This is a genomic window from Desulfosarcina sp. (genome assembly GCF_046496365.1).
In the GTDB taxonomy this organism is placed as follows: domain Bacteria; phylum Desulfobacterota; class Desulfobacteria; order Desulfobacterales; family Desulfosarcinaceae; genus Desulfosarcina.
This window is the reverse complement of record NZ_JAWOHB010000049.1, coordinates 1-57,671: the sequence shown is the minus strand read 5'-3', so window position 1 is coordinate 57,671 and position 57,671 is coordinate 1. Positions and strand designations below refer to the sequence as shown.

Below are 57,671 nucleotides of genomic sequence, written 5' to 3'. Positions count from 1 at the left end.
CCAAATCCGCTGCGCCAGAGCGGTGGAGGAGATTATCCTGAAGGAAGGGCCCGAAAGCGTGGGCGGGTTGATCGTTGAACCCATCACCGCAGGCGGCGGTATCATCGTTCCGGTGGATGCCTACTTTCCCATCCTTCAGGAAATTTGCCGAAAATACGGTGTTTTTCTGGTCATCGACGAGGTGGTCGCCGGGTTTGGACGAACCGGCCGGTTCTTCGGACACCAGCACTTCGATGTGGATCCGGACATGATCACCCTGGCAAAGGGCATGGCCAGCGCCTACGAACCCATATCCGCCACGGTGGTCAAGCAGCACATCTACGACCTGTTTCTCAACGACCCGGCCGATCCTGACCAGCGCATGCATTTCTTCCGCGATATCTCCACCTATGGCGGCTGTACCGGCGCCATGGCGGCGTCGCTGGAAAACATCCGCATCATGGAGGCTGAAAACCTGACTGAAAACAGCCGGGTCATGGGCGACTACCTGTTTGACCGGCTCCAGGAGCTTGCGGACCACCCCGCTGTCGGCGACGTCCGCGGCAAGGGACTCTTCCTGGGGGTTGAATTGGTGGCCGACAAGGCCGACAAGCGGCCGCCCAGCGAAGCCCAGATGGGTGCCGTGGTGGATGCCGCCAAAGCCGAAGGCGTGCTGCTCGGGCGCACCAACAGCAGTCTGCCGGGCCTCAATACCACCTTATACTTCGCGCCGGCCCTGGTGATCACCAAAGATGAGGCCGACCGCATGGTCGCGGCCACCAAAAAGGGCATCCAACAGGTGTTCGGTTAGAACGTGGTTCTCAAAAACGGTGCAGGCCTGATCAGGGTGGGTTGCGCAGCGCTGCGTCTCGAAAGACCGGCTGCCGGGTTGCGGTTTCTGCTCGGTATGATCCTCCTGGTTGCGGTGGCCGGTTGCGCCGCAATCGGCCACTGGGCCGCAGGTAATGCCGCTGCCGCATTGACCGGCCGCCCGTGGCCGGAGGCCGACCGCCTCTTTCGTCAGGACACCCGCTGGCTGGGTGCCGATGATGCCCACAGCGTGGATCTGGGCAAGGGGCGCACCTTGTGGCTGTTTGGCGATTCCTTTATCCGCTCGGACGGCGTCGCCGACCGTTCCCGGGCTACCCTGGTCCGCAACAGCATCGGCATTCAGACCGGAAGCGACCCGTCTTCGGCGGACATGGCCTTTTTCTGGGGGCAGGCGGCACCGTCGGCACCGGGACCCTTTTTCCCCGGCTCCGGACGATCCTGGCGTTGGCCCGGCGACGGCATCCGCATCGGCGGCCGGCTGCTGATATTTCTGACGACGATTGCACCGTCGGCAAACGACCTGGGCTTTACCATGACCGCCTGGCAGGCGGTCGCGGTAGAAAATCCCGACGCACCCCCCGGACGATGGCAGGTCTCTCAGGTGAGTAAAAACCCGGACCGGTTCGCTCTCCTTCTGGGCACCGGCGGCGTGTTGGCTCACGATGGGTACCTGTATGCCTACGGCTCCGATTCGGGCGGAAGCCAGGCATACCTTGCCCGGTGGCAAAAAGAAAAGGCGGGGGCCGGGGACCTGCGTGAGCCCCAATGGTGGTGTGGTGCCAGCCTGGGATGGAGAGTGGAATCACGGGTGCATGGCATGCCGGCGGCGCTGTTCGCCGATGCCCAGGCCGAGTTCAATGTTCATTACGAACCGCGGATCGAGCGGTTTGTTCAGATTCAAACCGTCGGTTTCGGCGCCGCGGGCCTGGGTTTCCGGATCGCCAGGCGACCCGAAGGGCCGTGGGGGCCGTTGACCGGTTTTTACCGACCGGAAGAGGCGTCCATTCCCGGAATATTGATCTATGCCGCCAAATCACATCCGTTTTTGACCGGAGCGGATCTGGTGGTCACCTACGCGACCAACCACATGGATCCGCAGCGGCTCATGGACGCTTTTGGGCTCTATTTCCCGCGTTTTCTGCGGGTTGATCTGCAGCCCAAACCGTGAAGATGAACAACGACCGCCGGTTTGCCTGCAGTTTGCGTTCACGGCAGCCAGGTTAATCCGGGGAGTAGGGCTCCAAAGGCAATTGCAGGGCCGTGTTGTCGCGGACCGGGTTGGACGTGTCCGGGTGGGCGCCGTACAGGTAGCGTACACGGACCTCCCCGGGGATTTTGTCTTGCAGATGGATGCGGATGGCCTTGGCATTTAACCGGGAAACCGAAGTGACGGCAACCGGCTGTCCATCCCACAGGGCCTCGAACCCGGTGATCGTTGACCCGGGGGTGAAGTCGGTGCCGCCCCGGTGGGTGATGGATATATCGATCACCCGGTCGGCTGTACGGGTGACGGCTGTGATCGTCGGCCCGCGATGGTAGGGCATCTCGCCCAGCAGGTAAAGGATGGTCTGGGCCGTCCGGATGCCCAAAATCGAGTAGGACACCGGAGCCAGGTGCTGGCGGCCGCGGTTTTCAAGGTCAATACTCAGGGCGGCCAGGTGACATGCATCGATGGTCTTTAACGCATCCATCTGGGCCTCGCGAATCCACTGGCAGGTTGTATCCTTGCCTGTGGGTCGTTTGACCAGCGGGATGATCAAAAAAGGGAGCTGGGATCTGGTCGATCCGTTTTTGATGTCTGAACGGAGTTGCTCGTTGACCAGGCGTTCCAGGCCGGCCCGATATTCCGCTTGCGTAACGGTCCCTCGCGCCGCATCGGCCTCACCTTGCATCCACAGGACGTATTCCACCGATCCGCCGGTGCTGTCGACCGCTTCGATCAGGCGCCGGTAGATGCCGTGGGGGCCGGTGTCCAGCCAGAAGCCTTGGCCCCATTCCGCCTTGGCCGTCAGACCGGTGCCGTTGACCGAGTAGTCCAGCAGGCCCACCGGTATGTTCAGGGCCTCTGCCAGACGGTTTCCCAATGCCAGCGCGCCGTTGCCCGACCGCATGGGTTTTTGCCATCGGCCATCGCTGTGAAACATCAAAAGGGATGCGGGCTGGTGGTCTTTGCCGGTGGCGAACCACTCGCGCATGTTGGACTGGCCAATGCAGGCAACCAGCATACCAACCCCCCAACGGTTGACGCCCTCTTCGACCACCCACGGAGTGATGCCGCTGCGTACGTGCAACCGGTACCAGCCGCCCTGGGGAACGTGGGGCAGTATGCCGGTGTAGACCCCGTTTTGCGGTGAAGGATCCACCACTGTCCAGGCAACGATGACCCTGCCGGTCTTGGCGTCCACCACCCGGGCTTCCACCGCTCCCGCCGCGCCGGTATAGGCACCGGTGACCGCAACGGTCGCAGTCGCGCCCTGGCGCTGGAATATGCGGCCCTCCTGGATATCTGTCAGGTCAAGTTCGGGCAGCGCATCCGTGGGGTGCGGCCCCGGCAGCGTGGACGCTCCGCCGTCCGGACCCCCTGCCGGCGGTTCAATGGCCATTGGGCCGCTAATATCCCCGACGGTGGCAAACGCCTGCGCAACAGCCGGCGCCGGCGGCGGGTTTTTGCCGTAAAAACTCAACAGGTCGGCATCTTCCAACGTGAACACGCCTGCATGCTGGCTGGGGTTGATCTGGACCTCCACGGATTCATCGAACGGCAGGGGAACGATCAGCTGCCGGTTCTCGCGGCTGAGGGTTCGCTCGATCAATCCATACACGTCCGGCCGGGTCTTGACGGTTATACGCCCCTGGTGGGTCGACGAAAAAGTCAGCTTCAGCATTCTGAAAACGCCGGTTGTCGACCCCGGAAGCGGAGGCAGGGAGAAAAAAGCCGCCTCTCCCGATGACCGGATTTGGAGTCCGTCCGGACCGATGTCCAGCGCACAGTGGGTCAGTGGGGCCGCAGCGGCCAGTGCGACTTTCTGTTTAACGACGCCCTGCATCCGGGGATCGCTGGCGGCAAAAATGGACTCCAGGTTCAGGTGCAGGCCTTCGAGACTGTTTTCGCTGCATTGCAACAGGACCACATCACTGTCTTGGGACAATGCATCCCGGCCGAATGTGGGCACCTGGGTTGAATCGATGACCGTTACACGGTTGAAGGCGCGGGCGATAAGCGGCAGCAGGTGAATCAAAAAATCGTCTCCATAGACCACGGCCACCGGACCGTTTACCGCGTGGGGGCCGGCTGCATGGCCGACCAAGGGTTTTTTTTCGCGCCGATCCCCACCGATCAGCAGGTCGTAAAGCGCGCTGTCCGGCGGGGGACAGGCCGCCGTCGAAGCATAGCCGGATGGTGGTTTGGCCAGGTTTGATCGGGCGAGGATCTGCTCGGCTGCGGCGGCTGCACCGCCACAGCTCCACAGGCGTGCGTGTTTGTGGTAGACATCGACGCCGCTGAGCTTGGCTTTTTTGAGGACCGCTTCCAATCCGATGAAACCATTCAGGGGGTGGCTTCCATGGGCGTCATGCAGCGCCTGGTAAACAGCGTGCTGGACCCCTGCGGTCTTGCCACCGGCATACTCCGGATAAATGGATGCCTTGCCGGGTACCACGGTGACCAGAAAGCGGCGTCCTAGGGCGGCGACCATTTTTTCAACGGCGTGGAGCTCCAGAAACAGCCGCTGGCCCTTTTGTCTGGCAACCTTGATCCCCGGATCGTCCGCAGCGCTATCGGCAGGGTACAACCAGCCATGGCTGCCGATATATACCTGCGCGGCCGTGGTGGCGGAAAACAGATGGTAGTCCACCCAGTTGTGAAAACGTTTCAGGGGCCTGGCGGCGGGGAGGGATTCCCGGAACCACCCTTCGACCGCCTGGTAGTAGCCCCGGTCGCTCCACAGGGTTGTTTCCGGTGCGGGAAAGCCCTGGCCGACGGTGTTGTCACCATTGACACCCAGCTGGGCCGCCAGCCACAGACTGACCGGGGCGCTCAGCAGAACCACGAAAATCAGCGCAAGAATTTTTTTCACAATGGCCATCAAAACCGGTAGTAGATAAACGGGTTCTGGGTGCCGGCAACCAGCATGGCCAGGCACCAGGGCAGCAGCAGCATGAATAAAATGGCGCCTGCTGCGGCAGCCAGCCAACGATGCCGGGCCAATTGGGACCCGTCGGCCTCGCCGGCGCCTGCCGGCAGGATCAGCGCCGTGGCCGCGCAGAGCAAAAGCACGGCGTTTTTCAGGTTCATCAGCTCGACCAGGGCTGCCGGCAGTTCATTGGTACCGAGACTGAACATGGTTGTCAAAAAACGGCCGGCCTGGCCCAGATCATCGCAGCGGAAAATGACCCATCCGCACACCACCACCAGCAGTGTTGACAAACGGCGCAATCCGCGCATCCGGTCGGGGGCAAGCCGGCGCAAGCCGGTGATGCGCTCGACGATCAGAAAAAGCCCGTGGTAGGCCCCCCAGGCCACAAAGGTCCAATTGGCGCCATGCCAGAACCCGCACAGCAGAAAAACAAGGGCCAGGTTGACGTAAGTGCGCAGCCTGCCTTTACGGCTGCCGCCCAGTGGAATGTACAGATAGTCCCGAAACCAGCGGCTCAGGGAGATATGCCACCGCCGCCAGAAATCGGTCAGGCTGACAGCGCTGTATGGGCGGTTGAAATTTTCCAGAAAGCGGAAACCGAAGAGCATGCCCAGGCCGATGGCCATGTCCGAGTAGGCCGAAAAGTCCAGATAGATCTGCAGGGTGTATGCCAGGGCGCCCAGCCACGCGGTTCTGGTGTCCAGCACCGCCGGCGCGAGGCTGAATATGAGGTCGGCAAAGCGGCCGCAGGTGTCGGCCAGAATGACTTTTTTAGACAGGCCCCAGCAAAAACGCAGCGCACCGGAGTAGAACTGCCCCCAGGTCTCCTTCCGGTTGCTGATCTGGTCGTGAATGTCCCGAAACCGGACAATGGGGCCGGCGACCAGCTGGGGAAACAGGGCCACATACATCGCAAAATCGATGATGCTGGTCACGGCCCGGCAGCGCCCCCGGTAAACATCGATGGTGTAGCTGAGCTTCTGGAAGGTGAAAAACGAGATGCCCACCGGAAGGGCGACCGCTTCCCATCCATACAGGTTGATGCCCAGCCGGGCGAAGAGATCGGCGGTCTGGGATACCATGAAGTTGGCGTACTTGAACCAGCCCAACAGACCCAGATTGATCCCGACGGACAGGCTCAGCCACACCCGTTTGTACGTGTCGACGCGAGCCATCAGGCGGCCCATGACGTAGTCGAAAAGGGTGGAGCCGGCCAGGAAAAGGATGAAGTCCGGGGCGCCGAAAAGGTAAAAAAGATAGGAGCAGCCCAGCAGGGTCAGGTTGCGCAGGCGGTTTCCAAGCAGCAGGTGCTGGCTGTAATAGCCAAGAATGACCACCGGCAGGAAGGCCAGGAGAAAGAAAACGCTCGAGAAGATCATGCGGTTGTTTAATCAATACAATGAATGTCGACCAGCGAACCATTGAGGGCGGACGCCGGATGAAACCATGCGCCCTGACGCTGCCGGTGGTTGCATCGGCGCCATTTTCCCTTGGACGTTGATTTTAGGTTGCTTCCGTCAGCGTCAGGGGCATCTGCACGGGGGCTTCGCTCTCCAGGCGGTCCACATTTTGAAACCCCCGGGGCAGCTTTTTGCCGCGCCGGCCGCGCTCGCCCACATACTGGGCCAGGTTTCCACCGCTCAGTTTAAAAAAACGTTTGCCGGCGAATATGACCAGGGTGCCCGCCTCGGGCACCAGGATCAGGTGGGTCAGCAGTTCCTTGCGCTCACTGGCCCGTTTGGGTGGGATCTGAATGATCTTATTGCCCTTGCCTTTGGCGATGGCCGGCAGTTTGATCAAGGGAAAGACCAGCATGCGTCCGTCGCTGGTGACGGCCGCCAGGAGCAGACCGGCTGGATTGTCTATGGGGATGGCCGGCAGCGGCTGGGCCCCTTTGGGCAGTGAGAGCAGCGCCTTGCCCTTGGTGTTGCGCGTGATCAGATCGTCGAACCGGGTGATGAATCCATACCCGGCGTCGCTGGCCAGCAGAAGCTGCCGGTCGGCCGGGGCCATGATCACGGCGGTAAAGGTGGCACCGGGCGGCAGCACAAAGCGGCCGGTGAGGGGTTCACCATGACCTCTGGCCGACGGCAGGCTGTGGGCCGACAGACTGTAAGTCCGCCCGTTGGAATCCAGAAAAACAACCGGCTGGTTGCTCTTGCCCCGGGCCGCATCCAGGTAGCGGTCGCCCGGCCGGTAGACCGCTTCGCCGGGATCGATTTCATGACCCTTGGCGGCCCTGACCCAGCCGTTGGTCGAAAGAATCACCGTCACCGGTTCAACGGGGGCAAGCTGCTCTTCGGATATGGCCTGGGCCTCCTTGCGCTGGACGATGGCGGTGCGCCGGTCGTCGCCGTAGGCCCTGGCATCCGCCCGCAGCTCCTTTTTGATCAGGGTTTTGAGGCGCGCAGGCGACCCCAAGGTTGCCTCCAGGAACTGGCGCTCCTTGTCCAGCTCCTGCTGTTCGGACCGGATTTTCATCTCCTCCAGTCTGGCCAGGTGGCGCAGACGCAACTGGAGAATGGCCTCGGCCTGGGCATCGCTGAGACTGAAACGCGCCATCAGCACCGCTTTGGGTTCGTCCTCGCTGCGGATGATGCGGATGACCGCGTCGATATTCAGATAGGCCACCAGCAGGCCGTCTAGAATGTGCAGGCGTTCCTTGACCTTGTCCAGGCGGTATCCCAGGCGATCCATGACGGTCTGCGTTCGAAAGGTGATCCACTCGGTGAGCAGTTCGACCAGACCCTTCACGCCGGGCTTGCGATCCAGGCCGATGACGTTCATATTGATTCGAAAGGTCTTTTCCAACTCGGTGGTGGCGAACAGGTGTGCCATGAGGGCATCCTTGTCCACCCGGTTGGAACGGGGCACAATAACCAGGCGGATGGGGTCGTCGTGGTCCGATTCATCCCGCAGATCCGCAATCATGGGCAGTTTCTTCTTGTTCATCTGGGCGGCGATCTGCTCGATGATCTTGGCCGGGGAGACCTGGTGCGGCAGGGCGTTGATGACCATGTCGCCGTTTTCCAGTTCGAAGGTCCCGCGCATGCGCACGACCCCCCTGCCGGTGCGGTAGATGTCCACGATCTCCGCCTGGGGCGTGATGATCTCGGCGCCGGAAGGGTAATCCGGTCCGTGGATGTGCCGGCACAGGTCTTCCACGCCGGCATCGGGATTGTCGATCAGATGCATGCAGGCATCGACCACCTCCCGGATGTTGTGGGGCGGGATGTCCGTGGCCATGCCCACGGCGATGCCGGTGGTGCCGTTGAGCAGGATGTTGGGCAGCCGTGCGGGCAGCACCCGCGGTTCTTTCAGCGTGCCGTCGAAATTGGGCACCCACTGCACGGTGCCCATGGCGATCTCACCGAGCAGCACCTCGGCATAGGCGGAGAGCCGGGCTTCGGTATAGCGCATGGCGGCAAATGATTTGGGGTCGTCGGGCGCGCCCCAGTTGCCCTGGCCGTCAACCAGCGGATAGCGGTAGGAGAAGGGCTGGGCCATGAGCACCATGGCTTCGTAGCAGGCCGTGTCACCGTGGGGGTGAAACTTGCCGAGCACATCGCCCACGGTGCGGGCGGATTTTTTGTGCTTGGACGAGGACTTGAGGCCCAGTTCGCTCATGGCATAGACGATGCGCCGCTGAACCGGCTTGAGTCCGTCGCCGATGTGGGGCAGGGCCCGGTCCATGATCACGTACATGGCGTAATCGAGGTAGGCCTGCCTGGAAAACTGCTGCAGGGGCATGCGCTCGGTGCCTTCGATGCGAAGAGGGGGTGCTATGGTGGTCATATTATATTTACTTTCAGTATCTTGTACTTTTTTTGTTTCAGTGGAACTTTAATTATAAGAGATCGGCGCCAGCCCTTATTCCACCTCGGCCAGGTCCCCGCTCGCCTCGATCCACAGACGGCGGTCGGAGGCCCGTTTTTTACCCAGCAGCATGTCCAGCGTGGCAAAAGCATCCGCGTGTTCGTCCACAGTCAATTGAACCAGCCGCCGGGTGTCCGGGGCCATGGTGGTTTCGCGCAGTTGCATGGGATTCATTTCACCCAGCCCCTTGAAGCGTTGAACGTTGATTTTACCGGTGGGGTTTTTGGTCTCCATGCGCCGGATAATGGCGGTTTTTTCGGCTTCGTCCAGGGCGTAGTGCACCGCTTTGGCCATGTCGATGCGGTAGAGCGGGGGCATGGCCACGAAGATGTGGCCGGCTGCGACCAGCGGGGTGAAGTGCTGCAAAAAGAGCGCGCAGAGCAGGGTGGCAATGTGCAGGCCGTCGGAGTCGGCATCGGCGAGGATACAGATTTTCCCGTAGCGCAGCCCCTTGAGCTGCTGTGACCCCGGGTCCACGCCGATGGCCACGGCGATGTCGTGAACCTCTTTGGATCCGAGTATCTGGGTCGAGTCCACCTCCCAGGTGTTGAGGATCTTGCCCCGCAGGGGCATGACCGCCTGGGTATGACGGTCGCGGGCCTGTTTGGCCGATCCGCCAGCCGAGTCACCCTCCACCAGAAACAGCTCACTCTGGGCCGGGTCCTGGCTGATACAGTCGGCCAGTTTGCCGGGCAGCGCCGGACCGGCGGTGATCTTTTTGCGCTCGATCTTTTTTCCGGCCCGGAGCCGGTTGCGGGCGCTGTCGATGGCCATTTCCGCGAGGCGTTCACCGGTTTCGGTGTGGTGGTTCAGCCACAGGCTGAAGGCATCCTTGACCACGCCGTTGACAAATGAGGCGCTCTGGCGGGAGGAGAGGCGCTCCTTGGTTTGGCCGGAAAACTGCGGATCGGTCAGTTTGGCCGACAGGACGTAGGAACAGCGTTCCCAGACGTCGTCCGGGGCCAGCTTGATGCCGCGGGGAATCAATTTGCGAAATTCGCAGAACTCGCGGATGGCGCTCAACAGCCCGGAGCGGAAGCCGTTGACGTGCGTGCCGCCCTGGGGCGTGGGGATGAGGTTGACGTAGCTTTCGGTAATGGTCTCACCGCCTTCGGGCTGCCACGCCACGGCCCAGGCGACGGCCTCACCGTCGCCGTCCAGCCTGCCCATGAATGGCTCGTCGGGGATCAGTTCAACGCCCTGCAGACTGCCGGCCAGATACTCCTTCAGGCCGTCCTCGTAGTACCACTTTTCTTTTTCGCCTGTATTTTCATCGGAAAAGGTCACCGTCAGGCCCGGGCAGAGCACGGCCTTGGCGCGCAGGGTGTGCCGCAGCCGCCGGGTGGAAAAGCGCAGCGTGTCGAAATAGGCGCCATTGGGCCAGAAACGGATGAAGGTGCCCGTGTTGCGCTGGCCCACGGTTCCGGTCACCTGCAGTTCCTGCTGTTTGCGTCCGTCGGCGAACCAGATGAAATGCTTTTGCCCGTCGCGCTTGATCTCCACCTCCAGGCGCGATGACAGGGCGTTGACCACCGACACGCCCACGCCGTGCAGCCCGCCGGAGAACTGGTAATCCTTGTTGGAAAATTTGGCCCCGGCATGCAGTTTGAGCAGGATCACCTCCACGCCGGTGATGCCTTCTTCCGGATGAATGTCCGTGGGCATGCCGCGCCCGTCGTCGGCCGCACTCAGGGATCCGTCGGTGTGCAGGATCACGTCGATGCGGCTGGCAAAACCGGCGATGGCCTCATCCACGCTGTTGTCGATCACCTCCTGGGCCAAATGGTTGGGCCGCTGGGTGTCGGTGTACATGCCCGGCCGCCGGCGGACCGGGTCGAGGCCCTTGAGGACTTCAAGGGAAGCGGCGTTGTAGTCCCGCCTGGGCGTGCCGTTGGCGTTGAACAGTTGATCGGATTTGATGGGAATACCTCCGGTTGACGATACCTTCATGGACTTTATATCCAACGATGGTCGCCGTTCAGCTTTATGGATTGATCCCTTTATGATGGATATCGGTTAAAAAATCAATACTGTATGTTGTGGTGCAGGGAATTAGCCTGTGCATCCGCAGTGCAGCCGCCCAATCACGAAGCCAGGCGATCGACCTGGCGGGTCTGCGGTCGCGCGTTGATTTGGGTTCGACAACCGGGAGGGCGGGGGATGGGCGCTTGGCTAATGAATCAGGAGCCCGAATACCTAGACCCTGCGACCCACGCCGGTTACATGACCCTCGCGCAGGTGCGGCTCAATCGGTCGGCTGTGCCGCGGTACCCTGCGCGTCCTCCCCGGCGGCTTCGTCGCCCCCGGCATCAGGTAAATCGGCAGGCTTTGCGGACGCCGCAGGGGGCGCTTCGGACGGGTCGCTGGAATCCAGCTCAGCTTCAAGCCGCGACCGGCTCAACTCCTCGATCTCCCTGGGGGTGGGCAGGTCTTTGAGGTCCTTGAGCTCGAACACTTCGAGAAAGTGGCGCGTGGTGGCGTAGATCAGCGGTCGGCCGGGGATCTCCTTGCGGCCCAATACGCGGATCAGCCTGCGCTCCATGAGCATGCGCAGGATGCCGCCGCTGTCCACGCCGCGGATGTGTTCGATGTCGCTGCGGATAATGGGCTGGTTGTAGGCGATGATGGCCAGGGTTTCCAAGGCGGCCCCGCTCAGACGCGGTGCGCTGGGTTTGATCAGGCGCTTGATCCACGCGTTGTAGCGGCCCTGGGTGCGGAACTGGTAGCCGCCGGCGACCTGTCTGAGCACGAACCCGCCGTCGCGCTGGGCATATTCCGTTGTCAAGGCCTCGACGGCGGAGCGGATCGCTGCGCTGTCCCGGTCTTCCAGAACGCCTTTGAGGTGGTCCATCGTCAGCGGCGTTGCCGAGACGAAAAGCAGGCTTTCGATGATATGTTTTAAGTCGTCGGTCATATCCGATGCCGTTCACGGCCCGCGTTCAGTCTGCACCAGTCACCGATACCCTATTGGTAGAATATCCGGATGATCCCCGTGGGTACGTGCTGGGCGATGCGTATCAGGCCGAGCTTGGCCATTTCCAGAAGCGCCAGGAAGGTCACGATGATGTCGGACCGTCCGCGGCCGTCGGCGAACAATTCGTCAAAGGTCATGGATTCCTTGGCGTCGAGCAGTTCCGCCAATTGGGTGATGCGTTCCTGGACCGACACCCGGTCCCGTGACAGATCGACCCGGTGCCCGGGGGTCACTTTGTCCAGAATGCTCTGGAACGCATCGATCAGCTCGAAAAGGCCGATGCAGAGGACCTGATCAGCTTGCATGCCTTCCAGGACGCTGGTGTCCGGCTTGCGCGTAAAGGTCTTTTCCCCCAGCAGGTTGCGCTCGGCCAGCTGCTCGGCGGCCGATTTGATCCGCAGGTACTCCAGCAGGGGCCGGGTGATCTCCAGCCGGGGATCCTCTTCCTCCTCCTGGCCCTCCTGGAGCGGCAGCAGCATCCGCGACTTGATGTGGGTCAGGGTGGATGCCATCAGGATGAAATCGCCGGCAAAGTCGATATTCATGCTTTTCATCCACGCCAGATATTCCAGGTATTGGGCGGTAATCTGCGCAATCGGGATGTCGTAAATGTCTACCTCGGCTTTTGTGATCAGATGGACCAGCAGGTCCATGGGACCTTCGAAAACGTTCTCCAGGTTGACCTGATAACGATCCTGGCTGCCAGCATGGGGATCCGTGCCCGTCAGGTTGTCCATCATCGGCGGCATGTGCGTCAGGCCTTGATCTTTATGGCGGCACGGACCTGGTCCATGGTTTGTCTGGCCACCGCACGGGCCTTTTGGCTGCCGGAGGCGATGATTTCCTTGACCAGCGCCGGTTTGGCCTTGAAATGCGCCCGCCGTTCGTGGAGGGGGGCCATGGCCTTGATCAGGTTGCCGGCCATGATCTGCTTGCACTCCACGCACCCGATCTGCGCATGCCGGCACTGGTGATGGATCGTTTGCGTGGTTGCCGGGTCCGAATAGATTTTGTGAAATTCGAACACATTGCAGACATCCGGGTTGCCCGGGTCGGTGCGGCGCATGCGCTGGGGATCGGTGATCATCTGGGCCACTTTTTTGGCGATAACATCCGGTGTGTCCGAAAGGTAGATGGCATTGCTGTAGGATTTGCTCATCTTGCGCCGGTCCAGTCCCAGAATCTTGGCGGTTTGGGTCAAGATGGCCTCCGGTTCTGGAAAAACGTCGCCGTATAAAAAATTGAACCGCCGGGCGATCTCGCGGGTTATCTCCACATGGGGCACCTGGTCGATGCCCACCGGAACGCCGTTGGCCTTGTACATGATGATATCCGCCGCCTGCAGAACCGGGTACCCCAGGAAGCCGAAGGTGGATAGGTCCTTGTTGTCGATCTGGACGATCTGATCCTTGTAGGTGGGGTTGCGCTCCAACCAGGGCACCGGTGTGATCATGGAGAGAAACAGGAACAGCTCGGCGTGTTCCGGGACCAGCGATTGAAGGAAGAGGGTGCTTTTTTCCGGATCGAGGCCGGCGCTGAGCCAGTCGATCATCATTTCGTCCACGTATCCGGTGATGGCACCGGGGTTTTCGTAGTCGCTGGTCAGGGCGTGCCAGTCGGCGATGAAGAAAAAGCAGTCGTATGGGTCCTGCATCTCCACCCAGTTGATCAGGGCGCCGTGCAGGTTGCCCAGATGCAGCGGCCCGGTGGGCCGCATGCCGCTTAAAATCCGTTTTTTGGAACGCATCGAAACATCTCCCGATTGGTTGGTTGTGGTTGCAGGTCCGTCGGCTACGATTCGATTTTTACAATCGGTTATACCAAACCCAAGGCGCTGTGCAAACAAGAAAAAACCGATCGGTTACCCGACCCACGCGGCCCGCTAACGATTCAACCAATTGATTTAATTATATATTTTTTGACGAAGGCCAACTCGTCTTCCGGGGTCTTGATCGATTCGTTGAGCTTGGCTTCCAGAACGGACTGCAGGATTTTGCTGAACAGGGGTCCCGGTTTCAGGCCCATCTGCACAAGATCGGTTCCGGAGATGGAAATGGCGACGTGGCGCAGCTGCGTGTGATAAAGGGAGATCCTTTTTTTGGCCGTTTCCGAAGAGGTGCAGATCATCATGTAAAGAATCAGTTCGGTTTTGAACGTGCTGAGCAGGTTGTACACGTCGGCATTGTGCATGCGCTTGCGGTGTTCCAGCCCAGACAAGGGGTCTGCGGTCTGCATGCGGGCCTCGCCGAACAGCTTTGCATGGCGCGGGGCGATGGTCAGGTGCGCGCAGATTTCACGGGTGGCCTCGAGGTCGCAGTGGCGGATCAGGGTCATGAAGTAGACGGCCCAGCGCTGGTAGGTTTCATCGATAAAGAGCAGGTCGTGCCAGTCGGTCACTTTTTTGGCGCTGTCGAGCAGGCGTTTAAAGTCGTTTTCAATATGCAGCGCCGGATGGATAACCTTCAGAAGATTGTAATCCAGCAGTCTCAAGAGGGTCGGCGCGGGGTTTTCCTCCTTGAGGATCAGTTTGAGTTCCGCATAGACCCGTTTGCCGGCCAGGCGCTTGAAGAAATCCATTTTTACGGCATTGTCGATCAGGCTGGAGGTGAGCTTCCCGATGCTGAAACCGAATCGCTGCTCAAACCGCAGGGCCCGGAATACCCGCGTTGGATCTTCGACGAAGCTGAGGTTGTGCAGCACCCGCAGGACTTTGTCCTTGATGTCTTTCTGACCCGAGAAAAAGTCGATCAATCGGCCGAATTTACCCGGGTTGAGTTGAATGGCCAGCGTGTTGATGGTGAAATCCCTGCGAAACATGTCCATTTTAATGGAGCTCATTTCAACCACCGGCAGGGATGCCGGGAACTGATAATATTCCATCCGCGCAGAGGCCACATCGATTTTAAAGCCATTGGGAAAGATGACAACGGCGGTTCCAAATTTCTGATGGGTGTGGGTTCTTGCCCCCAACGCCCGGGCGAATGTTTTGGCAAAGGCGATCCCGTTGCCTTCGATCACCACATCGACATCTTCGTTTTTGCGGTACAGGAAGAGATCACGAACGAATCCACCGACCACGTAAGCGCCGCAATCCAGTTCGGTGGCGGTTTCGCCGATCTGGGCCAGAGTTTCCATGATATGCCGGGGCAGGCGTTCGCGCATGAAATTGACCACCATCCGCGAGCGTTTGGCACCGGATGCGTCGCCCAGCGCCGGAACGTGCTGGACGGCGGGTCGATTTTGCTGAACCAGGGTGTTGAGCAGATCCGTGCGGGTGATGACACCCATCACCTTGCCGTTTTCAATAACCGGCAGGATGCGCTGTTTGTTCCCGATGATCTTGTCCTGAATTTCGACGACATCCGCATCCGGATGCACGTGGGATATTTCCGTACTCATGTATTCTCGGATCGCAATGGCGTCGAGGTCGTGGAACATTGCCTTTTCGATGACCTGCCGGGTGATATAACCGCTGCAGACGCTGTCTGTACGGCCACTGTCGACAACCAGCAGGGCATTGATGTTATAGCGGGTCAAAAGGGCCTGGGCGGCTTTGCAGGTGGTGGTTTCAGCGGCCATGATGGCTGGTGAAGACATCAGGTGCCGGGCCGAGCGCCGGGGGTTGATTTTGACGTAAAGGGCTTCCAGCAGCAGCAGTTCAGTCTGGGCGATGGTTTTGCCCTTGACGGTTGCCGCCGCGGCCGACGGGTGTCCGCCGCCCCCGATCGCATCCAGAATATCTCCGACGTCCACATCATCCGTTCGGCTCCGGGCAACCACATAGACCTTGTTTTCCATCAGGGCCATGGCAAAAATGGCGTCGATATTCTCCATCTTGGCCATTTTCTGAACCAGAAACGAGATGTCGGGGAAATAGTTGTCCGTGGCCACACTGGTCAGCACGACCTCGATCCCGTTGATGGTGTGGCGCCTGGACGCCTGAATCATGTCGTTGAGCAGGCCGATCTGTTCGGGATTGAATTCCCGGGTGATCATGCTGGAAATCACATTGAGATTGGCCCCCATGGAGAGCAGGTAGGCAGCTGCCTTGAAGTCATGCTCGGTTGTCGACGGGAATGAGAACGATCCGGTGTCCTCATAGATTCCCAGGCACATGATCGTGGCTTCTTCAGGGGTGATCGCAATCGCTTTTCCCCTGATAATTCCCGACAAAATGGTCACTGTGGCGCCGGTCAGCATAAAAAATTCTTTGTCGGCTGGAATGTCGTCGTCCTTTTTCGGGTGGTGGTCGTAAATGTGAATTTCCAGCCCCGGGTTGTCCAGCACCCGGCACAGATCGCCGATCCGGTTGCGTCTCCGGGTGTCAACCAGCACCAGTCGGGTGACCGCTGAGAAATCGACGCTTCCCAGGTCGACGACGTTGAAAAGATAGACCATCGACTGGATGAAGAAATTTCTCAAATTTTTTTCCTGGGAACCGGGAAACACCACCTGTGCATGCGGGTACAGCTTCTGGGCGGCAAGCATCGAGGCCATGGCATCGAAATCGGCATTCACATGGCTGGTGATGATGGTCAGTGATCGCTGGTTCTGGGGGTCTTTTTCAGTCATACCCGATTGAATCGCTTCGATTTTGTTAGGATTCGCAAGCCCCGCTGGTCAACTTTTCAGCCAGGCGCCGGAATTGCGGCCGTTTGCGCCTCCATCACCTGTTGACCCGCATTCAAGTCGAAGACGGCGTTCACGAAACGGTAAGGAAAGCAGGCGGATATTACGCGTTTGGTTTCGTTTTTGCAAGTTAAGTGATCCATGTGTCCGCACCGGCAGACTGGCAGGATTGCAACCAATGCCCCGATATTAATAAAATTATTGTTGTTTCAACCAGTCTGTGGTAGCAAGTCGCAACCCGAATCACTGAAAATGACCATGCGCAACGATTGCAATTTTAAATACAAGACGCTGTTTGGGCCCGTGCCTTCCAGACGCCTGGGCATCTCTTTGGGTGTGGATCTGGTGCCCCACAAAACCTGCAGCCTGGATTGCGTGTATTGCGAATGCGGTCCAACCACCCACCTCAGCCTGGATAGAAAAGAATACGTTGCCGTGGACCGGGTCAAGGAGGAGCTGGCGCACTATCTCCTTCGAGACAAGGCCATCGACCACATTACCTTTTCGGGATCCGGAGAACCCACGTTGAACGCGGCAATCGGTGAGGTGATCCGATTCCTCAAAACCGACTATCCCCAATATAAAGTGGCCCTGCTCACCAACAGCACGCTCTTTGACCAACCTGCCGTGAGGCGCCAGGTAAAAGGTGCCGACGTGGTCATGGCATCCCTGGATGCTGCGACCGACGCACAGTTCAGGCGGGTGAACCGGCCCCACCCCCGGATTGATCTCAAGGCGATGATTGAAGGCCTTGCAGCCTTCAGGAAAATTTTTTCCGGCAGGCTGCTGATGGAATTGTTCCTGGTCGACGGCTGCAACGATTCTGCCGCGGAGCTATCCGAAATAAAAAGGGTTCTGCAGCGTATCCGTGCGGACGGCATCGTGCTTAACACGCTTGACCGGCCGGGTACGGAAGCCTGGGTGCAGCCACTTGGGCCCGATCGGTTGAAAGAAATTTCAGATTTTCTTGAAGGTGCCGAAATTGTCAGATATGAACCCATCCGGACCGATGGGGTCAAACGACAGGCGAACCTGAAGCAGCGACTGGTTTCCACCGTTCGCAGGCGTCCATGTACGGCCCTGGACGTTTCCCGGATCATGGGGATGGATGTCGAAACGCTGCAGCCGGTTCTTGATCAAATGGTCGCTTGCAACCAACTGGTCCTGAAACAGATGGATCGCGGCCTATTCTACATGGCCGTTTGAGCCAGGGGGACTGCGTAAGAATCATTTCACCATCGTAGAGCAGCGGCAACTGCGCATTTAAGGATACAGGGGGATGTTATGCCGATTTATGTGTGGGAAGGGAAGAACAGGAACAATATCGTTCAGAAAGGTGAGATGGAGGCATCCAGTGCGGATGTGGTTCGATCCAATCTTAACCGACTGCGGATAACGCCAAACAAGATCAAGAAAAAATCCAAGGATCTTTTTGAAAATGTCTCTTTTCTTCAGCCGGCCGTAACCCAGAGAGACGTCATTTTGTTCTGCCGGCAGTTTTCGACGATGATCGATGCCGGCCTGCCCATTATCCAGTGCATGGACATTTTGCATGCCCAGCAGGAAAATGCCACATTTAAGAAGATGCTCAAAACGATCAAGGAGCAGGTGGAGAGTGGTTCGACCCTGGCGGACGCGCTGAAAAAGTATCCCAAGCAGTTTGATGACCTGTTTGTGAATATGGTTGCCGCAGGGGAAGCCGGCGGCATCCTTGACACCATCTTGAGGCGGCTTTCCGCTTACATGGAAAAAGCCGCCAAGCTCAAGGCCCAGGTCAAAGGAGCGATGACCTACCCGATCGTGACGATCATCATCGCCATCCTGGTTGTGGCGGTCATTTTGGTGTTTGTCATTCCCGTATTCCAGGAGATGTTTTCCGATATGGGGGGGACGCTTCCCGGTCCCACGCTCATCGTCATCGCCATGAGCGAATTTGTCAAATCCAAGATCCACTGGATTGTCATCGGCGTCTTTCTTTTCATTTTTGCATTCAGGAAATATTACAAGACGGAAAAGGGCAGGCGCGTCATCGATGCCGCGATGCTCAAACTGCCGGTATTCGGGATCCTGATCCGCAAGGTGGCCGTTGCCAAGTTCACCCGCACCATGGGAACCATGCTGTCCAGCGGCGTGGCGATCCTGGAGGCCTTGGACATCGTCGCCAAGACGTCCGGCAATAAAACCGTCGAACGGGCAATTTACACAGTCAAGAGCGGTATCACCGAAGGCCGGACCATGGCGGATCCCCTTGCGGAAAGCGGTGTTTTCCCGGCCATGGTCTGCCAGATGATCTCCGTTGGCGAGTCGACCGGCGCCCTCGACGCGATGCTCCAGAAGATTGCCGATTTTTATGAAGAAGAGGTGGACCAGGCTGTGGAAAACCTGACCTCCCTGATCGAACCGTTCATGCTCGTCTTTCTGGGGGTGGTGATCGGCGGCCTGGTGATCGCCATGTATCTGCCTGTATTCAAAATGGCCGGGAACCTGTAATCGTTGGACCACAAGACATTCAACCGCAAACTCAAATGGTTGATGTCTTTGCGATTTTTCTTCGCCCTGCTGCTGCTCGGTTCAACGGTTGCCTACCAGATCGGCAACCATTACTATGCATTAGAACAACCCATCGTTTTGTTGTACGGGCTGTCGGGGGCGATCGTTTTCCTGTCGGCCGTCTATGGCCTCCTGCTTGGGCGGGTTAACCGCCACCGGCTGGCTTTCATCTATGTTCAGATCGGCATCGATTCCGTCTGCATTTCTCTGATCATTTTTGTGACCGGCGGCTATTCCAGTTTATTTTCCTTTCTCTACCTTGTGGTTGTCATCTATGCCAGTGTGTTTGTTTTTAAGCGCGGCGCGCTTTGGGTGGCCGCGTTCTGCTGCCTCCAGTTTGCCCTGCTGCTGATCCTTGAATTGCATGGCACCATCGATCCGTTCGGCTACGGCGAAACCATGGTCAACTCCCCTTTAACCCTGGTTCAGGTGCTGCAAAAATGTGCCATTCTGACGGCGGCATGCTTTTCCGTCGCCTTTCTCAGCGGTTATCTCGCCGATCAGGAGCGCAAATCCAAAGCCGAACTGGCGGCCATGGAGGCCCACCTCGGCCGCGTTCAGAACCTGGCCCAGATCGGTGAAATGGCCGCCGGACTGGCACATGAAATCAAAAATCCGCTGGCCTCCTTGTCGGGTGCAATTCAGATTCTCAAAGGAGAGGTGGAAAACGACAAGGACAACATGCGCCTGATGCACATTGTCCTCAGGGAAACTGACCGGTTGAGCAGCCTGGTCAACAATTTTCTCACTTTTGCCAGGCCTTCGGCAGCCCAGGCCCGATGTGTGAATTTGGGAGAAGCCCTGACTGAAATCGTCATCCTGTTTGAAAAAGACCATTCCGTCGGACAGCGGATCCGGGTGGATCTGGCCACCATCGCCGACGCCTTTGTTGAAGTCGACCCGCTGCAGCTTCGCCAGGTCGTCTGGAATCTGCTGTTGAACGGGGCCGAATCGATTGAAAACGAAGGTTCGATAAAAATATCGGTTTCAAGACGTAAAAATGAGCGCATCGTGGTCGAGATCGCCGACGACGGCTGCGGCATGGACGAAAAGACGCTCAAAAGCATCTTCAATCCGTTTTTCACCACCAAACCCAATGGCACCGGTCTCGGCCTTTCCATCGTGTACCGAATCCTGGAAACCTATGACTGCCGTCTAGATGTCAAGAGCAAACCCGGGGCGGGCAGCATTTTCAGCCTGCATTTCAAGCCCACCGATCCCACCGCACGGCCGCTGTAAGCGCTGCCCGCCCGCTGACGCTGTATACATCCATGCACGATGATTTCCAGTTCAGTTATGAATTTTTATAAACATCCGTATCCGCGTGGCGTTTATCCGGCTGACTGGCCTGGTTTTTAAAACGAGCTGCGGGGAGCGGATTTGAAATCTTATTTGGATTCAGCGTGATAGCGCGGATCCAGTCGATTCGTGAAACGCGCGGGCTGAATATTTGTAAGTGGTATGAATACTGCATAATGACTTGCTGACGTTTTTTGAAAATGAACAAGCTCGATAAAGGCAAAACATCCGAAAGGGTGCGACGCAAAGCCATCGGCCTGAAACCAGAAGTTCTGGAAATGGCGGCAGGGCTGCCGAGCGAACACAGCATCTCTCAACGCCGCTGATGGTCGCACGGTAAATTTCAACCTGGGAGATGCAACATGAATTTTACCACTCGATGCGGTCTCAAGTTTCTTTTGCTTTGCATGACATTCTCGCTGATGACGGCTACGTTTGCACACGCTGCAAGCGTAACCCTGCGTTGGGATCCCAATGACCCTGCACCGCAGGGCTATCGGGTGTTCGCCCGTGAAGGCAGCCAGGGCTACAACTACGATCATCCCCTCTGGGAAAACAATCTTACCACCTGCACACTGACCGGGCTCACCGAAGGGGTAACCTACCATTTCGTCGTGCGTGCATTCGACGGTGAGCTGGAAAGCGCGGATTCCGAAGAAGTTTCTTATTCCCCCGCTGCTGCTGTTGCCAACCAGGCCCCGACAGCCGATGCCGGACAGAATCAGGTCAGCCATGAAGGGTCATCGGTTACCCTCGATGGCTCCGGTTCAAGTGACACCGACGGTTCGATTGTCGCCTACCAGTGGGTGCAGACCGGTGGATCCGGCATATCCATTGGTAATGCCTCCCATGCGCAAGCCACTTTCACGGCCCCGATCGTTGGCCTCGCCGGCGAAAATTTTACCTTCAGCCTGACCGTGACCGATAATGACGGCGCCAGCTCCGTCGCGCATCTGACCGTCAGTGTGCTCAAATCTTCGAGCACCGATGTCGACGGCGACGGGGTGCCTGATGTTCTGGATTCGTTTCCCGACGACCCCGCCGAGTGGGCTGACAACGACGGCGACGGAATCGGCAACAATCAGGATCCGGATGACGACAATGACGGTATGCCCGATGCCTGGGAACTGGCCCATGGCCTGGATCCCTTCACGGATGATTCCGAACTGGATGCGGACGGCGACGGCTTCACCAATCTGGCTGAGTTTCAGATGGGCGGCGATCCAACGGCTGCAGCGGGCAATTCGGCTCCCGATGCGCCGGTAATCGATGGCGTCACCCCGATCGACCGGGTGGGGCTCACCCCGGTGCTGGTCGCCGGGGCCTATTTTGACGACGACCAGGATGCCCACCATGAATCTCAGTGGCAGATCAGCACCGAACCGGATTTCTCGACGCTGATTCTGGACGCTGTCAGCCAGACGCAACTGACTGCCTACACGGTGGGTGAAATGATCCTGGATGCTGACACCGTATACCACTGGCGGGTGCGCTTTATCGATGCCCGCAAGGGAACCTCAAACTGGTCCGAGCCAGCAACCTTTACCACCGTCAACAACGCCGATGACGCCAACTTCGACGGCGTCCCCGATGCGCAGGCCGTCGATGCATCCGCAGATGTGAACGAGAACGCAATTCCCGATCATCTCGAAGACAACATCATGACGGTCAACACGGTCGAGGGACAGACCATGGTCGGTGTCGAATCCCTTTCCGAGAATGTCACCCTGGTTGCGATCAAATCCCTGCCTACCGGCACGCTCGCCGATCAATCGGTCAAAATGGGATTTGGACTGGTTGGTTTCAAACTCTACCTTCAGGCGGGGGTCAAGACCGCTGCCGTCAAAATCCATTTCTCAAGCCGGGTTCCCAAGACGGCGCAGCTGTACAAATACCTCCATTGTTCCGGCTGGGAAGTTTACCCCAACGCCATCTTTGACCAAAACAGAAAAAGTGTCACCCTGGTGCTGGAAGATGGCGGTGCAGGCGACGAGGATGGTGTCGAAAATGGCGTCATCGTGGATCCGTCGGGAATTGCCTATGCCGACGATGTGACCGCCGACAGTGCTTCCCTGTCGACCGGGGGGGTCGCTTCCGCTGGTTCGGGTGGCGGCCGCAGCTGCTTTATCTCAGCCGGAATCGGGGATCAGCGCATGCCCGATGGCCTGCATTCAAAGGCGGCAGTGATCCTGATCACTCTCCTGCTGGGCGCGGGCGCGATTTTCACCGCGGCATCCCGCCCTGAAATCAGAAAGGCGAATTTACAGATACCCGCCGCTGAACCGCGATAGCGAGTGCATTTTCCGCGGCTTGCGGCAAGGTTGGCGCGCGAACCGGGAATCGATCGAAGACACCCCTGACACAGCCTTGTCAGGGGTGTCTGGTATTGATAAGGTCCAAGGCGATGCCGGCCACCCGGTCGGACGCACCGGCCCCCCCCAAAAGGTTTCTTACGCCTGACAGTTCTGCTTTGATCTGTCTCAATTTTTCCTGATCGTTAAGCATGTCGGTCACCGTCTCGGCGATGGGCTGGGGCGCTGCGTTATCCTGGATCAGCTCGGGCAGCAGCATTTTGTTGACGATGAGGTTGACAATGCCGATATGCTTCACTTTGATGAGTCGTCTTCCCAGCCAATAACTCAACGGGGAAACCTTGTAGACGATGACCAGGGGAATCCCGTAAAGGGCTGCCTCCAAGGTGACCGTGCCGGAGGCTGCCACCAGCAGATGGCTGTGCTGGAACACACCCACCGCCGGGCCCGTGCTGATTTTTATGTCCAGCGCTGCCGGGTACGGGCGGACGATGGCGCGGATCAGGTCTATGCTGATCGATTCGGCACACGAAACCACAAACCTTGCCGTCGGCAGCTTTTGTTTGATTATTTTGGCGGCTTCGAGCATGACGGGAAGCAGGGTCGAAACCTCTTTTTCTCTTGATCCGGGCAGCAGGCCGACCGTTGGCGCCTCTGAACGCGCCGCTGATGCTTTGGGCGTGGACATCGGCAGGTCTCCGTCCAACAGGGGGTGGCCCACAAAGGTGACCGGCACGTGGTGCTCAAGGTAAAACTGCGCTTCGAAGGGAAAGATTACCGCCATGTGATCGACCAGGCGTTTTATTTTTTTGACCCGGTTCTGGCGCCAGGCCCAGATTTGTGGGCTGATGTAATATAAAACCGGTATGTCCAGCTTTCTGGACTTGGCGGCAATGCGAAAGTTGAAGTCGGGGAAATCGATCAATATCAACAGGTCCGGTTTGAGGCTGCAGAGGGCTTTTTTTACCGTGGAAATGGCCCGAAAAATGGTCGGCAGCTTGACCAAAACTTCCGTGATGCCCACAACCGACAAGGTTTTGGCGTCGACGATACAGCGGACACCCTGCGCCTGCATGGCCTTGCCGCCGATGCCAAAAAGGAATGCATCACCGCAGCGCTGCTTGAGGGACCGAGCCAGTTTCGCGCCGTGCATATCACCCGAGGCTTCGCCGGCAATGATCATGATGCATTTGGGCGGGGGCAACGATTACCTCCTGAAAAACAAGTTCTTGTGGGCCAGACAGCGGGCGGGGGGCTGGGTCGGTCCGACGTTTTCCATTGGCGGTTTAACCCGCAAGGTGCCGGCTGGTTTCCTGAATCTGGGCCATGATGGTCAGTGCGGTTTTCAGGGCATCCCGACCCATCTGGCCGGTTACCAGCGGGCTTTGGCGGCTCCGGACCGATTGAACAAAAGACTTGAGCTCATCATCGAGCGCATCGCCCTTATCAAAGCGCATCTCCTCGATCTGCATGCCGGGGATGATCCCACCGGACTGGTTCAGGTCCGGGTGAACGAGGGTGATCTTATGGTTGGCGAAGTCGATTGAAATATAGGCCTGTTTTTGAAAAAGCCTGAGTTTGCGCTCGTTCTTGGCAGAAATCCGACTGGCGGTTACATTGGCAACCGCTCCGTTGACAAACTCCAGCCGGGCATTGGCGATATCGATGTTTCCGGATATGACGGAAATTCCGGCGGCGTTGACCGCTTTTATCTCCGAACGGACCAGGTTCAAGATTAAATCGATATCATGAATCATCAGGTCAAGAACCACGCTGACATCCGTGCAGCGTCCCTGGAAGATGCTCAGACGATGGGATTCGATGAAGCGCGGTTCTTCGATTTTGCCCTCTAGGGCGACCACCGCCGGGTTGAAGCGCTCCAGATGCCCCACCTGGATAATCAACCCCCTGGATTGGGCCAGCTGGATGAGTTCGTCTGCATCTTCCAAAACACTCGTAATCGGTTTCTCGATGAGGACATCGACACCCTGCTTCAGAAAATCCCTGGCGATTGAAAAATGGACCGGGGTCGGCGCTGCGATACTGATCGCGTCGACTTTGTCGAACAGGGCTTGGTGATCCGCATACCAAACGGTGCCGTTTTCATGGGCCACCTCTTTTCCCCGCTGCACGTTTGAATCCACAACCCCGACAAGATCCACATCCGGCATATGGTGGTATTTCTGCGCGTGGAATTTGCCCAGATAGCCCACACCCACGACCCCGACTCTCAGTTGGCCCATTTTTGATTCCATTGGTTAAGCGGCCTTTTCCCGGCCTTATTCACAGACGATGGTGATATGGCTTGCGTTCGCCGCGTCGATCATTTCCGAACGGTCAAACACAAGCGTCCTTCCCGCTTCGACGGCCAGGGCACGCACGCCGAAACGGCCCATGGTTTCAACGGTTTGCCTGCCCACCGCCGGAACATCGAAACGAAAATCCTGGTTCGGTTTGCACACTTTCACCAGTACCGCCTCTCCCTTGCCCAGGCGGCCGCCCCTTTCGATGGTGGCATCGGTTCCGTCGATGGCCTCTACGGCCAGAATTGATCCGCCAGCGACAACCACGCTTTGCCCGATGTCCAGCCGGCCGATCTCCCTGGCGATGGAAAAGCCCAGGGCGATGTCTTTTTTTTCTGAGCGGGAAGGCTTTCGGTCTGTCCAGACGCCTTTTGCGGCCAGTAACTCAGGCAATAAGAAGGTGGATGGCTCAATCCGGATGCCGTCCTTTTCAAGGCTGTCGGCAAAGGCGCGCATGACGGCATCATCGTGGGTGTGGCGCATGCCTGCAATGATGGAGATGGCTTTCAGATCCGGCTTCACATCGCTGAACAGCCGCGTTTTGCGAACCGCCCCCAACATCACCGCCCGGTCGACGCCGTTCTGCCTGAAAAATTTTATGAGCCGTTTGACCTGCCCCAGGTGCAGCCATTCGATCTTGTGGGAGAACCGGGTCAGTTGCGGGTCGGCTTCGTTGACATACGCCGCGGTGCAGATGGCGTAGCCTGCCTTTAGGGCGGCTTTGGAAAAAAGCACGGGAAACTGTCCGCTGCCCGCGATGAGTCCGATCTTTTCATCCATTGGGTTGGGTTCTCTAAGCCGCCATGCGGTCAAAAGGAACAGGCGTTTAGCGGGTCACGCCTCTGGAGGAGGCTTTGATGAATCCGATGAAGTTTTCAACCTCAGGGATTCTTTCCACTTCGGCATTCACCCGTTCAATGGCCTCGTTCAGGGTTAATCCGTATCGAAACAGGATGCGGTAGGTTTTTTTCAATGCGGCCAGGGTTTGATCGGAAAACCCGTAGCGCTTCAGGCCGACGCGGTTGAGGCCATGCAGAATCGCCCGATCACCGGCGGCAATGACATAAGGCGGTACATCTTTGACCACGGCCGATTTTCCGCCGACAAAGGCATAATCGCCTATTCTGACGAATTGGTGAATGGCCACCAGGCCGCCGACCGTGGCATGGTCGCCGATGCTGATATGGCCAGCCAGGGTGGTGTTGTTGGCCAGCACGACCATTTTGCCGACGCGGCAGTCGTGGGCGATGTGGGTGTAGGCCATCAAAAAGGATCGTTCACCGACTTGGGTTATTCCGCCGCCCGGTTCCGTCCCCCGGTGAATGGTGACGAACTCCCTGATGGTGACGTTGGGCCCGATTTTCACATAACTGGTTTCGCCGCCGAATTTAAGGTCCTGGGGGATGGCGCCGATGGCTGCATATTGAAATATGCGGCAGCCCGGGCCGATGATCACATGCGGGTCGATCACCACATGCGGTCCGATCCAGGTCTTTTCACCGATGGTTACATCCTCCCCGATAATCGAGAAGGCGCCGATGTCGACGCCGTCGGCGATGCTGGCACCGGGGCTGACGATTGCTGTGGGATGAATCATGTTAATCTCCATAGGCGGCCATCAGCTGTGCTTCGGCAACGATTTTGTCGTCGACTTTGGCAATGCCGGCCATTTTAACTGCTTTGGATCTGAAGTTCAGCATTTCAAGCTCCAGAATCAACTGGTCACCGGGTACGACCGGCTTGCGGAAGCGTACGTTGTCAAACCCCATAAAATAGATCAGCTTGCCCTGCTTCTCCGGCGGAAGCGACCCGGTGACCAGAACACCGCCGGCCTGTCCCATGGCTTCGACAATCAGGACGCCGGGCATGATCGGGGTGTCCGGAAAATGACCTTGGAAAAAGGGTTCGTTGATGGTTACATTTTTCAGGGCTACGATTCGCTTGTCCTTGACGAACGTGATCACACGGTCCACCAGCAAAAAAGGATAGCGGTGGGGAAGGTTCTGCATGATCGACTTAATGTCAAACACCATTTCCATGAGCGGACCTCCGCTGGGATTCAGCAGGCTGCGATTATTTTTTCCAGCTGGGCAATTTTCTTTTCCAGATCAGCAATCTTTTTCTTCATTTGCGGTAACGTCGGAATGATTTGCTGGACCCTGAGCCAGGTGCGATGGGGCATGGACGCGGATCCGGATGAGACCACTTCCCCGTCCGGGATGGATTTGCCGACCCCGGTCATGGGGCCCACGGTCACGTGGCTGCCGATCGTCAGGTGGCCGGAAATCCCTGCCTGCCCGGCAAGAATGGCATGATGACCGATGGTTGTGCTGCCGGCAATCCCCACCTGGGCAACGATGAGGCTATCCTCCCCCACGACCACATTGTGGGCGATATGGACCAGATTGTCTGTCTTTACGCCCCTTTGGATCCATGTTCGACCGAAGGTCGCCCGATCGATCGCGTTGCAGGCGCCAATTTCAACATCGTCATCGATCTGGACGATGCCGATTTGCGGGATTTTATAGTGATGCCCGCCATCGGGTACAAAACCATATCCATCGCTGCCGATTACCGAACCCGAATGAATGGTCACGCGGTTGCCGATCCGGCATCCATTCAAGATGGTGACATGGGGGTGAAGGACCACTTCATCGCCGAGAACCACGTCGTCCCCAATGAAAACGCTGTTTTGAATGATCGCACCGGATCCAATCGTCACGCGGTTGCCAAGCGTCGCGAACGCACCGATGTGGACATCGGCGCTTATCTGGACCGAATCGCCGATTGAGGCCATGGGGCTGACGCCCGCAGGCGGATGGTCCGCTGGATGGTACAATTCCACCACCCTGGCGAATGCCAGCTGCGGATTGCCAACCTGGATCAGGTTTTTTCCGGGGGCCTGGAACCCTGCGGGAACGACGATCGCCCCGGCCCGCGTGTCGTCAATGCGCTTCAGGAACTTGTTCCCGCCCGCCAGGGTAAGCTGCGTGGAATCAGCGGTGTCAAAGGGTGCGACGCCGAATATCCTCTTCCGCTTGTCGCCGACGGCTGTCCCATGGGCCGCGTCGGCAATATCTTCAAGGGTGTATGCCGTACTCACTGTTAACCCCCTTGCGTTGACGGCACCGGAAACCGTCCGATAATCTTGGACTTTTTACCAGTCCATCAGGCTTTGATGAACCCGTAAAAAGTCACAAACAGTGTCACTCCCGCGGAGGCGGGAGTCTATAACTATCTGAATCTTATGGATCCCCGCCTTCGCGAGGATGACAATAAACCTGAAATTTCGACTTTTTACGGAACCATCAGGCTTTACTTTTGCTTGTTTTTGGCGTAGCTGGCATTGTACTGTTTAATGACCGCATCGGTAATGTCGATGGTGCTGGGCGCATAAAGAACCCCGCGATTATCCATGATGAGCAGATAACCGTCGGATTTGCCGATCTGATCGATGATTGCAAGTGTTTCGGATTGGATCCCGCCCATCAGTTTTTTCTGAACGCCCTGCAGCTCAACTTCATATTTCTTCTGCAGGGTTTTAATGTCATTGACCTTGATTCTGAACTCGCGCTCCTTCTCTTCACGCATCTCCTTGCTCATCACCAGGGCCTCGCGTTCCAGGCGCGCTTTGATCTCCTCGATCTCAGCACCTTTCTGCTTGAGCTCAGCCTCCATTTTCTTCCCTTGGGTGGTGATTTCCGCCTTGATTTCTTTTCCGGCGTCCGAATTCTCAAATAAACGCTGAAAATCGACGACGCCGATTTTGACCCCATCCGCACAAAAACCTGAACTTGCCCCCAGCACAAGCACGGAGACCGTCAGGAATATCCATCGGCATGCAGATCGCATAAGATCCCCTTTCCACGTCTTAGGTTTGAACCGCAACAGCGAGCGCATTCCCCGTCGCTTGCGGCGGGGTTAGCGAGCGAATCTAAAATAGACCGTATCCTTACGGTCGAAGATTCCTCGCCGCTTGCGGCGAGGTTCTTCAATTTTGCCATTACATGTACCACTTTATGGCGGCGCAGATCAATTAGAATGCGCCGCCCATGGAAAACTCCCAGTTGACCCCCGAATCTTCTCCATCCGCTTCTATGGGGTCCAGAATGTGACCGCCTTCGATGCGGATTGGACCGATGGGTGAATACCATCGGATTCCGTATCCGGCCGCCTGACGGAGCGACCCCATATCGATGCTGTCTCCGGGGCTGAAGACATTGCCGGTGTCATAGAAGACCACACCCACGATGCCCAGATCCTTGAACAGGGGATAGCTGAGTTCGAAATTGAATTGGACAAAGGATTCACCGCCTTCCTCGGTAATTTGACCCGCGCTGTTGACGGTTTTGATGTTGATATCCTGGAAGCCGAACCCGCGCACGGAGTTCATGCCGCCCAGATAGAATTTTTCATAGTCCGGCAATGTGTAGCCGGAAAGTTCCTCAACATAGCCCGATTTCGCGTGTAAAAATGTGACCAGACCCTTGTAGATCGGGACATACCACCCGAGTTCACCCACGACTTTGTTAAAACCGATGTCACCGCCAAAGCCGGCATAGGAATAACTGAGTCTGTGATCCTGACCCTGTGTGGTAATGAAGGCGCGGTCCCGTGAGTCATAACTCAGGGCCGTGGTGACGGCGCTGGTGGTGTTTTTACCTTCAAGCGCCTTGATGTTGTCCGATGCGTCCGCGGTGATTTCGGTAATGTCGGTCACATCATACCGGTAGAACAAGGATATGCGGGTGAAGTCGAAAATGGGGTAGCTGATGCCCGCGCCACCGCCCAAACTGGTCTTGTCGTAGGTGTCGTACTCGCGTTTGGTGCGATACAGATCGACGGTTCCGGAAAGCGGGATGTCAAACATCCATGGCTCGGTGAAGCTCAGGTTGTACAGGTCCGATATGCCGCCGATCTGGCCGCCGAGTTTGAGTATCTGCCCGCGGCCAAACAGGTTGCGCTGGGAGACGGAGCCGGTTATGAAAAATTCATCCACGGTGCTGTAGCCGGCGCCGAACGTAAAGGTTCCGGTGGGTTTTTCCACGACCTCAATCTTCACATTCATCTTGTCGGGGGCGCTGCCTTGGGGCGTGTCAATCTTGATATCCTCAAAAAAATCCAGGCGATTGAGATTGCGCACGCTGCGCTTGAGCCGGCTGCTGCTGTAAACCTCCTGTTCGTTGATGCGCAGTTCACGGCGAATGACTTTATCGCGGGTACGGGTGTTGCCCGAGATATCGATGCTTTCAAAGTAGACCTTGGCGCCGTTTTTCAAGGTGTAGGTGATGTCCACCAGGCGGTTTTGCGGGTCTTCTTTGGTCAATGGCGAAATATCCGCATAGGCGTAGCCGGCATCGGCATACAGATCGGTCAGCCAGAGGATGTCCTGTCTGACAATTTCCCGGTTGAAGAAAGGTTCTTTTGAAATTTTGAGGCCCGGCATCAAACGCGCTTTGGGCAGGATCAGATCCCCTTGCATGTCAATGGTGCCCACCTTGAACCGCTCGCCCTCTTCAATTTTAAAAGTGATCGATATCCCCTGGTCTTCAAAATCGACGACGGGGTCGGCGACCTTGGCATGGATGAACCCATTGATGTGATAATACCCCATCAGCCGGGCGGCATCCTGGCTCAGATTTTCCCTGTTCAACTCTCCGGAAGAGGTGAGCCAGGAAAAAAAACCCTTTTCCGAGGTGCTGATCAACTTTTTCAGCTGCTTTTCGGAAAAGGTTTTGTTGCCCTGGAATGCGATGGCGTTGATTTTTATCTTTTCCCCTTCGTCAAGGATAAATTCGATGTCGGCCTGATTGTTCTCCTTCTCGTGAACCGTGTATTCTATTTTTATATTGTGGTAGTTTTTCTCCTTGTACATGACCTGGAGCTGTTCGATGTTGGATTTGACCGTAAAAATATTCAAAATGGAGCCGGTGCTGATGCTTAAATTCTCGCGAAGCTTCTCATCCTTGAAAACCTGGTTGCCGCTGAACGAGATGCGTCGAATGGTCGGCTTTTCCTGAATATGGAAAACAATCGTTCGTCCGCCCTCACCCGCTTCGGACTCGACGCGGATGTCCTCGAAATAGCCCATTTTGTATATGTTCTTCAAATCCTTGGAAATTTCTCCGGCGCGCAGCACATCGCCCGGTTTCACCCGGATCACGCGTTCAATGGCATCGGTTTCGATGCGTTTGTTGCCGGTTATCCGCACCTGGGCGATCAATTCCCTGCGGAAAAGCTGGCGGGCCAGCTTTTCCGCCGATTTTTTGGCCGCCTTCCTGAGGTTTTCCATACCTGCGGCCGCCTCGTAAATGGAGACCACCGGTTTGGTGCCCACGGTTTCCACCATGTTGATGTCCAGGCTGATGTTGTCGCCGATTCGGGTCATGCTTCCCCAGATAACGTTGTCTGCACCGGCATCCAGACCGATTTTCCTGAAGGCCTCTACCCCGGAGGTGGCATCAGCCGGCGTGGCAGGCTGGGCAGCGTCGATTTCAATGATCGTCGCGCCTTCGTTTTTGAGGTGTTCCTGGATGACCGTGGGAATATCCGTTTTCAGGTAGGAGAGGTCCTGATCGGCATGAATGTCGAAAGGCAATACGAGCACATTGACCGTGTCAAGGGCAGCCGCCGTCCGGGCTGCCGTTAGAATCAACAAAAACAACACCGCGAAATATCGCCTCAACATTAAATCCCCCTGGAAGACAGCGGTCGCATGACAGTAAAAGCCATTTCAGATATCGGTGACGTCCACCGCAAGGCGGCAGCGGTCATTCCATTCAACGCCTGCGGATAAACCCCTTTTTAAGGTCAGGGGAACCCTTGCAGGTTTCCCCGGGCAATGGTGGCCCGCCGGGACATCAGCGCGGCCAGTTCCATGTTATGGGTCACCACAACCAGGGCCATGCCCATTTCCCGGTTCAGGTCCATCAAGAGGGCATGGACATGGTCGCTGTTTTTACGGTCCAGATTGCCCGTCGGCTCATCTGCCAGAAGGATGGCCGGGCGCTGCACCAGCGCCCGGGCCAGGGCGACCCGCTGCTGCTCGCCGCCGGAAAGCTCCCCTGCCCGGTGGGTCAACCGGTCCTTGAGCCCCACCCGAACCAGAATGGATTCGGCGGCCTTAAGGGCGGGTTTTTTTTCAACACCGCCGATCAACGCCGGCATCATGGCGTTTTCCAATGCCGTGAATTCGGGCAGCAGGTGGTGGAATTGGAACACGAAGCCGATGGTTCGATTGCGAAAACGGGCCAATTGGGTGTCATCCAACACGAGCACGTCCTCCCCCGCATATTCCAGCCGGCCGGCATCCGGTCTGTCGAGGGTCCCCAGAATGTGAAGCAGGGTGGATTTGCCGATTCCCGAAGCGCCGACAATGCCCAGGGTCTCCCCGCGGTCGAGTTTGAATGACAGCTGGTTGAGAACCACGATGCGGCTGCCGCTGTGGTCATAGACCTTGCTGATGTCGCTGGCCCGGATCAACGGGCTTTCCGAATGGGTCGCAGGGGTTGCATCGGCGCCGGCGCCTGTCCGTTCATCGGCGTTACCCATGGCGGATCGCCTCCACGGGATCGACCCCGGCGGCCTGGCGGGCCGGGTAAAGGGTGGCTGCAAAACAGATCAGCAGGGCGCTGACAGCGATCAACAGGACATCCACCGGCTTCAGGTTTACCGGCAGGGTGTTGATATAGTAAACATCGGCTGGAAGGTGAATAAAGGCGTAGCGCTCCAGCAGGGTGCACAGCACCAGGCCGGCCGAGCTCCCCAGCAGCGTGCCCACCAGGCCGATCATCAGCCCTTTGATCACAAATATCTGCCGGATGGATTTGACGGTGGCCCCCATGGCTTTCAAAATAGCGATGTCCTTGCGCTTTTCCATGACCATCATGACCAGGGACCCGGCAATGTTGAATGCGGCCACCAGGACGATCAGGGCGAGGATAATGAACATGACGGTTTTTTCCAGCCGCAGGGCGGAAAAAAGGCTGCGGTTGATCTCTTTCCAGTTTTCCAGCCGGTAGCCGCTGCCGATGGTGTCTTCAATCGCCTTGGCGACTGTTTTTACCTGATCCATATCGGCAAGGCGGATTTCAATTCCGCTGACCGAAGCGGGCATGCGCAGCATCTTTTGCGCCTCGATCAGGTTTACGAAAGCCAGCGCGCCATCAAATTCATACATCCCGGACTCAAACCGGTCGACCACCTCAAACCGGACCATGGCGGGGATGTGGCCGATCGGGGAAAGCATGCCGCGCGGTGAGATCATGTACACCGTATCTTCGCGAATCACACCGAGATTGGCCGCCAGTTCCTTGCCCAAAATGATGCCGGGCAGGCGGACGGCCGCACCTGGCCGCTCATTTGCGGCCGACCCCGCTGACAACCGGCTGACATCAAGGCCCTTGATGCCGCTTTTGGCTTTCTCGGCATCGATGCCCCTTAAAAGGGCGCCCGCCGACCGGGTTGTCGTCCTAAGGACAACCTGGGTGGCGATATACGCCGACACCGTTTCGATTCCCGCGATGGGGGCGATTTTGTCTATCATCTGGTCGTAGTCTGTCAAGTCACCCGTCCTTGCCGTGATTATCAGGTGCGGACGGATTCCCATGATCCGGGATTTAAGATCGGTTTCAAACCCGGCCATGACGGCGATGACCACAATCAGGGCCATCACCCCCACGGCGACCCCGGCAATGGAAAGACCGGTAATCAGCGAGATAAACGCCCGCTTCTGGCGGGTTCTGAGGTATCGGCCGGCTACAAAGGTTACAAATGACATGGCAGCATTGCCGTTGCTGGCTGAGGTTGCGTCGGCGCGGTGAATGCCTGGGTTCGTCGCCAATGCGGTTTAATCACGGGTCTGTTCTGGGGGACCCAGCCCTGGGTTTCATGTGCGGGAACAAGATGACCTCGCGGATGGACGGGGCATCGGTCAGCAACATCACCAGGCGGTCGATTCCGATTCCCTCACCGGCTGTGGGCGGCATGCCGTATTCCAGGGCTTCGATGTAGTCGTCATCCATAAAGTGGGCTTCGTTATCCCCGGCGGTTCGATCCTCCACCTGCTGCAGAAACCGTTTGCGCTGGTCTTCCGGGTCGTTGAGTTCCGAGAACCCGTTGGCGATTTCCCGGCCGGATATGAACAACTCGAACCGTTCGGTGAGGTCCGGCTGCACATCGCTTCTTCGGGACAGGGGCGAGACTTCGGCCGGGTATCCTGTGATGAAGGTGGGCTGGATCAACTTGGGTTCGACCAGGGCGTCGAACAGTTTGGTGATGATTTTTCCCAGCCGTCCGGTTTTTGTGAGCGCAATCCCCCGTGAGGCGGCAAATTCGAGCAGGCCCTGCTTGTCGCCCAGCAGGGACGGGTCGACGCCGCCGATCTGCTCCAGGGCGTCGAAAAGGGAGATCCGTTGCCATGCCCCCCCCAGTTCGATGGGATTGCCTTGATAGGTGATGCGGGTGCCGCCGGTTACCGTTTCGGCAATCTCGGCGAACATCTGTTGGGTGAGATCCATCAGGTCGGCATGGGTGGCGTAGGCCTGATAAAATTCCACCATGGTGAATTCGGGGTTGTGCTGGGTGGAGACGCCTTCGTTTCTGAAATTGCGGTTGATTTCAAAGACCCGTTCAAACCCGCCCACCACCAGGCGTTTGAGATAGAGTTCGGGCGCTATGCGCAGATAAAGATCCATATCCAGCGCATTGTGATGGGTCTTGAAAGGTGTCGCCTCGGCGCCGCCCGGTATCGGCTGCATCATGGGTGTCTCCACCTCCAGATAATCCCGGGCAAGGAAAAAAGATCGCATGGTCTGGATGATCCGGCTGCGTTTGATAAAGATATCCTGGACATCCGGGTTCATGATCAGGTCGATATAGCGCTGCCGGTAGCGCTTCTCGGGGTCTTTAAGTCCATGAAATTTTTCGGGAAGCGGCCTGGTGGACTTGCAGATGAGCGCAATCGACGCCGCCAGAAGGGTCCACTCACCGGTCTTGGTGCGAAAAAGGGTCCCCCGGATTGCCACGAAATCACCGACATCGAGGCGTTTGAACAGGTCATAGGCCCGATCCCCGACCCTGTCTTTGCGCACATAGGCCTGCATGGGACCGGTTCGGTCCTTGAAGCGGATGAACGCGGATTTTCCGAAGCGGTTGATGGCCATCATCCGACCCGCCACGCTGAACGGGGTGTCGTCCTCCTCGTGAGGTTGATCCTTCAGGTTTTGCAGGTGGTCACTGATATCCTTGATGGTGTGGCTGACAACCAGGCCGCTGGGAAACAGATTGATCCCGTCTGCCTTGAGACCGTCGGCCTTCTCTTTGCGCTTGCTCAGCAAGTCTTTTGCATTTTCCATGGTAACCCCGCATCATATTTGGGTCGCATCGATGTCCAAAGGCCTGGGCCGCCGCCTGGTTGGGTCGATCGTCTGGCTGCCCGCAACTGTTCAACCGGTTTCTGTCTGCGCCTTTGCAAGCGCCGGGTTGAAAATCGCAAACCACTTCTGCTATCTTATTTGGTGGATGGTGTCAAGGCGGGCACAAGCCCGATTGCAAAGCCGGCCAGGGGCTGCTTGGGGTCGAAGCCCGCGTTTTGCATGGGCCGCGCCTTGAGTCTGGATGTATAATCGACCCCGTTTGAGCCCATAATCGGCGCGGCAGGCTTGACAGCCAGACCATCGGGTGTAATTTCAGCCAGGCATCCACCCAACCAGCGGGAGTTGAAACATGCGCATCGAAAAAGACACCATGGGGGAGAAGCGGGTTCCTGAAAACGCCTGGTATGGGATTCATACCGCGCGTTCCCTGGAAAATTTCAATGTTGCCGGTGAAGCCATGCCCCTGGCGATCGTTCACGCCATCGTTCGTCTGAAAGCCGCGTGCGCCGCGGCCAACGAACAGCTCGGGCTTCTCGATCAAAGGCGATCCCAGGCGATTCGTGGGGCCTGCGCTGCGATTCTCACCGGCGTGCACGACGACCAGTTCCCCATCGATCTCTTTCAGGCCGGATCGGGCACCTCCACGCAGATGAACGTCAACGAGGTGATCGCCAACCTGGCCGCCGTTCAACTGGGCGGAAAACCGGGTGACAGGCAGACGATTCATCCCAACGATCACGTGAACAAGGGCCAGTCCACCAACAATGTGTTCCCATCGGCCATTCGCCTGGCCGGCATTTTGCTGAGCCGCCGCCTGGAAGGGTCGCTGGCCGGGTTGATGGCATCATTTGGCCGCAAGGCCGGGCAGTTTGCAGCGGTTGCCAAGAGCGGCCGCACCCACCTCCAGGATGCGGTGCCGGTAACCCTGGGCCAGGAGTTCGGGGCCTACGCCCGGGCGCTGGAAAAGGCCAGCGCGCGTGTCGCCGCGGCCGGTGCAAACCTGCTGGAGATCGGCATCGGCGGGAACGCGGTGGGAACCGGGATCAACACCAAGGCGGACTTTCGTTTCCGTATCGTAGAGGCGCTCAAGGATTCCACCGGCCTGGCGTTCCACGCGGCCGAAAACGGCCTCGAAATAACCCAGTTCATGACCGATATGGGGCAGATGTCTGCAGCCCTGCGGTTGCTGGCGCTGGATCTTCTCAAGATCGCCAACGACCTGCGGCTGCTGGCGTCAGGGCCCAATACGGGCATCGGGGAGATCCGCATGCCGGCGGTGGAGCCCGGCTCTTCGATTATGCCGGGCAAGATCAACCCCAGCATCTGCGAGGCCGCCAACATGGCCTGCATCCAGGTGGTCGGGTACGATGCCGCCGTGTCCATGGCCTGTGGATTGGGCCAGTTGGAGCTCAACACCCACATGCCCCTGATCGGCGCCAATCTGGTCAAGTCCCTGGAACTGCTGATTCGCACCTGCACCATGCTGGATGAAAAATGCGTCCGGGGCATCGCGGCCAATGTGGAGAGGTGTCGCCACAACTTTGAGTCCAGCGCCGGCCTGGCCACCCTCCTGAACCCGGCTTTGGGGTACGATCGGGTGGCGGCCCTGGTCAAGGAGGGCCTGGCCAGCGGAAAAAACCTTAAAACCCTGGTGCTGGAGCAAAACCTGATGAGCGCAACGCAGCTGGAGGCGCTGCTGGCCCGTGCCTTCGGGCCGAACCTGTAGGTGCACACGGTCGCTTGCACCGCCGGAGCCAAACCCATTTCCGCCGCCAGGCCGTCGGCCCGTCAGCTGCCGGGTATAGGCCGGGCCCCCTGCGCGAAAACGGCCAGATTCATCTGCAGCCTGGAACCGGACATCAGATCCGCCATGGCGGCCCGGTAGTGGCTCAGGTCGATGCCCGGAATCAGCCGGTGGCCATGGACCCGGGCGAGCAAGGCCACGTTTTGCATGCGGATGTCAGGCAGATCCGCCTGGAATACGGACCAGACCTGGATGCCGCGCGGGCGGCACAGGCTGCGGATATCCGTCTCGGTGACTTCCGCGGCCTCGTTGAGCCTCACCGGAAGCGGCTGCCACACGGTGTTGTAGTAGATCAGGCAGCCGTCGTCCTTGAGCATTGTTCCTGCCGCCCGCAGGGCTTCGTGCCGCTCCAGGGCGATCACCAGATCGGCCTGCCCCGCGGGAATCAAGGGCGAGAAGATGTTCTCGCCGAGGCGTATCTGGGAGACGACAATACCGCCGCGCTGGGCCAGGCCATGGGTGTCGACGCTTTTGACAAAATGGCCGCCGTGGTCCGCCGCACGCAGGATGATTTCACTGATCAGGCCGATGCCCTGGCCGCCCACACCGGTCAGATAGATGTTAAAGGCCTTCATGCGGCACCTCCGGGCCCATTTTTTCCTGCCGGCCGGATGGCCTCGGTGGGACAGGTCTGGATGCAGGAGCCGTCGCCGATGCAAAGGTCAGTGTTGATGGTGACCTTGCCCGCGCTGTCCCGGGTGAACGTGGGACACCCGAAGGCTTCGACACAGGTGTGAATCCGGTCGCACACCCGTTGGTCGAGGTTTACATGTTTCTGCCCGTAACCCGGGTGCTTGCGCCGCTCGCGGGTGAACTGGAGCATGCAGGCGTGTCTGGCGATCACCACGCTGAATTCGTCGATGGCGGTCGCTGCGGTCACCTGTTGGGTCAGTTTGGCCTGCTGGTAGGTGTCCACCTCGAAAATGTGTTTGACCCCCAGCCCCTCGAGTACCTGCCGCACGGGAATCTTGTCCGTCGCGGCGTTGAAATTTTTTCCGCTGGCCGCATGATCCTGGTGGCCGGTCATGGCTGTCGTGCCGTTTTCCATGAGTATCAGGGTGATGGGGTGCCGGTTGTAAATGGCGTTGATGATGCCGGGCAGGGCCGCGTGAAAAAAGGTCGAATCGCCCATGAAGGCGACCACGCTGCGGCTGGTGTTGAACAGGCGCAGGCCGCTGGCCATGGCTGTCGACGCCCCCATGCACATGAGCAGCTGGCCCATGGCATAGGGCGGCAGGAATCCCAGGGTGTGGCAGCCGATGTCCGCCACGGTGATATCGGTGGGGGCAAGGGCCTGTTTGATGGCGTAAAATGCACTGCGGTGGCCGCATCCCGGGCACATCTGGGGCGGCCGGAGCGGCGCCGGGTCTTCTGGTTGCGCCGTCTGTGCGGGTGTGATGCTGTCCGGCCAGGTGGCCCCCAGCACCTGCCTGACCTTGTCGGGCGTGTATTCACCGATCCAGTCCTCCGCACAGGTTTTGCCGATTATCCTGACCGGCAGTTTTTGATCAAAGGCCATGGCCTTGATCTGATTTTCGATCACGTCGTCCAGCTCCTCGAGAATTTTAACCTCCCGGTGCCCGCACAGAAAACCGATGATCGTCTCCCGGGGCAGGGGATGGACATAGGCCAGTTTGAGGATGTCCGGGGCGGCCGGCGTGTCGATCAAGGCTTCCATCAGCGAAAGAAAGGGCAGCCCCATGGTGATGACGCCCCGTGCCGGGTTGCCGTTGTCGACGATGCGGTTCAGCGCACTCGTTTCGGCATGCCGGCGCACCATTTCAAGTCTGGCCAGGGATCGGCGCTTCTGCTCGATGGCCAGGCTGGTGAGCGGGATGTAGGGACCGTGGGCCGGATCGAAGCGGGGGGTGTCGTCCGCCGCCGCCGGATTCCACGGCCCGAAGGCCACCCTTTGCTTGGCGTGGCACACATGGGTGGTCAGCCGCAGGATCACCGGCATGTGCTGCTGCTGCGACAGGCGGGCGGCTTCGCGGTAAAAGCGGTAGACTTCAGCCGGATCGGCCGGCTCGAGCACCGGTGTGTAGCTCATTGCCGCGTAGTGGCGGTTGTCCTGCTCGTTCTGGGAGGAGTTGGCCCCCGGATCGTCGCCCAGCACCACCACCATGCCGCCGATGATATTCATCAGGGTCAGTTGCACGAAGGTGTCCGCAGCCACATTGAGACCCACGCTTTTGAAAAAAACCGTGGAGAGGTGTCCGTTAACTGCGGCGCCATAGGCCAGCTCCGTGGCCACCTTCTCGTTGGTGGAGAATTCGAAATAAAAGGGTCGGTCCGCGCTGGATATGGATCCAATGGCCGCGGCGATCTCCGGCGTCGGGGACCCGGGATAGGAACTGACCACGCGGGTGCCGGCTTCCACCATGGCCCGGACGATGGCCGTGTTGCCCATGACGATTTCTGAAAAGGGGTCACGCCGCAGCAGCATATCTCCCAACTGTTTCATTGTATCGCTCCTTTTCCCGGGACGGTCCGGCGCGTTGAACAACAGGCTACCAATCGACATCCCTGCGGCGGATGGGCAGGGTCATGCAGCGGGCGCCGCCGCCGCCGCGGGGCAGTTCCGAGCCGTCCAGGGTGATGGCGCAGCGCCCCAGATCCGCCAGCCGCCGGCGGCCGGAAATGATGTCGTCGGCGGGGACGATTGCAAAGCCGTTCTGGTTCATCTCCTCCAGGGTATGAACGTTGCGGGCATACCCCACCACCTTGCCCGGGGCCAGGGCGAAAAAATTGGCTCCGGAATGCCACTGTTCGCGCTCTTGAACCCACAGGTCCCGCCTGCCGCCGCAGCAGACCGGTATCAGGTCCACACCTAATGCGCGCAGGGCGTCGATGAGCCGCTCCTTTTCGCGGATGCTGGTGACCTTGCCGTTCTCAATGAGAATGTGAATGGTCTGGTACCTGCTGGTCCTGAGCATAAGCGGTGCGAACACCATGCAGTGGGTGCGGTCCAGGAACGTGAAAACCATGTCCAGGTGGATGAACGATTCGGGGTCGTGGGGCAGCTCCTGGACCAGCACATGCCGCTTGCGGTCGTTTTGGGACTTGAGTCTCTCGATGATGAAATCGATCCCCTGGGAGGAGGTGCGGCTGCCGTTGCCGATGACCAGGATGTCGTCCCGGGCCACCAGAACATCGCCGCCTTCGATCGTTGCCAAAGGGTCCGGGTGTTTCAGCGCGATGGGGTTGACGGTGTCGACCGAAAACAGCGCGCTGTGGTTGAAGATGGCCTCCATGATGATGGATTCGCGGGACCTGACCGGCTTGGCCATCCGGCCGATCAGAATTTCGTCCAGCATGGCCATGGCCGCATCACGGATGAAGAAAAAATTGTGCAGCGGGGGCAGAGAAAACCGTTCTTTGGAAAGAAAGCGGGTCAGGTTGTCCCGCGGCAGGACCACGCCTTCGATGAGCTGCCTGGCAAGCTCCTGGTCCGGCAGGGCCAGCAGATCGTCGCACAGGTCCAAACAGCCCTCGGCCTCGCAGACCTGCAGCACCAGCGGCCGCTTTACAGACGGCAGCGCCAGGACGGATTCGAGCAGGTCGCGCACCTGGTAGGTTCTGGCAACCGTGTTGAGCAGGTCCGCCAGCTGGGCGTATTCCTTGCGGGCAACCGACAGATTGAGGATGTCGCTGTAAAGCGCCCGCTCCGCATTTTTAGGGGTCATGTTTTCTACTTCCGGACCGGGCGTGTGCAGGATCACCCCCTCGATGATACCGATTTCAGATCTGATGTCGACTTTCATGTTCGTGGGGCCTGCTCCTTCTAGGCGGCGTGAAAAAGCGGCGGATCGTTGCGTGCCGATAAGGCAATCTAACAGAAAAAGCTTCCCATGGGAATGTCAATAGCATTGATTTAGCTTGCCTTGACATCCAACGGTCTGGGAAATATGCTGTCTGGTATCCGGACAGCCCCGACAACACATGCACAGGAGGATGGTATGGAGGACAAAGCCAGGGCCCATTTGATTGTCTCCGGGCGGGTTCAAGGGGTCTGGTTCAGGGCCGAAACCCAGCAGGCGGCCAGGCGTATCGGCGTTCACGGGTGGGTCAGGAACAACCGCGACGGTACCGTCGAAGCGGTTGTTGAAGGTGCCAGAACGGCTGTGCTCGCAATGATTGACTGGTGCCGCACCGGCCCGTCCCGATCCAGGGTGGAAAAGGTGGAAGTCGCCTGGCAGCCGTGTCAGGGCGATTCAGCCGATTTTGAAATTCACTACTGATGGCCTCGTAAAAAGTTCCCGATGTGTCATTCCCGCGAAGGCGGGAACCTATAACTATTTGAAACTTATGGATCCCCGCTTCCGCGAGGATGACAATAAATCTGAGATTTCGACTTTTTACGACTCCGTCACTACTGATTACCGGAGGAAACCATGCCCGCTGTCACGTCCCTTCAAAAAACCGAAAAATTCGCCATTGAAAAATATAAAACCCCCAAGGATATCCGCTCCCTTTTCCATTCGCATGTGCCTTACAGCGGTTCCCCCCAGAAGCACCCCCTGGACCCGGAACAGATTATCATGGTGCCCGACCCATACAACAGCAGCAGCCCCTATCTGGAGTTCAGTAAATCGGATATCACCTACGTTGAAAAACTGGCCAGCATCGTCAACCCCGAAGGAGAGGCGGTAACCATGGCCAGAATCTGGGTAAAAAAGGGCAGCCTTGCCATCCAGTGCACACCCTTTCTGGTCTCGGCCGTTAAACCGCCCCGGTCCTGAAAGGGTGCCTGGTTTGCAGTTTCAGGGCGGTTAGGCCATGCCGGGAGCGCCCAAAAAAAGAGAGGAGTCACCCATGGCAGCCAAAGGGCTGTACGTGCAGCTGTTCAGTCTCCACGGGCTGATCCGTTCGAAAAATCTGGAAATGGGCCGCGATGCGGATACCGGTGGGCAGATCAAGTATGTCATGGAGCTGGGCACCGCCCTGAGCGCCAGGGAAGATATCGAACAGGTGGATCTTTTTACCCGCCTGATTGTCGACAAACGCGTCTCTTCGGATTACAGCCAACCCGTCGCGGTCATCAACGACAAGTTCCGCATCGTCCGCATTCAGTGCGGGGGGCGCAAGTACATGCGCAAAGAGCTCCTGTGGCCCCACCTGGAGGAATACGTCGACAAGACGATCAAATTCATCAAGCGCAACCAGGCCATGCCGGATGTCATTCACGGGCACTACCCCGATGCCGGCTATGTGGCCATGCAGCTGGCCGAGATCCTGGGCCTGCCTTTCGTGTACACCGGCCACTCGTTAGGCCGCGCCAAACTGGCCAGACTCCTGGACCAGGAGATGAGCAAAACGGACATCGTCAAGCGATTCAAAATCGATCGGCGCATCGATGCGGAGGAGCAGATCCTGGCGCGGGCGGACCTGGTGATCGCCAGCACCCGGCATGAGATCAAAAAGCAGTACGGTCTGTACCACCACAAGGATGTCCCCGAGTACCAGGTCATTCCGCCCGGCATCGACATCGATACGTTCCATCCGTTTTATCATGCGCTGCAGGACGATGCGGAGCACGCGGAGAACGCCCGCTATGCCCAGGCCTCCATGCTCAAGGAGTTGAACCGTTTTTTCATGCAGCCGGAAAAACCCATGGTCCTGGCCCTGAGCCGGCCGGACAAGCGCAAGAATATCTCCGGACTGGTGCGTGCCTACGGTGAAGACCTGGAGCTGCAGAGCATGGCCAATCTGGCCGTGTTTGCCGGTTTGCGCAAGGATATCGATGCCATGGCGGACAATGAACGCGAAGTCCTCACCGAAATGCTCCTGGCCATGGACAAGTACGACCTGTACGGCAAAATGGCCATCCCCAAAAAACACGATTTCGAATACGAAGTGCCGGCCCTGTACCGAATTGCCGCCGAGAGGCGCGGTGTGTTCGTCAATCCGGCGCTGACGGAGCCCTTCGGCCTGACGCTGCTCGAAGCGTCGTCCACCGGCCTGCCCATCGTGGCCACCGATGACGGCGGGCCCAACGATATCGTGCGCAACTGCCAAAACGGCATCCTGGTCAATGTCGTCCGAAGCGGGCAGATGGCTGCGGCGCTGCGCAAAATTATTGCCGATACGGATCTGTGGGAACGCTGCTCGAAAAACGGCATCTTGAACGTGCGCAAGCACTACACCTGGCAAAGCCACACCCGTGAATATACCGCCGCCATCCGGAAACTGAACCTTGCCGGCCAACGATCCGACCTGACCCCTGCCAAACCGTCCGACTCGATCGGCAGAAGGTTGATGAAGCTGGACCATTTTTTAGTTGTCGATATCGACAACACCTTGATCGGCAGCGACAACACCAGACTCGACGCGCTGATTGATCTGGTGAAGCGGCACCGCCATCGCCTCGGATTCGGGGTGGCCACCGGAAGGACCGCCGATTCAGCCCGGATGATTCTGGAAAAAAACCGCATCCCCCACCCGGATGTGATCATCGGCTCGGTGGGCAGCGCCCTTTTCTACGGGAACAGCACCGAGGCCAGCCCGGGATGGGCCAGTCACATTGCCAGCCGGTGGAATCGGGACAAAATCGTTGGACTGCTCAAGGATTTCGATTTTCTGGAGTACCAGGAGGAAGAAACCCAGCGCCCCTTCAAGGTCAGCTACTACATGCAGCCGGGCAAAGATCGTTTGGCCGCCATCCACGACCGCCTGCTGCAGCACCGCTGCCGCTACAACCTGATCTACTCCCATGATCGCTACCTGGACCTTCTGCCTTACCGGGCATCCAAGGGCAAGGCCATCCGCTATCTGAGCTACCGGTGGGAAATTCCGTTGATGAATTTTCTGGTATGCGGCGATTCGGGCAACGACGCGGAGATGCTTCGTGGTGAACCGCGCGCCGTGGTGGTGGCCAATTACAGCCATGAACTGGAGGATCTCAAGGGCAGTCCCAACGTCTATTTCGCCCAGCGCGCCTGTGCCGGTGGAATCATTGAAGGCCTGCAGCACTACGGCTTCATCGATGCGGCCGACGGAAGCTGACGCCGAGCCTTATGGGCGGCCGGGGTGTCAATCGCTGGGTGCGGGGGTGTCCGCCGCCGGCGGGCAGACGCATTCGCAGGCCCCGTCGTCGGGTCTTTGGCCGGCGGCCGTTCCGGTTGATGCCGCGTCGCTGAAATCCATGTGGATGGTTATATCGCTTCCCCCGGAGAGGGTGGTTTTGGCGTTGGGGTAGCGTTTTTTGAAGACACGCAGCATGGCGTTGTTTTCCCTGAGCACCGATGCGGTGAAGCCGGTGAAATGGTTCTCCTTGGCGATTCGTTCCATGGTTTCCAGCAGGTGCGAGGCGATGCCCATGCCCTGGAAATCCTCACGAACCACGAAAGCCACTTCGGCCAGGGTGTCGCTCTCGTCGGCATAGGAGCCGATGGCCACGATCTCCTGGTGGCCGCCGATGCGCACCTGCCCGATCAGGGACATGTTCTTGCGGTAATCCACGCTGGCCCACTGCTGCTGGACCACTTCATGGGAAAAAAGCTTCATTTTATAGAAAAACCGGAAGTAAATGGTCTTCTCCTGCAGTGAGTAGAAGAAGTTGCGGTAGGCGAATTCATCGGAAGGCAATAGCGGCCTGAATTCAATCGTCTTCCCATTTTTCAGGGTCAAGCGGTTCTTGTAGCTTTCAATGAAGATCAGGTCGTCCTGCGACGGCGGCAGCTGGTCTGAAAAAATGTAGTGGCGGGTTTTGGCCACGTCGATGAGTTCCTCACGAAACTTGGGGTGGGCGATCTGGGCCAGCTCCATGACCCGCTGGTAGATGCTCTTGCCGCTCAGTTCGGCGATGCCGTATTCGGTCACCACGAAATTGACGTCCCCGCGCGTGGTGGCCACCCCGGCGCCTTCACTCAGGTGGGGCACGATTCTGGACACGCTTCCGTTTTGGGCCGTGGAGGGCAGGGCGATAACCGAAAAGCCGCCCTTGGACATGGCGCTGCCGCGCAGAAAATCAACCTGGTCGCCGATGCCGCTGTAAAACAGGTGGCCCATGGAGTCGGAGCATACCTGGCCGGTGAGATCCACCTCCAGGGCCGAACTGATGGAGATCAGGTTGTCGTTGCGGGCGATGACGGTGGGGTCGTTGACGAATTCCGAGGATCGGAAGTAAAACATGGGGTTGTTGTCCACGTAGCGGTAAAGCTTTTCCGAGCCCATGCACAATGAGGCCACCGCACGGCCGGGCAGGAGGGTTTTCTTGCGGTTGGTGATCACCTTATTCTCGAACAGCGGGATGAAACCGTCGGTGATCAGCTGGGTGTGGATGCCCAGATCGTTCTTGTTGGTCAGGTTCTGCAAGATGGCATAGGGAAGATGGCCGAAGCCGATCTGCAAGGTGGCGCCGTCGTCGACCAGCTGGTTGACGTAGAATCCGATGCGGCCGGCGGTTTCCGCATCCTTGATGCTGGGCAGGGCCTCCACCAGCGGCTCTTCATGCTGCACCAGATAGTCGATGTCGTCGACGTGAACAAAGCTGTCTCCCCAGGTCCGCGGCATGCGCGGGTTGACCTGGGCGATGACCAGCTTGGCATTTTGCATGCCGGCCAGGGTGATGTCGATGGACACGCCCAGGCTGCAGTAGCCGTGCCTGTCCGGTGGACTGACCTGCACCAGGGCAACGTCCAGACCGATGCGATGGTTGGCGAAGTACCGCGGGATCTGGGACAGGTAGGTGGGGATGTAGTCGATCTTGCCTTCGAAGGCCGCTTTTCTCATGGAGCTGCTGATAAAAAAAAGCTTGAGAGAGAAGCGCCTTAAAAACCGGGGATCGTCCACGTAGTCGGAAAAGGTCCATGACAGCATCTGGTAGACCATGATGTCCTGCATGCTCAGATCTTCAACCATTGCCCGGATCAAGTGCTGGGGCTCGCCGCAGCCGGTGCCGATGAAAACCCGGCTGCCGTTTTTGATTTTGGATATGGCGGTTTGCGCGTCCACCAGTTTGTCCGGGCATACTGTCTTCAGGTCCATGGTAATCCTTCCCATCCTTGGTCCAGTCAAAAAGCGCTGCCATTCCATCGCAAATCCTCGCGATAGTCAAGCGCACAGTTGAGAAAACCACCTGCCCGACCGGGGGCTGAAAATTTTTGGCCCCGCGCTTTCCTGGTGCAGTGGTCGGCCCAGCGGGCAAGGCGGCCACAAAACAGTTGACAGGAACCTGGCCGGTTCATAAGTTCCGGTTGACAGGCGCAACACGGACATCAAACGAAAGGCAGGCATCGATCCATGAAAGTTATCCAGTACAGCCAGCAGCCCGAGACCCGCTTTGATAACGACCAGGTCAAAGGCGTTTCCGGACGGGTGGTCATCGGCAAGGCAGATGGGGCCGCCAATTTCTGCATGCGTGTGTTTGAATTGGAAAAGGGCGGTTTTACGCCAAAACATCGCCATGACTGGGAGCATGAAATTTTTTTCCACGCCGGCCGGGGCCAGGTGTGGCGCAGCGGCAGTTGGGTGCCGGTTGAATCCGGCAGCGTGGCCTTTATCCCCGGCGACGAAGAACACCAGATCAGAAATGCCGGCGAGGGCAAGCTGACCTTCATCTGCCTCATCCCCGCAGGTGCGCCGGAGCTGTAGCATGGCCGCAGGATTCCAAAACCCGCTGCCCACCGTGGATATCCTCATTGAGAACCGCGGCGGCATCGTTCTCATCGCGCGCAGGAACCGCCCGCATGGGTGGGCCATCCCCGGCGGTTTTCTGGACTGGGGCGAGTCGGTGGAAGCCTGCGCCGTTCGCGAAGCCGCCGAGGAGACGGGCCTGAGGGTGCAGCTATCGGAGTTGTTTTACGTCTATTCGCGGGCGGACCGCGACCCGAGGCACCATACGGTCACCACGGTCTTCATCGCCTCTGCGGACGGTGAGCCCGTGGCTGCGGACGATGCCTTGGACGCCGGTGTTTTCACTGCCGGCGACTTGCCCGCACCCCTGGTTTTCGATCACGGACAGATACTTCACGACTACTTCCGATACAAAAACGGTGCGCGGCGCAGCACGGTCTTTCGAGATTATTTACAGCCTACTCCCCGAGGCAGGTGATGACGATCCCGGTCTTCCCCGAAACAGTCGATTCCCTGTGGGTGGACGGCCGCCTGGCCACCATGACCGGCCCGACCCGCTACGGAACAGTGGAAAATGGCGCCCTGGCCGTCGTCGGCGGGCGCATTGCGTGGATAGGGTCACAGGCGGGCCTTCCGGCGGATGCCGCGTCCAGGGCCGGGTCAATCCACCACCTTGAAAACGCCTGGGTGACCCCCGGTCTCATCGACTGCCACACCCACCTGGTCTACGCCGGAAGCCGCTGCGCAGAATTTGAAATGCGCCTCGGCGGTGCCACCTATGCGCAGATCGCCCGGGCCGGCGGAGGGATTATGCGCACGGTCACAGCCGTGAGGGCGGCAGACGAGGATGCGCTCTACCGGCAATCCGCCCGGCGGCTCAAGGCCATGCTGGCCGAAGGGGTCACCGCCGTGGAGATCAAATCCGGCTACGGACTGGATACGCGCAACGAGTTGAAGATGCTGCGGGTGATGCGCCGGCTGGATCACAATTTCCCCACCGCCGTCATGCCGACATTCCTGGGCGCCCACGCCCTGCCTCCGGAATACAGCGGCAGGCCGGAGGCCTATATCGACCTGGTGATCGACGAAATGATCCCCGCGGTTGCCGCCGCCGGGCTGGCAACGGCGGTGGACGCCTTTTGCGAGCGGATCGCGTTCTCGCCGGCGCAGACCGAACGGATCTTTGGTGCCGCCCGCGCCAGGGGTCTGGCTGTCAAGCTGCATGCCGAACAGCTCAGCGACAGCAAGGGCGCCCTTTTGGCCGCCCGTTTCAATGCCCTGAGTGCCGACCACCTGGAGTACCTCGGGGACGACGGTGCGGCGGCCATGGCCGAGGCCGGCACCGTGGCGGTGCTGCTGCCCGGGGCCTTCTACTTTCTTGGGGAGACCCGCAAACCGCCGGTGGGTCTGCTGCGCGGGCACAAGGTGGCCATGGCGCTGGCCACCGACTGCAATCCCGGCACCAGCCCCACCACATCGCCGCTGCTGATGATGAACATGGCCTGCGTCAATTTCGGACTCACCCCGGCTGAGGCGCTGGCCGGTTTCACCGTCAATGCCGCCCGTGCGCTGGGAATGCAGAACCGCTGGGGAACCCTCGCGGTCGGCAAACAGGCCGATTTTGCGGTATGGGACGTGGATGAGCCCGCCGAGCTGGCCTATCGCATGGGCGGCAATCCCTGCCGCATGACCGTCATCGGGGGAACGGTCGCGTGCGCCTAGCCGAATAAAAACCGTCCATCAATCAAAGAGGAAAACAATGATTACCCTGCTGGATTACGGTGCGGGAAATGTGCGCAGTGTCATCAATGCCATCGAGCGGCTGGGCGAACGGGTTGTGGTGGCCGCCACCGGTCGGGATATCCGCGACGCCGAAAAGCTGCTTTTCCCCGGTGTGGGCAATTTCGGCAGCATGATGACCATTCTCAGACAGAAGCGCTTCGTGGCGCCGCTGCTGGCTTTCCTCGGCTCCGGCCGGCCGTTTCTGGGCATCTGTCTGGGCATGCAGGCCCTGTTTCAAGGCAGCGACGAAGCGCCCGGGGAGTCCGGCCTGGGCATCCTGCCCGGACGGGTGACGCGCTTTGATGTGGCCCTGGCCGTGCCCCATATCGGCTGGAACGGCATCAGCGTCAAACAGCCCACCGACCTGTTTTACGGGCTGGCCGGTGACGAGAAATTTTACTTTGTGCACACCTATCACGCCCCAGCCGGTGATCCGGCGGCGGTGCTGACCACCACGGATTACGGCTACCCGTTCGTCAGTGCGGTTCAAAAGGGCAGCATACAGGGCACCCAGTTCCATCCGGAAAAAAGCGGTGCACCCGGATTGACTGTGCTGGAGAATTTCATCCGCAAGGACCGGGCCTTGACCATACCGGCAAAATGCCCGTCCCGCACCCGTCTGGCCAAGCGCATCATCGCCTGCCTGGATGTGCGCGCCAACGACCAGGGAGACCTGGTGGTCACCAAGGGCGACCGCTACGATGTGCGGGCAGACGGCAGCGTGCGCAATCTGGGCAAGCCCGTCGAGCTGGCCGGCCGCTATTTTGAGGAGGGGGCCGATGAGGTGGCCTTTCTTAACATCACCGGATTCCGGGATTTTCCCCTGGAGGACATGCCCATGCTCCAGGTGCTCAAGGAGACCTCCAAAAAAGTGTTTGTGCCGCTGACCATCGGCGGCGGGATCCGGGAATTTACGGACAAGAACGGACTTACCCGCACGGCCCTGCAGGTGGCCGCGGCCTATTTCCGCTCGGGTGCGGACAAGGTCTCCATCGGCAGCGACGCGGTGTTCATCGTCGAGGAATACCTGAAAACCGGCCGGAAAACCGGCCGAAGTGCCATCGAACAGATCGCCGGCGTATACGGCAACCAGGCGGTGGTGATTTCCATCGATCCCCGGCGCGTGTATGTGCATTCACCGGATCAGACCGCCCATGCAACCATCGCGACCGCCCAGCCCGGTCCCCAGGGAGAGGGCTACTGCTGGTTCCAGTGTACGATCAAAGGCGGGCGGGAGGGGCGGGACGTGGATGCCGTGACCCTGGCGCGCACCTGCGAGGAACTGGGGGCCGGGGAGATATTGCTCAACTGCATCGACCGTGACGGCACCAATACGGGTTTTGACATCGAGCTGATCCATGCCGTCAAACAGGCCGTTACCATTCCGGTAATCGCCTCCAGCGGGGCCGGGTGCGCAGCCCACTTCGCCGAGGTGTTCGCCAAGACCGATGTCGAATCCGCCTTGGCCGCCGGTATTTTTCATCGGCGCGAGGTGCCGATTTCCGCCGTAAAGAACCACCTGAAAGGCAAGGTCGAGGTGCGATGGTAAACCCAATTTCCGGCCGCGCCGCGCACTTATTTTTCTGGAGGGAGGATATTCAGGTCACTGATTTTATACAGCAGGGTCTTGTAGCTGATTTTTAAAATCTTTGACGCTTTGCTTCGGTTCCAGTCGGTTTTTGACAGCACATGCCCAATGATCTCGCGCTCGACCATTTCAACTGCATTCTTCTTGGCCGTTTTAAGTGAAAAAGACTGGTTTTCGGGTGAATTCTTGCCTCCCAGATCGAGGATCTTGGCCAGTGAGGCATGGTGGTTGAGCGACGCGTTGGCGCTGGTGGTCGGGGATGCGATCCGTTCGCTGTTGAAAAGCTCGTCGACAATCTGGCCGCTGTCACCCAACACCAGCATCCGTTTGAGTACATTTTGAAGCTCGCGGACGTTGCCCGGCCAGCTGTAGGCGCACATCCGGTCCATCACTTTCGCGCCCGGCTTCTCGATGTTGCGATGGTTGAGCATGGCGGTGTACTCCTGGATATAAAAATCGATCAGCGGCGGGATGTCTTCGGGTCGTTCCCGCAGGGGCGAGAGATAGATTTTGATGATATTGAGGCGATAATAGAGATCTTCGCGGAATTTGCCCGCGTCGATATCCTTTTTCAGGTCGTGATTGGTGGCGGCGATTACCCAGGTGTCCGCCTTGACATCTTTTTCCGAACCCAGGGGCGAGAATTCACCCCCGCTTTGCAGCACATGCAGGAGTTTGGCCTGCAGCGGAAGCGACATGTCGCCGATTTCGTCCAGCAACAGCACACCGCTGTGAGCCAGCTGAAACTTGCCCTTTTTTTTCTGTTCCGCGCCGGTGAAGGCACCGCGTTCGTAGCCGAACAGCTCGCTTTCCAGGAGCCCTTCCGGCAGGGCGGCGCAGTTGATCTTGATGAACGGCTTTCCCAGGCGGGGGGATTGCTGGTACAGGTTTTGGGCGACAACCTCCTTGCCCACACCGCTTTCGCCAAAAATGACCGTGTTCAGTCCGGTGTGGGCCACGTGCGCAATCAGTTCCCGAACCCGGGCGATGTTTTTACTCACACCGATTATGGGAGGGCCCATTTTTGATTTTGAGGGATCGCTCATTGATTCAATAGTTTCTTGACCAGCTGTTCCAGTTCTGGCAGTTTGAATGGTTTTTCCAGCACATAATCGGCATGGGCTTCCTTGGCCAGGGATTCGGGGTGCTCCCCCCAGCCGGTGATGGCGATGACCGGCGTGTCCGGAAATTTTTTCTTGACGATGGAAATGATCGCCACCCCGCTGATGTTGGGCAGCACCAGATCGGTAATGATCAGGTCGAAAGCGGCATCTTTGGCTTCGATATGCTTGAGTCCATCGAGACCGTTGGCGGCGGAGACGACCTCGTAATTTTTCTGTGTGAAAAAATTGGTCAGCGCGGTGAGGATCTCCTCGGCGTCGTCGATAATTAACAGTTTGAAAGGCTTTTTCATTTCAGCCTCGTGGGTTTATGGGATCCTACCCGCGGCGGGCCGCGGGGCATGGCCTGCCTGCAGCGGTAGTCTTGCGCGGCACCGCCAGGACGATAGGGGTTTCAAGCTCGAGAATCAATTGATACCGGCCGGCGCCGCGTGTTTTTTTCGATGCTATACACCAAGGTTCTCAAGATGGCAAGTTTTTACACATTTTCACCCAGATGTGACCGCCAATAAAATCACACCCGATTGTCCTGCCGCAAAAAAAATTCATGCCGGGCGAATTTTTGCCGATTAGGAGCCTGTGTACGCAACCTTTTTTTTGGGTTTGTGGATTCTGAAGTGGAAAAGTTTTTCATAATATGTAATATGAGGCCACTTTCGTCAATCGATCTTTGACAATCCGCTGCACTTCCCCGGCAGGGCTTTTTTTATGCAGGATTTTAATTTCAAATGATAACGGGAAGATGAAAAATATTTTAGTTGGCCTGGACGGTTTGCCAAAGCGAAAATATTCCTTGGCACAATACTTGTATGGCCTAAATCGCACCTTAACGCGTCGGCATCCCGTTTAACCTTAACCCGAAATTTTAAAATGGCCCAGGCAACCGCAGTCGTGCTCGACAGTGATCAACACAGAAGGGATGATATCCGCATCCGGCTGTCGCGCTGCGGGGTGCTGCCGATCTGCTTTAAGGACGAGTGGACCTGTCTGGAAAACATTCACCACATCCGGCCGGCCTTCGCCGTGTTGCAGCCGGATTCCCGGGAAGCGGCGATCCGCTTTGTCAATATCGCCAAGGCGATCCGGAGCACCTTTCCGGTGATCGTGCTTTCAAATCAACGTGAAATCGAAAATTTCGTTCACAGTCACTGGCTGGTCAATCTGTTTTTTTTGCACTATCCGGCCGATGAACGCGATTTTCAAGGCACGATCAGGCGGCTGGCAGGATCGAAGCCCAAACCTGGCCGTCCGGTGCTGATCGCCGTGGACCCTGAGTCCCAGAGGCGCATGGCCTGTCTGCCGCTGTTGGCATCCTCCCGCGAACCGCTTTGGATCCAGGGAGAAGCAGGCGTCGGCAAGCGGCTTCTGGCCGCAAGCGTGTACAACTGCATGCCGTCGGGAGCGTCTGAGCCGGAATATATGCCAGCGCGGAATATCTCCACGCGCTGGATTCGTGACAAGCGCCGACGCGTTGACAGACCACGCGCTGCCAAGCAGCCGGTGCAGGTCTGCGTGATCGAAAACATCGAAGCGCTGCCCGTTGGGCTGCAGGCCCAGCTGCTGCCGATCCTGGAAGCGCCTGCGGTCGGGTCAGGCGCAGGCGGCGGCGGACCCGCCGTCCGGTTCATTTCACTGGCCGAGCCCGATGTGGTGCGGCTTATCCGCCAGGGCCGCTTCCGGCAGGACCTGTATCACCGGCTCAGCGTGTTGAAACTGAGCGTGCCGCCGCTCAGGCACCGCCGGGAGGACGTGCCCGCCCTGGCTGACTTTTTTGCGGCTCAGACCAGCATCCGCCATCGGGGGGCCATCGTCCGGCTGCCCGATGCGGTTCGGCGCGATCTCAAGCACTACCCCTGGCCGGGAAATGTGGCCGAACTCAAGGGCGCCATCGCGCGCATCCTGGCAAGGGACGTCATCGACTGGGCCGCTGCCGTGCCCGGCAGGGGCGCCGGCCCCGTGGGGGGGAGCCGGCAGCGGCGACCCGGCGCCGGAATCGACCTTGGCGAGGATCTCAGGCGGTTTTTGAAAAACAATCCGGACCTGTCGCTGAAAAAAGCCAAGCGGGGTTTTGGCATGCAGGTTGAGAGCCGCATCATGCAGGCGGCCCTGGTCTGCACCCGCGGCAACTGTAAAAAAGCGGCCGGCCTGCTGAACATCAGCTACAAGTCGATGCTCAACAAGGTCAAGGACTATCAGTTGGTTTAAAAAAACAGTCGAACCCAACGAAAGCGGTTACCCATGTCATCCCAACCCGCACCGATGGACCCGAAAGCGATCCTCGATATCGTCATCAAGCGACGCTGGGTCGTCATCATCCCTTTTTTTCTGGCCATGATCGCCGGCATCGGGCTCTCGGTCAAACTTCCCCGGATCTACGAAGCCAGCACGCTGATTCTGATCCAGCCCCAGAAAGTGCCCCAGGAGTATGTCCAGTCCATCGTCACCACCGACCCCGGGGACCGCATCAGCACGCTTTCCCAGCAGATCCTGAGCCGCACCAACCTGGAAAAGATCATCGATGAATTCAAACTCTATCAGGGGCCGGAATATAAAAACCTGTATGTGGAAGACAAGATCAACAGCCTGCGCAGCAGCATAACGGTGTCGGTATCCAACGACAAGCGGCGCGACAACGACGCGTTTACCATCTCCCATCAGGGCAAGGATCCGCAGACGGTGATGCGCATCACCAACACCCTGGCCTCTTTTTTCATCGATGAGAACCTGCGCATCCGCGAGGCCCAGGCGGTGGGAACCAGTGATTTTCTCGAGGATGAACTGGCGGTCATGAAAAAGCGCCTCGAAACGGTCGAGGTCCAATTGAAGGGCTACCGCGAAGCCTACATGGGCGAACTGCCCGAACAGCTGGAGTCCAACCTGAGAATTCTCGATCGGCTGCAGGAACACATGAGCGATGTTCAGCAGCGCCTGAGCGACGCCAGGATACGCCTGGCGACCCTGCAGAATGAAGCCGCGGCCCAGAAGGGGCAGCCTGCCCGGATCACGGTCGGCGGCGGCAGTTCGGAGGAGTCCACCGATCTGGACCAGTTGAACGCCGAACTGGAAAACCTGCTCACGCGCTATACGGCGCGCCACCCGGACGTTCTGCGTTTGGAGGCCCGGATTGCGGATTTAGAGGCGCAGGCGATCAAGTTTGCCGCCGCAGAGGAAAAAGCCGGGGCCGCAGCGCCAAACGGCCAGGATGCGGCGCCGGTGCTTTCGGCGGACATGCGTGCCGAGCACAATGAAATCGTCAATGACATACGGCGCCTGGAAGCGGACATCCGCGATACGAAAGAGCAGATCGACCGCTACCAGGGTCGCATTGAGAACACGCCCAAACGCGAGCAGGAACTCCTCTCCCTCAGACGGGACTACGAGAACATCCAGACAACCTACAACTCCCTGCTGGCGCGCAAGTTGGAGTCGGAAATCGCCGTCAACATGGAGCGCAAGCAAAAGGGCGAGCAGTTCCGGGTGCTGGACACCGCCCGGCTGCCGGAAAAACCCGTCAAACCGGATATGAAAAAATTGTTTGCCCTCATCGTGGGCGCCGGGCTGGGCGTGGGCGGCGCAATCATCTTTTTGCTCGAGTACCTGGACAACACCTTGAAACGCCCCGGGGAGATCGAGTCCGAACTGGGCCTGACCGTACTGTGCATGGTCCCGGAGATCATCAGCCGCAAAACCCGAATCCTGCGCCGCGTGGAGCACGTTTTTTTCGCCCTGGCCGGGGTTGCCACGCTGGTTCTGTTGACCGGGTTTGCCACGCTCTATGTCAAAGGTGTGGATCAAACCCTCACTGCCCTGAAAAACTGGGTGGGATGATCCATTAAGGTTAAATAATCCGATAGGTTGAAAGACAGGCACCCATGGGCAAGATCCACGAAGCATTGGGGAAATTTGAAAAACGGCAGAGCCTCACGGTCATATCACCGGTCCAGTCCGATACCGCCGCCAAGGGGGCGTCCGACGGCCCCGTGCCCGCGGCGGCCGGCCGCGGGCGTCAGCGCAATACCGGCAAGCCTGCCATCGACCCCAATCTGATCGTCTACCACGACCCGTCCTGTGCGGAGGCCGAGATCTTCAAAATCCTGCGCAACAACATCCTTTTCCCCCGGGAGGGGGCGCCGCCGCCGTCCATTATGGTCACCAGCGCCGTGCCGGGAGACGGCAAATCGTTTGTCGCCGCCAACCTGGCCGTCTCGATTGCCCAGGGGGTCGAAGAGCATGTGCTGCTGATGGATTGCGACATGCGCCGCTCGAGCATTCACCGCAGCTTCGGATTCGACGACCGTGTGCCCGGCCTGTGCGAATACCTGTCCAAAGGGGTCGAACTGTCGGCGCTGTTGAAAAAAACAGTCGTCGACAAATTGACGATTCTTCCGGGCGGGTCGACCCCGGACAACCCCTCCGAGCTGCTGTCCAGCCAGGCCATGAAGCAGCTGCTCGAACAGGCCAAGAACCGCTACCATGACCGATTCATCATCGTCGACTCGCCCCCGCCGCAGCTGACCGCCGAAACCACGGCCCTGGCCAAATACGTCGACGGGATCATCATCGTGGTGCGCGCCGGCAAAACACCCAAAGACCTGGTGAAAAACCTGGCCGAAAAACTGGGGCGCGAAAAGCTGCTCGGGGTGGTGCTAAACGGCTACAAGGTGCCGGCCACGGAGCGCTATGGCTATGGCCGCTACAAGGCGTATAAGAATGGGTACAAGAAAAAGTGATTTTGATGGGAACCTGATACGTCGAAATGTTACGCACCACCCGGTTTCCGCCGGCAGCATATAAGAAAAATGAAAAAAACCTGATGGTTAACAAGATTTTGATCTTGTACGCCACCAGGCGGAGCTATGAATGCCATCGGCCCGCGGCCGATTCACACGTAAAATGTTAAATTAATCGCCAACGATTCCGTCGGCAAGGTAAAGGTCTACCCATGCTGTTCACTTACCACACGGCCCTCGTCACCGGTGCGGCCGGCTTCATCGGTTTTCATCTTTCCAGGAGGCTGCTCGATGACGGCTACCGCGTTGTGGGCGTAGACAACCTCAACGATTACTACGACCCCGGACTCAAACGCGACCGCCTCGACATGTTGAAGGCCTATCCGGCATTTGCTTTTTTCAAAACCGACCTGGCCCAAAAGGAGGGCCTGGCGTCGATTTTCAGGGCCAACCGCATCGATGTGGTGGTCAATCTGGCCGCCCAGGCCGGGGTGCGCTATTCGCTGACCAACCCGCAGGCCTACGTCGATTCCAATCTGGTGGGGTTCGTCAATGTGCTGGAGTGCTGCCGGCATCATGGCGTCAAACACCTGGTCTTCGCCTCCTCCAGCTCGGTTTACGGGGCCAACACCAACATGCCCTTTTCCGTGCACCACAACGTGGACCACCCGGTGTCGCTGTATGCCGCCTCCAAAAAATCCAACGAGCTGATGGCCCACACCTACAGCCATCTGTTCGATCTGGCCTGCACCGGGCTGCGGTTCTTTACGGTCTACGGGCCGTGGGGGCGGCCGGACATGGCCCTGTTTCTCTTTACCCGGGCCATCCTTGAAGGCAGGCCCATCGATGTCTTCAATCACGGCAAAATGCGGCGCGACTTCACCTACATCGACGACATCGTCGAGGGGGTGGTCCGGGTGATGAAAAACCTGCCCGACCGCAACCCCCAATGGTCGGGTGATGCGCCCGACCCCGGAACCTCCTATGCCCGCTATAAAATTTACAACATCGGCAACAACAACCCGGTCGAGCTGATGGATTTCATCAAGGCCATTGAGGTCGCCCTGGGCCGGGCCGCCGAAAAAAACTTCATGGACCTCCAGCCCGGCGACGTACCGGCCACCTACGCCGACATCGACGACCTGATCAACGACGTGGGCTTCAAGCCGGCCACCTCGATCACCGAGGGGATCGGCAGGTTTGTGGCCTGGTACCAGACGTATTATGGGACGAAGGGGTGAGGGGAACAGAATTCAGGAGTCAGGAGTCAGGAGGCAGGAGAAGAGCGAAGGGCGCTTGGCTCTTAGCTGTTAGCTGTTGGCTGATAGTAAAACCAATATTAAAAGATGAACGTCGAACATCGAACGTCCAACATCGAACGTCGAATGGAAAACGAAGCGCGGAGAGAAAAGACCGGTTCGTTGGTTGAATTGGTTTAATTGGTACAGTTGGCCCGGTGAAATCCGCAGCGCTCGTTTCTAACAAAAATTTCACTGGCTAAAGTTGGTTTCACTTGCCCCTTGGACCCTCGAACCCTTGAACCCTTCCCTAAGAAGATGAACGTCGAACATCGAACGTTCAACGTCCAACGTCGAATGGAAAACAAAACCAAGAGCCAAGAGCCAAGAGCTATGAGCTATGAGCCAAGAGCTATGAGCTATGAGCTAAAAACCTATAGCCTACAGCCCATAGCTTCTATCCCAAGCAACCAAATCAACATTATTTAAACCCCGGAGTCCAGCATGCTTAAAATAGTATCGGTTTTCGCAATACTCGCCACCTTGTTCTTTTCACCCCCTGCCGCT

Annotated in this window: 43 protein-coding genes and 1 riboswitch (1 of these 44 running past the window's edge); of the genes, 18 read left to right on the top strand and 25 right to left on the bottom strand. The window is 58.4% G+C overall.

The genetic code is table 11. The features are described from left to right. Both R6V78_RS03690 and R6V78_RS03685 read left to right on the top strand, forming a co-directional pair. On the top strand, positions 1–790 hold the 3' portion of the coding sequence (locus tag R6V78_RS03690; RefSeq protein ID WP_410287979.1) for an aspartate aminotransferase family protein. 614 nt of this gene lie to the left of the window's left edge; 790 of the gene's 1,404 nt are visible here — the last part of the coding sequence; the start codon falls outside the window, past its left edge; it ends in the stop codon at positions 788–790. 3 nt (positions 791–793) lie between these two features. Then, positions 794–1,978 carry a DUF4185 domain-containing protein gene (locus tag R6V78_RS03685; protein ID WP_410287978.1) on the top strand — a complete coding sequence of 395 codons (1,185 nt, stop codon included), beginning with the start codon at positions 794–796 and terminating at the stop codon, positions 1,976–1,978. 52 nt (positions 1,979–2,030) lie between these two features. Here R6V78_RS03685 and R6V78_RS03680 read toward each other — a convergent pair whose 3' ends face one another. The 8 genes from R6V78_RS03680 to R6V78_RS03645 form a co-directional block, all read right to left on the bottom strand. Beyond that, on the bottom strand, positions 2,031–4,886 hold the full coding sequence (locus R6V78_RS03680; RefSeq protein WP_410287977.1) for a sialate O-acetylesterase: 2,856 nt from the start codon (positions 4,884–4,886) through the stop codon (positions 2,031–2,033). 8 nt (positions 4,887–4,894) lie between these two features. After that, positions 4,895–6,325, bottom strand: coding sequence for an MBOAT family O-acyltransferase (locus R6V78_RS03675; protein WP_410287976.1), 1,431 nt, complete (start codon positions 6,323–6,325; stop codon positions 4,895–4,897). A 124-nt stretch (positions 6,326–6,449) separates the two neighbouring features. Beyond that, entirely contained in the window at positions 6,450–8,741 is a 2,292-nt protein-coding gene (gene parC / locus R6V78_RS03670) for a DNA topoisomerase IV subunit A (protein ID WP_410287975.1), read from the bottom strand. Positions 8,742–8,816: 75 nt separating this feature from the next. Further along, on the bottom strand, positions 8,817–10,772 hold the full coding sequence (gene parE, locus R6V78_RS03665) for a DNA topoisomerase IV subunit B (protein ID WP_410287974.1): 1,956 nt from the start codon (positions 10,770–10,772) through the stop codon (positions 8,817–8,819). Positions 10,773–11,067: 295 nt separating this feature from the next. After that, positions 11,068–11,736 carry an SMC-Scp complex subunit ScpB gene (scpB, locus tag R6V78_RS03660; protein WP_410287973.1) on the bottom strand — a complete coding sequence of 223 codons (669 nt, stop codon included), beginning with the start codon at positions 11,734–11,736 and terminating at the stop codon, positions 11,068–11,070. A gap of 50 nt (positions 11,737–11,786) precedes the next feature. Continuing rightward, on the bottom strand, positions 11,787–12,545 hold the full coding sequence (locus R6V78_RS03655) for a segregation and condensation protein A (protein WP_410287972.1): 759 nt from the start codon (positions 12,543–12,545) through the stop codon (positions 11,787–11,789). A gap of 5 nt (positions 12,546–12,550) precedes the next feature. After that, positions 12,551–13,543 (bottom strand): tryptophan--tRNA ligase, encoded by a 993-nt coding sequence (gene trpS, locus R6V78_RS03650; protein ID WP_410287971.1) that lies wholly within the window; start codon positions 13,541–13,543, stop codon positions 12,551–12,553. Between the two features lie 143 nt (positions 13,544–13,686). After that, a complete protein-coding gene (locus R6V78_RS03645) occupies positions 13,687–16,368 on the bottom strand; it encodes a CBS domain-containing protein (RefSeq protein WP_410287970.1) in 2,682 nt (893 codons plus the stop codon). A 315-nt stretch (positions 16,369–16,683) separates the two neighbouring features. On the opposite strand from R6V78_RS03645, the gene R6V78_RS03640 reads away from it, so the two are divergent. The 4 genes from R6V78_RS03640 (at position 16,684) to R6V78_RS03625 (ending at position 22,565) form a co-directional block, all read left to right on the top strand. Further along, complete coding sequence (locus tag R6V78_RS03640) at positions 16,684–17,631, top strand: radical SAM protein (RefSeq protein ID WP_410287969.1); 948 nt, start codon at positions 16,684–16,686, stop codon at positions 17,629–17,631. A gap of 78 nt (positions 17,632–17,709) precedes the next feature. After that, positions 17,710–18,915 (top strand): type II secretion system F family protein, encoded by a 1,206-nt coding sequence (locus R6V78_RS03635; protein ID WP_410287968.1) that lies wholly within the window; start codon positions 17,710–17,712, stop codon positions 18,913–18,915. Positions 18,916–18,918: 3 nt separating this feature from the next. Continuing rightward, positions 18,919–20,214 carry a two-component system sensor histidine kinase NtrB gene (locus tag R6V78_RS03630; protein WP_410287967.1) on the top strand — a complete coding sequence of 432 codons (1,296 nt, stop codon included), beginning with the start codon at positions 18,919–18,921 and terminating at the stop codon, positions 20,212–20,214. 268 nt (positions 20,215–20,482) lie between these two features. Then, a riboswitch (cyclic di-GMP riboswitch) is annotated at positions 20,483–20,572 on the top strand. 64 nt (positions 20,573–20,636) lie between these two features. After that, the gene (locus R6V78_RS03625) at positions 20,637–22,565 is read left to right on the top strand and encodes a choice-of-anchor U domain-containing protein (protein ID WP_410287966.1); all 1,929 of its coding nucleotides are present in this window, start codon (positions 20,637–20,639) and stop codon (positions 22,563–22,565) included. Between the two features lie 79 nt (positions 22,566–22,644). Here R6V78_RS03625 and lpxB read toward each other — a convergent pair whose 3' ends face one another. The 11 genes from lpxB to lysS form a co-directional block, all read right to left on the bottom strand. Further along, on the bottom strand, positions 22,645–23,790 hold the full coding sequence (gene lpxB / locus R6V78_RS03620; protein WP_410287965.1) for a lipid-A-disaccharide synthase: 1,146 nt from the start codon (positions 23,788–23,790) through the stop codon (positions 22,645–22,647). 82 nt (positions 23,791–23,872) lie between these two features. Next, complete coding sequence (locus R6V78_RS03615; protein WP_410287964.1) at positions 23,873–24,829, bottom strand: Gfo/Idh/MocA family oxidoreductase; 957 nt, start codon at positions 24,827–24,829, stop codon at positions 23,873–23,875. A gap of 36 nt (positions 24,830–24,865) precedes the next feature. Beyond that, complete coding sequence (locus R6V78_RS03610) at positions 24,866–25,669, bottom strand: LpxI family protein (RefSeq protein ID WP_410287963.1); 804 nt, start codon at positions 25,667–25,669, stop codon at positions 24,866–24,868. A gap of 46 nt (positions 25,670–25,715) precedes the next feature. Next, positions 25,716–26,486, bottom strand: a complete 771-nt coding sequence (gene lpxA / locus R6V78_RS03605) for an acyl-ACP--UDP-N-acetylglucosamine O-acyltransferase (protein ID WP_410287962.1) — start codon at positions 26,484–26,486, stop codon at positions 25,716–25,718. A 1-nt stretch (position 26,487) separates the two neighbouring features. Beyond that, positions 26,488–26,919 (bottom strand): 3-hydroxyacyl-ACP dehydratase FabZ, encoded by a 432-nt coding sequence (gene fabZ, locus R6V78_RS03600; RefSeq protein ID WP_410287998.1) that lies wholly within the window; start codon positions 26,917–26,919, stop codon positions 26,488–26,490. 29 nt (positions 26,920–26,948) lie between these two features. After that, positions 26,949–27,992, bottom strand: coding sequence for a UDP-3-O-(3-hydroxymyristoyl)glucosamine N-acyltransferase (lpxD, locus tag R6V78_RS03595; protein ID WP_410287961.1), 1,044 nt, complete (start codon positions 27,990–27,992; stop codon positions 26,949–26,951). Positions 27,993–28,204: 212 nt separating this feature from the next. Then, positions 28,205–28,741, bottom strand: coding sequence for an OmpH family outer membrane protein (locus R6V78_RS03590; RefSeq protein WP_410287960.1), 537 nt, complete (start codon positions 28,739–28,741; stop codon positions 28,205–28,207). A 184-nt stretch (positions 28,742–28,925) separates the two neighbouring features. Next, a complete protein-coding gene (bamA, locus tag R6V78_RS03585; protein WP_410287959.1) occupies positions 28,926–31,577 on the bottom strand; it encodes an outer membrane protein assembly factor BamA in 2,652 nt (883 codons plus the stop codon). 122 nt (positions 31,578–31,699) lie between these two features. After that, complete coding sequence (locus tag R6V78_RS03580; RefSeq protein WP_410287958.1) at positions 31,700–32,440, bottom strand: ABC transporter ATP-binding protein; 741 nt, start codon at positions 32,438–32,440, stop codon at positions 31,700–31,702. Then, on the bottom strand, positions 32,433–33,668 hold the full coding sequence (locus R6V78_RS03575) for a lipoprotein-releasing ABC transporter permease subunit (RefSeq protein ID WP_410287957.1): 1,236 nt from the start codon (positions 33,666–33,668) through the stop codon (positions 32,433–32,435). The genes R6V78_RS03580 and R6V78_RS03575 overlap by 8 nt, the downstream gene beginning before the upstream one ends. Before the next feature lie 73 nt (positions 33,669–33,741). Then, the gene (gene lysS, locus R6V78_RS03570; protein WP_410287956.1) at positions 33,742–35,244 is read right to left on the bottom strand and encodes a lysine--tRNA ligase; all 1,503 of its coding nucleotides are present in this window, start codon (positions 35,242–35,244) and stop codon (positions 33,742–33,744) included. Between the two features lie 370 nt (positions 35,245–35,614). On the opposite strand from lysS, the gene R6V78_RS03565 reads away from it, so the two are divergent. Next, entirely contained in the window at positions 35,615–36,991 is a 1,377-nt protein-coding gene (locus tag R6V78_RS03565; RefSeq protein WP_410287955.1) for an aspartate ammonia-lyase, read from the top strand. Between the two features lie 62 nt (positions 36,992–37,053). Here R6V78_RS03565 and R6V78_RS03560 read toward each other — a convergent pair whose 3' ends face one another. The 3 genes from R6V78_RS03560 to R6V78_RS03550 are packed head-to-tail and all read right to left on the bottom strand — an operon-like array spanning position 37,054 to position 40,833. After that, positions 37,054–37,644 carry a 2-oxoacid:acceptor oxidoreductase family protein gene (locus R6V78_RS03560; protein WP_410287954.1) on the bottom strand — a complete coding sequence of 197 codons (591 nt, stop codon included), beginning with the start codon at positions 37,642–37,644 and terminating at the stop codon, positions 37,054–37,056. Further along, positions 37,641–39,533 (bottom strand): thiamine pyrophosphate-dependent enzyme, encoded by a 1,893-nt coding sequence (locus R6V78_RS03555; protein ID WP_410287953.1) that lies wholly within the window; start codon positions 39,531–39,533, stop codon positions 37,641–37,643. Before R6V78_RS03555 ends, R6V78_RS03560 begins: the two co-directional genes overlap by 4 nt. A gap of 46 nt (positions 39,534–39,579) precedes the next feature. After that, positions 39,580–40,833: an arginine deiminase family protein gene (locus R6V78_RS03550; RefSeq protein WP_410287952.1), complete on the bottom strand. Its 1,254-nt coding sequence runs from the start codon at positions 40,831–40,833 to the stop codon at positions 39,580–39,582. Between the two features lie 195 nt (positions 40,834–41,028). On the opposite strand from R6V78_RS03550, the gene R6V78_RS03545 reads away from it, so the two are divergent. The 3 genes from R6V78_RS03545 to R6V78_RS03535 all read left to right on the top strand — a co-directional run bounded on the left by R6V78_RS03545 (position 41,029) and on the right by R6V78_RS03535 (position 44,074). Then, positions 41,029–41,310 carry an acylphosphatase gene (locus R6V78_RS03545; protein ID WP_410287951.1) on the top strand — a complete coding sequence of 94 codons (282 nt, stop codon included), beginning with the start codon at positions 41,029–41,031 and terminating at the stop codon, positions 41,308–41,310. Positions 41,311–41,463: 153 nt separating this feature from the next. Continuing rightward, positions 41,464–41,811, top strand: coding sequence for an inorganic pyrophosphatase Ppa (locus R6V78_RS03540; protein WP_410287950.1), 348 nt, complete (start codon positions 41,464–41,466; stop codon positions 41,809–41,811). A gap of 73 nt (positions 41,812–41,884) precedes the next feature. Next, positions 41,885–44,074, top strand: a complete 2,190-nt coding sequence (locus R6V78_RS03535) for an HAD-IIB family hydrolase (protein WP_410287949.1) — start codon at positions 41,885–41,887, stop codon at positions 44,072–44,074. A 27-nt stretch (positions 44,075–44,101) separates the two neighbouring features. Here the strand turns inward: R6V78_RS03535 and R6V78_RS03530 are convergent, their stop codons facing one another. Further along, positions 44,102–46,057: a GNAT family N-acetyltransferase gene (locus tag R6V78_RS03530; protein WP_410287948.1), complete on the bottom strand. Its 1,956-nt coding sequence runs from the start codon at positions 46,055–46,057 to the stop codon at positions 44,102–44,104. A 255-nt stretch (positions 46,058–46,312) separates the two neighbouring features. Between R6V78_RS03530 and R6V78_RS03525 the strand changes: the two genes are divergently transcribed. From R6V78_RS03525 to hisF, 4 genes are read left to right on the top strand one after another with little or no spacing between them, the layout of a single operon-like run. Further along, on the top strand, positions 46,313–46,663 hold the full coding sequence (locus tag R6V78_RS03525) for a cupin domain-containing protein (protein ID WP_410287947.1): 351 nt from the start codon (positions 46,313–46,315) through the stop codon (positions 46,661–46,663). A gap of 1 nt (position 46,664) precedes the next feature. Next, a complete protein-coding gene (locus R6V78_RS03520) occupies positions 46,665–47,123 on the top strand; it encodes an NUDIX domain-containing protein (RefSeq protein ID WP_410287946.1) in 459 nt (152 codons plus the stop codon). Beyond that, on the top strand, positions 47,123–48,367 hold the full coding sequence (gene hutI, locus R6V78_RS03515) for an imidazolonepropionase (RefSeq protein ID WP_410287945.1): 1,245 nt from the start codon (positions 47,123–47,125) through the stop codon (positions 48,365–48,367). Before R6V78_RS03520 ends, hutI begins: the two co-directional genes overlap by 1 nt. A gap of 37 nt (positions 48,368–48,404) precedes the next feature. After that, the gene (hisF, locus tag R6V78_RS03510) at positions 48,405–49,976 is read left to right on the top strand and encodes an imidazole glycerol phosphate synthase subunit HisF (RefSeq protein ID WP_410287944.1); all 1,572 of its coding nucleotides are present in this window, start codon (positions 48,405–48,407) and stop codon (positions 49,974–49,976) included. Positions 49,977–50,002: 26 nt separating this feature from the next. On the opposite strand, the gene R6V78_RS03505 is transcribed toward hisF, so the two are convergent. Together R6V78_RS03505 and R6V78_RS03500 are read right to left on the bottom strand one after the other, a co-directional pair. After that, on the bottom strand, positions 50,003–51,061 hold the full coding sequence (locus tag R6V78_RS03505) for a sigma-54 interaction domain-containing protein (RefSeq protein ID WP_410287943.1): 1,059 nt from the start codon (positions 51,059–51,061) through the stop codon (positions 50,003–50,005). Then, a complete protein-coding gene (locus R6V78_RS03500) occupies positions 51,058–51,429 on the bottom strand; it encodes a response regulator (protein WP_410287942.1) in 372 nt (123 codons plus the stop codon). The genes R6V78_RS03505 and R6V78_RS03500 overlap by 4 nt, the downstream gene beginning before the upstream one ends. Positions 51,430–52,006: 577 nt before the next feature. Between R6V78_RS03500 and R6V78_RS03495 the strand changes: the two genes are divergently transcribed. From R6V78_RS03495 to R6V78_RS03480, 4 genes are all read left to right on the top strand, one after another. Then, positions 52,007–53,341 carry a sigma 54-interacting transcriptional regulator gene (locus R6V78_RS03495; RefSeq protein WP_410287941.1) on the top strand — a complete coding sequence of 445 codons (1,335 nt, stop codon included), beginning with the start codon at positions 52,007–52,009 and terminating at the stop codon, positions 53,339–53,341. A gap of 33 nt (positions 53,342–53,374) precedes the next feature. Continuing rightward, positions 53,375–54,964 carry an XrtA system polysaccharide chain length determinant gene (locus R6V78_RS03490; protein ID WP_410287940.1) on the top strand — a complete coding sequence of 530 codons (1,590 nt, stop codon included), beginning with the start codon at positions 53,375–53,377 and terminating at the stop codon, positions 54,962–54,964. A 44-nt stretch (positions 54,965–55,008) separates the two neighbouring features. Next, positions 55,009–55,866 carry a CpsD/CapB family tyrosine-protein kinase gene (locus R6V78_RS03485; protein ID WP_410287939.1) on the top strand — a complete coding sequence of 286 codons (858 nt, stop codon included), beginning with the start codon at positions 55,009–55,011 and terminating at the stop codon, positions 55,864–55,866. Positions 55,867–56,078: 212 nt separating this feature from the next. After that, positions 56,079–57,107: an NAD-dependent epimerase gene (locus R6V78_RS03480; protein WP_410287938.1), complete on the top strand. Its 1,029-nt coding sequence runs from the start codon at positions 56,079–56,081 to the stop codon at positions 57,105–57,107. Positions 57,108–57,671 lie beyond the last annotated feature (564 nt).

What these genes read in the sequence shown, in the direction of transcription:
- R6V78_RS03675 (WP_410287976.1), bottom strand. Translation starts at nt 6,325, where the DNA reads ATGATCTTCTCGAGCGTTTTCTTTCTCCTGGCCTTCCTGCCGGTGGTC.
- parC (WP_410287975.1), bottom strand. Translation starts at nt 8,741, where the DNA reads ATGACCACCATAGCACCCCCTCTTCGCATCGAAGGCACCGAGCGCATG.
- parE (WP_410287974.1), bottom strand. Translation starts at nt 10,772, where the DNA reads ATGAAGGTATCGTCAACCGGAGGTATTCCCATCAAATCCGATCAACTG.
- scpB (WP_410287973.1), bottom strand. Translation starts at nt 11,736, where the DNA reads ATGACCGACGACTTAAAACATATCATCGAAAGCCTGCTTTTCGTCTCG.
- R6V78_RS03655 (WP_410287972.1), bottom strand. Translation starts at nt 12,545, where the DNA reads ATGCCGCCGATGATGGACAACCTGACGGGCACGGATCCCCATGCTGGC.
- trpS (WP_410287971.1), bottom strand. Translation starts at nt 13,543, where the DNA reads ATGCGTTCCAAAAAACGGATTTTAAGCGGCATGCGGCCCACCGGGCCG.
- R6V78_RS03645 (WP_410287970.1), bottom strand. Translation starts at nt 16,368, where the DNA reads ATGACTGAAAAAGACCCCCAGAACCAGCGATCACTGACCATCATCACC.
- R6V78_RS03640 (WP_410287969.1), top strand. Translation starts at nt 16,684, where the DNA reads ATGCGCAACGATTGCAATTTTAAATACAAGACGCTGTTTGGGCCCGTG.
- R6V78_RS03635 (WP_410287968.1), top strand. Translation starts at nt 17,710, where the DNA reads ATGCCGATTTATGTGTGGGAAGGGAAGAACAGGAACAATATCGTTCAG.
- R6V78_RS03625 (WP_410287966.1), top strand. Translation starts at nt 20,637, where the DNA reads ATGAATTTTACCACTCGATGCGGTCTCAAGTTTCTTTTGCTTTGCATG.
- R6V78_RS03615 (WP_410287964.1), bottom strand. Translation starts at nt 24,829, where the DNA reads ATGGGCCAACTGAGAGTCGGGGTCGTGGGTGTGGGCTATCTGGGCAAA.
- R6V78_RS03610 (WP_410287963.1), bottom strand. Translation starts at nt 25,669, where the DNA reads ATGGATGAAAAGATCGGACTCATCGCGGGCAGCGGACAGTTTCCCGTG.
- lpxA (WP_410287962.1), bottom strand. Translation starts at nt 26,486, where the DNA reads ATGATTCATCCCACAGCAATCGTCAGCCCCGGTGCCAGCATCGCCGAC.
- R6V78_RS03590 (WP_410287960.1), bottom strand. Translation starts at nt 28,741, where the DNA reads ATGCGATCTGCATGCCGATGGATATTCCTGACGGTCTCCGTGCTTGTG.
- bamA (WP_410287959.1), bottom strand. Translation starts at nt 31,577, where the DNA reads ATGTTGAGGCGATATTTCGCGGTGTTGTTTTTGTTGATTCTAACGGCA.
- R6V78_RS03580 (WP_410287958.1), bottom strand. Translation starts at nt 32,440, where the DNA reads ATGGGTAACGCCGATGAACGGACAGGCGCCGGCGCCGATGCAACCCCT.
- R6V78_RS03575 (WP_410287957.1), bottom strand. Translation starts at nt 33,668, where the DNA reads ATGTCATTTGTAACCTTTGTAGCCGGCCGATACCTCAGAACCCGCCAG.
- lysS (WP_410287956.1), bottom strand. Translation starts at nt 35,244, where the DNA reads ATGGAAAATGCAAAAGACTTGCTGAGCAAGCGCAAAGAGAAGGCCGAC.
- R6V78_RS03565 (WP_410287955.1), top strand. Translation starts at nt 35,615, where the DNA reads ATGCGCATCGAAAAAGACACCATGGGGGAGAAGCGGGTTCCTGAAAAC.
- R6V78_RS03560 (WP_410287954.1), bottom strand. Translation starts at nt 37,644, where the DNA reads ATGAAGGCCTTTAACATCTATCTGACCGGTGTGGGCGGCCAGGGCATC.
- R6V78_RS03555 (WP_410287953.1), bottom strand. Translation starts at nt 39,533, where the DNA reads ATGAAACAGTTGGGAGATATGCTGCTGCGGCGTGACCCCTTTTCAGAA.
- R6V78_RS03550 (WP_410287952.1), bottom strand. Translation starts at nt 40,833, where the DNA reads ATGAAAGTCGACATCAGATCTGAAATCGGTATCATCGAGGGGGTGATC.
- R6V78_RS03545 (WP_410287951.1), top strand. Translation starts at nt 41,029, where the DNA reads ATGGAGGACAAAGCCAGGGCCCATTTGATTGTCTCCGGGCGGGTTCAA.
- R6V78_RS03540 (WP_410287950.1), top strand. Translation starts at nt 41,464, where the DNA reads ATGCCCGCTGTCACGTCCCTTCAAAAAACCGAAAAATTCGCCATTGAA.
- R6V78_RS03535 (WP_410287949.1), top strand. Translation starts at nt 41,885, where the DNA reads ATGGCAGCCAAAGGGCTGTACGTGCAGCTGTTCAGTCTCCACGGGCTG.
- R6V78_RS03530 (WP_410287948.1), bottom strand. Translation starts at nt 46,057, where the DNA reads ATGGACCTGAAGACAGTATGCCCGGACAAACTGGTGGACGCGCAAACC.
- R6V78_RS03525 (WP_410287947.1), top strand. Translation starts at nt 46,313, where the DNA reads ATGAAAGTTATCCAGTACAGCCAGCAGCCCGAGACCCGCTTTGATAAC.
- R6V78_RS03520 (WP_410287946.1), top strand. Translation starts at nt 46,665, where the DNA reads ATGGCCGCAGGATTCCAAAACCCGCTGCCCACCGTGGATATCCTCATT.
- hutI (WP_410287945.1), top strand. Translation starts at nt 47,123, where the DNA reads ATGACGATCCCGGTCTTCCCCGAAACAGTCGATTCCCTGTGGGTGGAC.
- hisF (WP_410287944.1), top strand. Translation starts at nt 48,405, where the DNA reads ATGATTACCCTGCTGGATTACGGTGCGGGAAATGTGCGCAGTGTCATC.
- R6V78_RS03505 (WP_410287943.1), bottom strand. Translation starts at nt 51,061, where the DNA reads ATGAGCGATCCCTCAAAATCAAAAATGGGCCCTCCCATAATCGGTGTG.
- R6V78_RS03500 (WP_410287942.1), bottom strand. Translation starts at nt 51,429, where the DNA reads ATGAAAAAGCCTTTCAAACTGTTAATTATCGACGACGCCGAGGAGATC.
- R6V78_RS03495 (WP_410287941.1), top strand. Translation starts at nt 52,007, where the DNA reads ATGGCCCAGGCAACCGCAGTCGTGCTCGACAGTGATCAACACAGAAGG.
- R6V78_RS03490 (WP_410287940.1), top strand. Translation starts at nt 53,375, where the DNA reads ATGTCATCCCAACCCGCACCGATGGACCCGAAAGCGATCCTCGATATC.
- R6V78_RS03485 (WP_410287939.1), top strand. Translation starts at nt 55,009, where the DNA reads ATGGGCAAGATCCACGAAGCATTGGGGAAATTTGAAAAACGGCAGAGC.
- R6V78_RS03480 (WP_410287938.1), top strand. Translation starts at nt 56,079, where the DNA reads ATGCTGTTCACTTACCACACGGCCCTCGTCACCGGTGCGGCCGGCTTC.